The 55384-nt window shown below is 68.0% G+C and carries 51 protein-coding genes, 6 tRNA genes, 2 rRNA genes and 4 pseudogenes (2 of these 63 running past the window's edge); 33 read left to right on the plus strand and 30 right to left on the minus strand.

Going from position 1 to position 55384, the window contains the following annotated elements; genetic code table 11:
• The 3 genes from ACWPN5_RS24585 to ACWPN5_RS24595 all read left to right on the plus strand — a co-directional run.
• Positions 1 to 1768 (plus strand): 23S ribosomal RNA (locus tag ACWPN5_RS24585); it begins 977 nt to the left of the window's first position.
• A 134-nt stretch (positions 1769 to 1902) separates the two neighbouring features.
• Positions 1903 to 2018: ribosomal RNA gene (rrf, locus tag ACWPN5_RS24590) — 5S ribosomal RNA — on the plus strand.
• 96 nt (positions 2019 to 2114) lie between these two features.
• Positions 2115 to 2191, plus strand: a tRNA-Met gene (locus ACWPN5_RS24595).
• Here ACWPN5_RS24595 and ACWPN5_RS24600 read toward each other — a convergent pair.
• The 3 genes from ACWPN5_RS24600 to ACWPN5_RS24610 all read right to left on the minus strand — a co-directional run bounded on the left by ACWPN5_RS24600 (position 2170) and on the right by ACWPN5_RS24610 (position 4034).
• On the minus strand, positions 2170 to 3078 hold the full coding sequence (locus ACWPN5_RS24600) for a recombinase zinc ribbon domain-containing protein (RefSeq protein WP_492297897.1): 909 nt from the start codon (positions 3076 to 3078) through the stop codon (positions 2170 to 2172). The two genes, ACWPN5_RS24595 and ACWPN5_RS24600, sit on opposite strands and share 22 nt — an antisense overlap.
• A complete protein-coding gene (locus ACWPN5_RS24605) occupies positions 3075 to 3305 on the minus strand; it encodes a hypothetical protein (protein WP_492297898.1) in 231 nt (76 codons plus the stop codon). Before ACWPN5_RS24605 ends, ACWPN5_RS24600 begins: the two co-directional genes overlap by 4 nt.
• A 111-nt stretch (positions 3306 to 3416) precedes the next feature.
• A complete protein-coding gene (locus ACWPN5_RS24610; protein ID WP_492297900.1) occupies positions 3417 to 4034 on the minus strand; it encodes a hypothetical protein in 618 nt (205 codons plus the stop codon).
• A 305-nt stretch (positions 4035 to 4339) separates the two neighbouring features.
• On the opposite strand from ACWPN5_RS24610, the gene ACWPN5_RS24615 reads away from it, so the two are divergent.
• Positions 4340 to 5944, plus strand: coding sequence for an ISL3 family transposase (locus ACWPN5_RS24615; RefSeq protein WP_492297902.1), 1605 nt, complete (start codon positions 4340 to 4342; stop codon positions 5942 to 5944).
• 42 nt (positions 5945 to 5986) lie between these two features.
• Here the strand turns inward: ACWPN5_RS24615 and ACWPN5_RS24620 are convergent.
• Positions 5987 to 6378: pseudogene (locus ACWPN5_RS24620) on the minus strand (transposase); the annotation flags it as partial.
• A gap of 285 nt (positions 6379 to 6663) precedes the next feature.
• The gene (locus ACWPN5_RS24625) at positions 6664 to 6963 is read right to left on the minus strand and encodes a flagellar transcriptional regulator FlhD (RefSeq protein WP_492297903.1); all 300 of its coding nucleotides are present in this window, start codon (positions 6961 to 6963) and stop codon (positions 6664 to 6666) included.
• 346 nt (positions 6964 to 7309) lie between these two features.
• Here ACWPN5_RS24625 and ACWPN5_RS24630 point away from each other — a divergent pair, with 346 nt between their 5' ends.
• The 14 genes from ACWPN5_RS24630 (at position 7310) to ACWPN5_RS24695 (ending at position 20076) form a co-directional block, all read left to right on the plus strand.
• Complete coding sequence (locus ACWPN5_RS24630; RefSeq protein WP_492297905.1) at positions 7310 to 7741, plus strand: hypothetical protein; 432 nt, start codon at positions 7310 to 7312, stop codon at positions 7739 to 7741.
• Positions 7742 to 8127: 386 nt separating this feature from the next.
• Positions 8128 to 8346, plus strand: a complete 219-nt coding sequence (locus ACWPN5_RS24635; protein ID WP_492297906.1) for a Flp family type IVb pilin — start codon at positions 8128 to 8130, stop codon at positions 8344 to 8346.
• A 110-nt stretch (positions 8347 to 8456) separates the two neighbouring features.
• Positions 8457 to 9005: an A24 family peptidase gene (locus ACWPN5_RS24640; protein ID WP_492297908.1), complete on the plus strand. Its 549-nt coding sequence runs from the start codon at positions 8457 to 8459 to the stop codon at positions 9003 to 9005.
• A 3-nt stretch (positions 9006 to 9008) separates the two neighbouring features.
• A complete protein-coding gene (gene cpaB / locus ACWPN5_RS24645) occupies positions 9009 to 9863 on the plus strand; it encodes a Flp pilus assembly protein CpaB (protein ID WP_492297909.1) in 855 nt (284 codons plus the stop codon).
• A gap of 29 nt (positions 9864 to 9892) precedes the next feature.
• On the plus strand, positions 9893 to 11341 hold the full coding sequence (locus ACWPN5_RS24650; RefSeq protein WP_492297911.1) for a type II and III secretion system protein family protein: 1449 nt from the start codon (positions 9893 to 9895) through the stop codon (positions 11339 to 11341).
• 11 nt (positions 11342 to 11352) lie between these two features.
• Positions 11353 to 12018 carry a CpaD family pilus assembly lipoprotein gene (locus ACWPN5_RS24655; RefSeq protein WP_492297913.1) on the plus strand — a complete coding sequence of 222 codons (666 nt, stop codon included), beginning with the start codon at positions 11353 to 11355 and terminating at the stop codon, positions 12016 to 12018.
• 10 nt (positions 12019 to 12028) lie between these two features.
• Positions 12029 to 13228: a CpaE/TadZ family protein gene (locus tag ACWPN5_RS24660; protein WP_492297915.1), complete on the plus strand. Its 1200-nt coding sequence runs from the start codon at positions 12029 to 12031 to the stop codon at positions 13226 to 13228.
• 4 nt (positions 13229 to 13232) lie between these two features.
• Complete coding sequence (locus tag ACWPN5_RS24665; protein ID WP_200478295.1) at positions 13233 to 14609, plus strand: TadA family conjugal transfer-associated ATPase; 1377 nt, start codon at positions 13233 to 13235, stop codon at positions 14607 to 14609.
• 5 nt (positions 14610 to 14614) lie between these two features.
• The gene (locus ACWPN5_RS24670; RefSeq protein ID WP_200478296.1) at positions 14615 to 15604 is read left to right on the plus strand and encodes a type II secretion system F family protein; all 990 of its coding nucleotides are present in this window, start codon (positions 14615 to 14617) and stop codon (positions 15602 to 15604) included.
• Positions 15601 to 16563, plus strand: a complete 963-nt coding sequence (locus ACWPN5_RS24675; protein ID WP_492297917.1) for a type II secretion system F family protein — start codon at positions 15601 to 15603, stop codon at positions 16561 to 16563. Before ACWPN5_RS24670 ends, ACWPN5_RS24675 begins: the two co-directional genes overlap by 4 nt.
• Positions 16564 to 16568: 5 nt before the next feature.
• A complete protein-coding gene (locus ACWPN5_RS24680; RefSeq protein ID WP_145690161.1) occupies positions 16569 to 17402 on the plus strand; it encodes a tetratricopeptide repeat protein in 834 nt (277 codons plus the stop codon).
• An 11-nt stretch (positions 17403 to 17413) separates the two neighbouring features.
• Complete coding sequence (locus tag ACWPN5_RS24685; RefSeq protein WP_492297918.1) at positions 17414 to 17974, plus strand: TadE/TadG family type IV pilus assembly protein; 561 nt, start codon at positions 17414 to 17416, stop codon at positions 17972 to 17974.
• Positions 17975 to 17987: 13 nt separating this feature from the next.
• Entirely contained in the window at positions 17988 to 18578 is a 591-nt protein-coding gene (locus tag ACWPN5_RS24690; protein WP_200478300.1) for a TadE/TadG family type IV pilus assembly protein, read from the plus strand.
• 1 nt (position 18579) lies between these two features.
• Positions 18580 to 20076: a pilus assembly protein TadG-related protein gene (locus tag ACWPN5_RS24695; protein ID WP_492297920.1), complete on the plus strand. Its 1497-nt coding sequence runs from the start codon at positions 18580 to 18582 to the stop codon at positions 20074 to 20076.
• Between the two features lie 66 nt (positions 20077 to 20142).
• On the opposite strand, the gene ACWPN5_RS24700 is transcribed toward ACWPN5_RS24695, so the two are convergent.
• The 3 genes from ACWPN5_RS24700 to ACWPN5_RS24710 form a co-directional block, all read right to left on the minus strand.
• Complete coding sequence (locus tag ACWPN5_RS24700) at positions 20143 to 20718, minus strand: FlhC family transcriptional regulator (protein ID WP_137142505.1); 576 nt, start codon at positions 20716 to 20718, stop codon at positions 20143 to 20145.
• Between the two features lie 334 nt (positions 20719 to 21052).
• Entirely contained in the window at positions 21053 to 21334 is a 282-nt protein-coding gene (locus tag ACWPN5_RS24705; RefSeq protein WP_145690165.1) for a hypothetical protein, read from the minus strand.
• A 162-nt stretch (positions 21335 to 21496) separates the two neighbouring features.
• On the minus strand, positions 21497 to 22903 hold the full coding sequence (locus tag ACWPN5_RS24710) for an MFS transporter (protein ID WP_211101712.1): 1407 nt from the start codon (positions 22901 to 22903) through the stop codon (positions 21497 to 21499).
• Between the two features lie 249 nt (positions 22904 to 23152).
• On the opposite strand from ACWPN5_RS24710, the gene ACWPN5_RS24715 reads away from it, so the two are divergent.
• On the plus strand, positions 23153 to 23824 hold the full coding sequence (locus ACWPN5_RS24715; RefSeq protein ID WP_492297921.1) for a hypothetical protein: 672 nt from the start codon (positions 23153 to 23155) through the stop codon (positions 23822 to 23824).
• 190 nt (positions 23825 to 24014) lie between these two features.
• Here ACWPN5_RS24715 and ACWPN5_RS24720 read toward each other — a convergent pair.
• The 7 genes and pseudogenes from ACWPN5_RS24720 to ACWPN5_RS24750 all read right to left on the minus strand — a co-directional run.
• Positions 24015 to 24389: pseudogene (locus tag ACWPN5_RS24720) on the minus strand (transposase); the annotation flags it as partial.
• A gap of 127 nt (positions 24390 to 24516) precedes the next feature.
• The gene (locus ACWPN5_RS24725) at positions 24517 to 24858 is read right to left on the minus strand and encodes a DUF6538 domain-containing protein (RefSeq protein ID WP_492297923.1); all 342 of its coding nucleotides are present in this window, start codon (positions 24856 to 24858) and stop codon (positions 24517 to 24519) included.
• Between the two features lie 83 nt (positions 24859 to 24941).
• Positions 24942 to 25015 (minus strand) — tRNA-Gln (locus ACWPN5_RS24730).
• Position 25016: 1 nt separating this feature from the next.
• Positions 25017 to 25091: transfer RNA gene (locus ACWPN5_RS24735), tRNA-Val, on the minus strand.
• 45 nt (positions 25092 to 25136) lie between these two features.
• Positions 25137 to 25213: transfer RNA gene (locus ACWPN5_RS24740), tRNA-Asp, on the minus strand.
• Positions 25214 to 25312: 99 nt separating this feature from the next.
• A tRNA-Ala gene (locus ACWPN5_RS24745) sits at positions 25313 to 25388 on the minus strand.
• A 1-nt stretch (position 25389) separates the two neighbouring features.
• Positions 25390 to 25464 (minus strand) — tRNA-Thr (locus ACWPN5_RS24750).
• A 178-nt stretch (positions 25465 to 25642) separates the two neighbouring features.
• Here ACWPN5_RS24750 and ACWPN5_RS24755 point away from each other — a divergent pair.
• Positions 25643 to 26962, plus strand: coding sequence for a class I SAM-dependent methyltransferase (locus ACWPN5_RS24755; protein ID WP_492297924.1), 1320 nt, complete (start codon positions 25643 to 25645; stop codon positions 26960 to 26962).
• A gap of 86 nt (positions 26963 to 27048) precedes the next feature.
• On the opposite strand, the gene ACWPN5_RS24760 is transcribed toward ACWPN5_RS24755, so the two are convergent.
• Positions 27049 to 27522: an RT0821/Lpp0805 family surface protein gene (locus tag ACWPN5_RS24760; RefSeq protein WP_014197686.1), complete on the minus strand. Its 474-nt coding sequence runs from the start codon at positions 27520 to 27522 to the stop codon at positions 27049 to 27051.
• A gap of 236 nt (positions 27523 to 27758) precedes the next feature.
• On the opposite strand from ACWPN5_RS24760, the gene ACWPN5_RS24765 reads away from it, so the two are divergent.
• Both ACWPN5_RS24765 and ACWPN5_RS24770 read left to right on the plus strand, forming a co-directional pair.
• Entirely contained in the window at positions 27759 to 30560 is a 2802-nt protein-coding gene (locus ACWPN5_RS24765; protein ID WP_492297926.1) for a carbohydrate-binding domain-containing protein, read from the plus strand.
• 53 nt (positions 30561 to 30613) lie between these two features.
• Positions 30614 to 30790 carry a YqaE/Pmp3 family membrane protein gene (locus tag ACWPN5_RS24770; RefSeq protein WP_040134614.1) on the plus strand — a complete coding sequence of 59 codons (177 nt, stop codon included), beginning with the start codon at positions 30614 to 30616 and terminating at the stop codon, positions 30788 to 30790.
• 142 nt (positions 30791 to 30932) lie between these two features.
• Here the strand turns inward: ACWPN5_RS24770 and ACWPN5_RS24775 are convergent, their stop codons facing one another.
• Positions 30933 to 32636, minus strand: coding sequence for a methyl-accepting chemotaxis protein (locus ACWPN5_RS24775; RefSeq protein WP_492297927.1), 1704 nt, complete (start codon positions 32634 to 32636; stop codon positions 30933 to 30935).
• A 171-nt stretch (positions 32637 to 32807) separates the two neighbouring features.
• Here ACWPN5_RS24775 and ACWPN5_RS24780 point away from each other — a divergent pair, with 171 nt between their 5' ends.
• Complete coding sequence (locus tag ACWPN5_RS24780; protein ID WP_186466216.1) at positions 32808 to 32963, plus strand: hypothetical protein; 156 nt, start codon at positions 32808 to 32810, stop codon at positions 32961 to 32963.
• 9 nt (positions 32964 to 32972) lie between these two features.
• On the opposite strand, the gene ACWPN5_RS24785 is transcribed toward ACWPN5_RS24780, so the two are convergent.
• From ACWPN5_RS24785 to ACWPN5_RS24795, 3 genes are all read right to left on the minus strand, one after another.
• Entirely contained in the window at positions 32973 to 33794 is an 822-nt protein-coding gene (locus ACWPN5_RS24785) for a metallophosphoesterase family protein (protein WP_492297928.1), read from the minus strand.
• A 13-nt stretch (positions 33795 to 33807) separates the two neighbouring features.
• The gene (locus ACWPN5_RS24790; protein ID WP_492297930.1) at positions 33808 to 35010 is read right to left on the minus strand and encodes a carboxylate--amine ligase; all 1203 of its coding nucleotides are present in this window, start codon (positions 35008 to 35010) and stop codon (positions 33808 to 33810) included.
• Between the two features lie 63 nt (positions 35011 to 35073).
• A complete protein-coding gene (locus ACWPN5_RS24795) occupies positions 35074 to 36255 on the minus strand; it encodes a GNAT family N-acetyltransferase (RefSeq protein ID WP_492297931.1) in 1182 nt (393 codons plus the stop codon).
• Positions 36256 to 36705: 450 nt separating this feature from the next.
• Here ACWPN5_RS24795 and ACWPN5_RS24800 point away from each other — a divergent pair, with 450 nt between their 5' ends.
• From ACWPN5_RS24800 to ACWPN5_RS24810, 3 genes are all read left to right on the plus strand, one after another.
• The gene (locus tag ACWPN5_RS24800; RefSeq protein WP_035677391.1) at positions 36706 to 37134 is read left to right on the plus strand and encodes a Fur family transcriptional regulator; all 429 of its coding nucleotides are present in this window, start codon (positions 36706 to 36708) and stop codon (positions 37132 to 37134) included.
• A complete protein-coding gene (locus ACWPN5_RS24805; RefSeq protein WP_081863184.1) occupies positions 37134 to 37385 on the plus strand; it encodes a hypothetical protein in 252 nt (83 codons plus the stop codon). The genes ACWPN5_RS24800 and ACWPN5_RS24805 overlap by 1 nt, the downstream gene beginning before the upstream one ends.
• A 105-nt stretch (positions 37386 to 37490) precedes the next feature.
• Positions 37491 to 37706: a SlyX family protein gene (locus ACWPN5_RS24810; protein ID WP_145678622.1), complete on the plus strand. Its 216-nt coding sequence runs from the start codon at positions 37491 to 37493 to the stop codon at positions 37704 to 37706.
• 31 nt (positions 37707 to 37737) lie between these two features.
• On the opposite strand, the gene ACWPN5_RS24815 is transcribed toward ACWPN5_RS24810, so the two are convergent.
• The 7 genes and pseudogenes from ACWPN5_RS24815 to paoA all read right to left on the minus strand — a co-directional run bounded on the left by ACWPN5_RS24815 (position 37738) and on the right by paoA (position 44776).
• The gene (locus tag ACWPN5_RS24815; RefSeq protein ID WP_145678623.1) at positions 37738 to 37998 is read right to left on the minus strand and encodes a hypothetical protein; all 261 of its coding nucleotides are present in this window, start codon (positions 37996 to 37998) and stop codon (positions 37738 to 37740) included.
• A 156-nt stretch (positions 37999 to 38154) separates the two neighbouring features.
• Positions 38155 to 39840: a diguanylate cyclase domain-containing protein gene (locus tag ACWPN5_RS24820; protein ID WP_492297934.1), complete on the minus strand. Its 1686-nt coding sequence runs from the start codon at positions 39838 to 39840 to the stop codon at positions 38155 to 38157.
• Positions 39841 to 39985: 145 nt separating this feature from the next.
• Positions 39986 to 40720 (minus strand): HNH endonuclease family protein, encoded by a 735-nt coding sequence (locus ACWPN5_RS24825; RefSeq protein ID WP_247888522.1) that lies wholly within the window; start codon positions 40718 to 40720, stop codon positions 39986 to 39988.
• 229 nt (positions 40721 to 40949) lie between these two features.
• Positions 40950 to 42122, minus strand: a complete 1173-nt coding sequence (locus tag ACWPN5_RS24830; RefSeq protein WP_492297936.1) for a molybdopterin cofactor-binding domain-containing protein — start codon at positions 42120 to 42122, stop codon at positions 40950 to 40952.
• A 163-nt stretch (positions 42123 to 42285) separates the two neighbouring features.
• Positions 42286 to 43143: pseudogene (locus ACWPN5_RS24835) on the minus strand (molybdopterin cofactor-binding domain-containing protein); the annotation flags it as partial.
• A gap of 3 nt (positions 43144 to 43146) precedes the next feature.
• The gene (locus tag ACWPN5_RS24840) at positions 43147 to 44127 is read right to left on the minus strand and encodes an FAD binding domain-containing protein (RefSeq protein ID WP_492297938.1); all 981 of its coding nucleotides are present in this window, start codon (positions 44125 to 44127) and stop codon (positions 43147 to 43149) included.
• Positions 44093 to 44776, minus strand: a complete 684-nt coding sequence (gene paoA, locus ACWPN5_RS24845) for an aldehyde dehydrogenase iron-sulfur subunit PaoA (RefSeq protein ID WP_492297939.1) — start codon at positions 44774 to 44776, stop codon at positions 44093 to 44095. Before paoA ends, ACWPN5_RS24840 begins: the two co-directional genes overlap by 35 nt.
• 325 nt (positions 44777 to 45101) lie before the next feature.
• Here paoA and ACWPN5_RS24850 point away from each other — a divergent pair, with 325 nt between their 5' ends.
• Entirely contained in the window at positions 45102 to 46040 is a 939-nt protein-coding gene (locus ACWPN5_RS24850; protein ID WP_137141501.1) for a LysR family transcriptional regulator, read from the plus strand.
• 133 nt (positions 46041 to 46173) lie between these two features.
• Here ACWPN5_RS24850 and ACWPN5_RS24855 read toward each other — a convergent pair whose 3' ends face one another.
• Positions 46174 to 46743 (minus strand): DUF3159 domain-containing protein, encoded by a 570-nt coding sequence (locus tag ACWPN5_RS24855; RefSeq protein WP_492297941.1) that lies wholly within the window; start codon positions 46741 to 46743, stop codon positions 46174 to 46176.
• Positions 46744 to 47147: 404 nt separating this feature from the next.
• Between ACWPN5_RS24855 and ACWPN5_RS24860 the strand changes: the two genes are divergently transcribed.
• The 5 genes from ACWPN5_RS24860 (at position 47148) to ACWPN5_RS24880 (ending at position 52656) form a co-directional block, all read left to right on the plus strand.
• The gene (locus tag ACWPN5_RS24860; RefSeq protein WP_492297943.1) at positions 47148 to 48275 is read left to right on the plus strand and encodes a CaiB/BaiF CoA transferase family protein; all 1128 of its coding nucleotides are present in this window, start codon (positions 47148 to 47150) and stop codon (positions 48273 to 48275) included.
• Positions 48276 to 48290: 15 nt separating this feature from the next.
• Positions 48291 to 49130, plus strand: coding sequence for an HTD2 family dehydratase (locus ACWPN5_RS24865; protein WP_492297944.1), 840 nt, complete (start codon positions 48291 to 48293; stop codon positions 49128 to 49130).
• A gap of 37 nt (positions 49131 to 49167) precedes the next feature.
• The gene (locus ACWPN5_RS24870; RefSeq protein WP_492297946.1) at positions 49168 to 50031 is read left to right on the plus strand and encodes an HpcH/HpaI aldolase/citrate lyase family protein; all 864 of its coding nucleotides are present in this window, start codon (positions 49168 to 49170) and stop codon (positions 50029 to 50031) included.
• A gap of 50 nt (positions 50032 to 50081) precedes the next feature.
• Positions 50082 to 51245 carry an acyl-CoA dehydrogenase family protein gene (locus ACWPN5_RS24875; RefSeq protein WP_035676557.1) on the plus strand — a complete coding sequence of 388 codons (1164 nt, stop codon included), beginning with the start codon at positions 50082 to 50084 and terminating at the stop codon, positions 51243 to 51245.
• Positions 51246 to 51342: 97 nt separating this feature from the next.
• Positions 51343 to 52656, plus strand: coding sequence for a tetratricopeptide repeat protein (locus ACWPN5_RS24880; RefSeq protein ID WP_492297947.1), 1314 nt, complete (start codon positions 51343 to 51345; stop codon positions 52654 to 52656).
• A gap of 28 nt (positions 52657 to 52684) precedes the next feature.
• On the opposite strand, the gene ACWPN5_RS24885 is transcribed toward ACWPN5_RS24880, so the two are convergent.
• Both ACWPN5_RS24885 and ACWPN5_RS24890 read right to left on the minus strand, forming a co-directional pair.
• Positions 52685 to 54103: an O-linked N-acetylglucosamine transferase, SPINDLY family protein gene (locus ACWPN5_RS24885; RefSeq protein WP_492297949.1), complete on the minus strand. Its 1419-nt coding sequence runs from the start codon at positions 54101 to 54103 to the stop codon at positions 52685 to 52687.
• A 109-nt stretch (positions 54104 to 54212) separates the two neighbouring features.
• Positions 54213 to 54599 (minus strand): annotated as a pseudogene (locus ACWPN5_RS24890) (tetratricopeptide repeat protein); the annotation flags it as partial.
• 313 nt (positions 54600 to 54912) lie between these two features.
• On the opposite strand from ACWPN5_RS24890, the gene ACWPN5_RS24895 reads away from it, so the two are divergent.
• Positions 54913 to 55384 carry the 5' portion of a tetratricopeptide repeat protein gene (locus tag ACWPN5_RS24895; RefSeq protein ID WP_492297951.1) on the plus strand. 1352 nt of this gene lie beyond the right edge of the window, so only the first 472 of its 1824 coding nucleotides appear in the window; it begins with the start codon at positions 54913 to 54915; its stop codon lies beyond the right edge, outside the window.

A 55384-nucleotide genomic window follows, 5' to 3' on the forward strand; every position in this document is an offset into this window, starting at 1 on the left:
CAGCTAAGGTCCCCAAATCACGGCTAAGTGGGAAAGGATGTGGGAAGGCCATGACAACCAGGAGGTTGGCTTAGAAGCAGCCATCCTTTAAAGAAAGCGTAATAGCTCACTGGTCTAGTTAAGCCGGCCTGCGCCGAAAATGTATCGGGGCTCAAGCCGTGTACCGAAGCTGCGGATGTGTCTTTGACACGTGGTAGCGGAGCGTTCCGTAAGCCTGCGAAGGGTGTCCGTGAGGCCGCCTGGAGGTATCGGAAGTGAGAATGCTGACATGAGTAGCGACAAACAGTGTGAGAAACACTGTCGCCGAAAGTCCAAGGGTTCCTGCGCAAGGTTAATCCACGCAGGGTGAGCCGGCCCCTAAGGCGAGGCCGAAAGGCGTAGTCGATGGGAACCACGTTAATATTCGTGGGCCAGCGGGTGTGTGACGAATGGGAAAGCGTGTCGGGCCTTATCGGATTGGCCCGGCTGGGGACCCGTTCCAGGAAACAGCCCCCGCATCAGACCGTACCCCAAACCGACACAGGTGGACTGGTAGAGTATACCCAGGCGCTTGAGAGAATGGTGTTGAAGGAACTCGGCAAATTGCCCTCGTAACTTCGGAAGAAGAGGGCCCCGTTGTGGCGCAAGCCATGGCGGGGGGCACAGACCAGGGGGTGGCGACTGTTTACTAAAAACACAGGGCTCTGCGAAGCCGTACAAGGCGACGTATAGGGTCTGACGCCTGCCCGGTGCCGGAAGGTTAAGAGGAGGGGTTCACGCTCCGAATTGAAGCCCCGGTAAACGGCGGCCGTAACTATAACGGTCCTAAGGTAGCGAAATTCCTTGTCGGGTAAGTTCCGACCTGCACGAATGGCGTAACGACTTCCCCGCTGTCTCCAACACCAACTCAGCGAAATTGAACTCTCCGTGAAGATGCGGAGTACCCGCGGTCAGACGGAAAGACCCCGTGCACCTTTACTACAGCTTTGCAGTGGTGCTAGGGATCTCATGTGTAGGATAGGTGGGAGGCTAGGAAGCCCGGGCGCCAGCTCGGGTGGAGCCATCCTTGAAATACCACCCTTGAGGTCTCTGGCATCTAACCGCGCTCCGTTGATCCGGAGCCGGGACCCTGCATGGCGGGTAGTTTGACTGGGGCGGTCGCCTCCCAAAGTGTAACGGAGGCGCGCGATGGTGGGCTCAGAGCGGTCGGAAATCGCTCGACGAGTGCAATGGCATAAGCCCGCCTGACTGCAAGACAGACAAGTCGAGCAGAGACGAAAGTCGGCCATAGTGATCCGGTGGTTCCATGTGGACGGGCCATCGCTCAACGGATAAAAGGTACGCCGGGGATAACAGGCTGATGACTCCCAAGAGTCCATATCGACGGAGTCGTTTGGCACCTCGATGTCGGCTCATCACATCCTGGGGCTGGAGCAGGTCCCAAGGGTTCGGCTGTTCGCCGATTAAAGTGGTACGTGAGCTGGGTTTAGAACGTCGTGAGACAGTTCGGTCCCTATCTGCCGTGGGTGTCGGAGTTTTGCGAGGATCTGTCCCTAGTACGAGAGGACCGGGATGGACATACCTCTGGTGCACCGGTTGTCACGCCAGTGGCATGGCCGGGTAGCTAAGTATGGACGGGATAACCGCTGAAAGCATCTAAGCGGGAAACCCACCTCAAAACCAGAACTCCCTTGAGAGCCGTGACAGACCATCACGTCGATAGGAGGCATGTGGACGGGCGGCAACGCCTGAAGCTGAGCCTTACTAATCGCTCGATCGGCTTGATCCTTCCCAGCAGGCGGCCCGCGCGCAGCGGCAAGCCCTGGACGCACGAGCCAACACCGCAAGAACAAGAGCAAACGTCCTCGCTCAAACGAAACCCTCTGCCGTCCCTGTCCGGATGGTTCGCGTGTGCCTTGGTGACCTGGTGGTCATGGCGAGGCTCCCAACACCCGATCCCATTCCGAACTCGGCCGTGAAACGCCTCAGCGCCGATGGTACTGCGTCTTAAGACGTGGGAGAGTAGGTCGCCGCCAGGTCACCACGGCACACGCCATACCATCCAAGGGCTTGGACGGACACGGTTTCACACACGCTTGACAATCGTCGCACACGGTCCCTGGCCCAGGAACACCCGCGGGGTGGAGCAGCCCGGTAGCTCGTCAGGCTCATAACCTGAAGGTCGCAGGTTCAAATCCTGCCCCCGCAACCACCGACAGTTGACAGCCCGCCTCCAACGAGGCGGGCTGTTGGCGTTTCGGGTCCGCCTCGGCGCACGCCTTCAGGATTGCCAGCAGGTCGCCATGAAGCTGCGCCTCCAGCCCGGCGCCCGAGGGGCAGGGGGTCAGCACGACACGGTCGACCATGGACCGGATCATCTCCATCGCGGCCATCCCCTCGTCGCCGTCGCCGAGCACGGACTCGAGCTCCGCGATCTTCCGCCGGTACAGCTCCGGCAGGTTGGCCGGCAGCAGCATCTCCGGCGCCTCCGTCCCCAGGGCGTCGATCTCGGCGGCGAGCGTGGCGCGCTTCGGCCTCCAGGGCGGACAGCCGCTCTTTCAGGGACGGGCTGTACATCCCGTTCTCCACTGCCTCCAGGATCGACGCGATCTTCCGGTCGATGCTCGCGAGGGCGCGCTCCTGGTCGCCGCGCCGGTTCCGGGCTTCGGCCTGATCACGCCGTTGCGCCACGACCATTTCCTCAATAAAGGCGGCGACCACGTCGGCGCCGAGCAGGCGCTCCTTCAGCCCGGCAAGAACACGGCCCTCGATCGCTTGCCGGGTGATGGTGCGGTCGTTCGGGCAGGTGCCGGAATTCCGGTGCCCGGCGCAGTCGTAACGGTCCCTGCCCATGATGGTGTAGCAGACGCGGCAGACGCCGCACACCAGCACGCCGGACAGAAGGAAGCGCCGCCGATGCACACGGTTGAGAGCGTTGCCCTGGTCATCCCGATCGATCTCGGTGGCAACCGCCTCCTGTCGCGCCTTGACGCGGTTCCACAGAACGTCGTCGATGATGCGCAGCTCGGGGACTTCGACAATCTCCCGCCTTTCCTGAGGGTTGATCAGGGCGACGCGCTGCCGGTGGAGGACGGTCATCGCAGGGCCTTCAGGGAGAACGCGGTCAGAGCGGCGAGAAGAACAAGGGCGAGGCCGGCAGCGAACGTCATGAAGCCGGCCTGGGACGGCCGCCGGCGCATCTCATGGCGCGCCAGAATGCGGGCCAATCCGAGCAGCTTCTCGATCGGAACGGTCCGCTGCTCCTGCTGGGGCGGCCGGACAGTGGGCGCCGTCGTCGCGGCGTTGGAGTCGGTGGTGTGGGGCACGGGTGGAAAGTCCACGGTGTGAGCGGCCATAACGATATGGTCCGATGGTGGCAGAAGCGGAAACACAGCGGCAGATCGGCGTCGCCGACGCCAACCCGGTCATCGGTGCGGTCAGGAGTCGGGCGGCGCGTCCGTGGCCGGCAGCCCCAACGAGCCCTGCTTGGCGGGCTTCACCTTGCCACTTGCTTCACGATGGGCTGATGCCGCGAGCGTTGCCGCCAACGGTTCCAGAACCTCCAGTCGCCCCCGCAGGCGGGCATTCTCGCGGCGCGCTTCGTCCAACGCCTGCTCCATCTGATGCTTGGCGGTCAGTTCAGAACGCAGCTGGTCGAGCTGCAGCGAGGAGCGCAGGTGGGCAGCCTTTTCTTCCGATAGAAGGCGGTTTACGGTCTCCACAGCGGCTTGCGCGTCCGCCGCCTGACGCTGCCAATCCTTGATCTCTGCGGACATGCGGGTCAGCGCCGCGCCCTGCTGGGCGACCTTCACCGCCAGCTGATTGCGGTCTTCCGTGATCCTGTCATGCTCCTGCGCCAGATCCTCATAGCCCTGCTCCTGTTCAGCGATCTCGGCCGTCAGGGTGTGCAGTTCGCTCCGGCAAGCCGCGCTTTCGCTTTGCAGGGCTGCCAGCGCAGTGGTGTGCTGCTCCGCGGCGAGGAGCCTCTCCTCCTGCCGCAGGGCGTCGATCGACGCGATGAAGGCCGTCAAGGCGCCGTCGATGGCACGCTGCATCTGCTCGGCCGCGGCGCAGGACTGGACATCAACCGGCCCTCCCGCGAACGCATTCGGACCTCTCTTCGATCCAACCCAGGATGAGGTCCCGGTGCTCGTCGATCCGATGCGAGCGGACATTGCCACCGCGCTTGTCCGGCGTCAGGTCACCGCGTGTTCGCGCACGGACCACCCAGCGGATTTCCGAGGAAACCCCAACCTCTGTAAAGGCCGAATGAAGTGACCCATCCGCATTCCCGATGCAGATCGGAGCGAGGATGAGCACATAGAGGGAACGGTTTCCCCCCTCCAGAGCACCTGTTCCCTTGTCCAAATCGCTGCTTTCGTTGCTCCCGGCTGGCCTTGTCGTCGACCGGGTTTCTGTTGAGACGGATCGCGTGGCCGTTACGGCCCATGTGCGTGCCGCAAAGGCGGCTTGTCCGCTGTGCCGCCGCCCTTCCTTCTGTGTCCACAGCCTGTACAGCCGCCGTCTGGGCGACTTGCCCTGGCAGGGCCGGGTGGGCGAACTCCATCTGCGGGTCCGCCGCTTCCGGTGCGCGACAGCGGACTGTCCCCGCCGCATCTTCGCCGAACGCCTGCCTACCGTGGCGGCGCCCCGGGTCCGGCGCACCCGCCGGCTCGCCGAGGCACAACGCACCATCGCCTTGCGCACGGGCGGCGAGCCCGGCGCTCGGTTGTCCACCCGGCTCGCCATGCCGGTCAGTGGCGACACGCTGCTGCGCCTGATCCGCGCGGAGCCCGTTCCGGAAGTGCCGGCGCCGCGGATCATCGGCATTGACGACTGGGCATGGCGCCGCGGCAAGCGCTACGGCACCATCATCGTGGATCTGGAGCGCAGCCGCCCCATCGACTTGCTGCCCGATCGCCAGGCCGACACGGTGGCTGCGTGGTTGAAGGCGCACCCTGGTGTGACGGTCGTCGCCCGAGATCGCGCCGGCGCCTACGCCGACGGCATCCGCCAAGGTGCCCCCAAAGCCATCCAGGTGGCGGACCGGTGGCATCTCCTGCGCAATCTTGGCGATGCGCTGGGCCAGGTGCTCACCGGTCACCAGCGAGACCTTCGGACCGCCGCCGAACAGGCCACTGCGCCGGCCGCGACCGGCGACAAGCCGACGGTGCTGCCGGTTCGCGAACCCCGACCGGCAACCCGCAGGGAACAACGCCGGACGGCGACCCGAACTGCACGGCTCGCCCAATACGAAGAGGCGGCGGCGCTGAGCGCCCGCGGCTGGTCCCAGACGCGCATTGCCCAAACGCTCGACCTCGACCGCAAGACGGTTCGGGTTTGGCTGCACGCCGGCCAGCCGCCGTCGTGGGATCAGCCGGCCAAAGGCAGCGTGCTGATCCCGCTCACCGATCATCTGTCCCGGCGCTGGGACGAGGGCTGCCACAACGCCGCCCGGCTGTGGCGGGAGATCCGGGCCCTCGGCTTCACCGGGCAGCGGAGCGTCGTCCGGGACTGGGCACAGCCGCGACGACAGAGGATCCCCGTAGCGCCATCCGGAGCGGCGGCATCGTGGCGGACACCGTCACGCCGCCGGGCGGCATGGTTGGTGGTAGCGGATGACGGGGAGATCGATGCGACCGAGCGGGCTTTCGTCGCGGCCCTGATTTCTGGAGCGCCCAAGCTGACACGGACCATCGAGGCGGGGCGGGCCTTCCGGGCCATAGTGCGCGGCAAACAGGGCGGCAACTTGGACGGCTGGCTCGCGGCGGCCGATGACACGGCCCTGGCCGGTTTTGCCAAGAGCATCAAGCGTGATCTGGCGGCGGTGCGTGCGGGGTTGACCTTGCCGTGGAGCACCGGGCCGGTGGAGGGGCAGATCAGCAAACTGAAGATGACCAAGCGCACCATGAACGGCCGTGGCGGATTCGACCTGCTGCGCCTTCGCGTTCTCGAAGCCGCTTGAACAGCGGCGCTCCAGCCATGCCGCTGCACCGGGAATGCGGATGGGCCTACGCCGGGAGCGGTAGCGGACCGATGAGCGGTCCACGCCGAGAATGGCGCACGCCCGCCGCTGGCTGATCCCATGCACCGCCTGCGCATGGGCCACAGCCGCTCGTCGAGCCGCGGGCGTCACCATTTTTTTGCGGCCAGATCCTTGAGCACCGCGTTGTCGAGCATCGCTTCGGCGAGCAGACGCTTCAGGCGGACGTTCTCGTCCTCCTGCGTTTTCAGCCGCTTGGCTTCCGACACCTCCAACCCGCCGTACTTCGCTTTCCACCGGAAGAACGTCGCCTCGCTGACGCCGTGCTAGCGACAGACCTCCGCCGTCGGCCTGCCGGCCTCCTGCTCGCGCAGGATCCCGATGATCTGTTCCTCGCTGAACCGGCTCTTCTGCATGTCCGTCTCCTTGCTCGACGGACTCTAACTCAGCGTGGAGGAGTTTCCGGGGAGCAGGTCACCTCCAACACACGCCGACGAAGATCGACCGACAGTGCTTTCGCCATCCAGACCGGCCTTCTCCAACCATTCCAAACCTTGAATCACACCTACCCGTCCAGGGGAATCCCCGATTCAGATGCCCGGCAATCCGCTCTAGCTGTAACGGATCGCCAGGGGGAGCGCCGCTGTCGACCTGGGCGCACCTTTCTCCAGAAAGACAATCTCCCGCTCCAGGGGCCGCGGTCAGCGATCCGGTGTCGAAATCGAACGCAGAATCGCACCCGCACGCAGACGGTCCGCCCGGTCCACCGGGTTGCGCGAGGTGAGTTCCTGGAGCAGCGGCCGCGCCGAAATCATGGCCACCACGCCCGATGCGACGGTCTGCAACTCCCGAATCGAGGCATCGCATACGGCTTCGGCCGTCCTGGCGTCAATCCCGAACCGCATCGCCGCTTCGGCGACGTCGTTCTGCGCAACCCGTTGCAGGACCATGAGGTAATGAAGATTGAGTTCGTAGATGTCTTGCTGGAAATCGATTGCCATCGCCGCACTCGCAATGTCCGCCTGTCTTGGGGAGTGGCAACATGTCTTAACGTGCCATCCCAAATCTTACAAGCCAGTCGCCCGAAAGTGCCGTCCAAATTGTCGCAGATAACCCGCTTCGCAAGATCCATCCCACAATGGGCGAATGTGTGAGTTCATTACAATGTAATTTGCCGTTGTAATTATTTTTACCATCTAGTAACCATAGCTGGCGGGCCGTGGATTTTTAAGATATAGCCGCTTTACGCTGCTGTTTACGATCAGGCTGTCTTTACAGGGATACCAGTCTCCCATAAGCTGCCGGCTAATCTTTGTCAGGTTTCATCTCGGGTGGTCGGTGGTTTTCATGGCCCGTTCGTTTACTCCCTCCCGAGTTCTTCCGGAACCGGTGGACGGTGCAGCCGTCATGTGCAGCGACTGCGGCGCGTGGGGTATCCGTCGGATCGACAGCGACGAGTTGATGGAACGGCTGCTGGCGGACTGGCCGGTGGCCGGCTCGGTCCTCGCCGGTGTGATGCCTCTGATGCCATCCCCCGAGCTGGGTGATCTCTGCCGTCAGCGGGCGCTCGCGGCCTATGCCGCGGTGCTTGAGGACGAGGACTGGTATCGTCTTCTGGCTTTCATCGACGCCGTCGTCGATTGCACGACGGACCAGCTGAAGCCCACCGGTCAAGTCGCGGCGGTCCCCGACCTGATGGCAAGAGTCCTGCCGGTCCGGGTGCAGTTGATGCTGAACGAGACCCGCGCCCGTAAGCGGAGCCTCGCTGCGGCGAACTGACGAGAGCCACCCAGCGGACAATGTCCCACCGGTGCGTCGCGGTGCCAGGGCGCGTAAGGCTCAAGGCCGTTTTCCGGAAATCGCGTGTTCAGGACATGATAGCGGGCTGGGCAGCCGCGGCATGTAAATATGTCGCACCCTGGCACCCACCGTTAACACAATTATTCGCATAGTCCGCAATTTCGGGGTAATGGGCGGTGATCCCGACATGATCGCCTTGTCATTTCGTTTCGAGCCTTCGGTAATAAGATTAAAATCCTTTCACGGAAAATTGCGCAATTGATCTGCATCAATTGTGATGCGTTTTTCACGCAGTTGCCTGACCGATGATATTTCGGTAACCAAATGGACATCGACCGCTGTATGCGGAGATCAAGTCATCGAAGATGACCGAAACCTATACGGGGAATAAAGGCATGCGCACTCTCTTTGCATCTTTGATCGCGAACGAAGACGGCGTGACCGCGATCGAGTATGGCGTGCTGGCTGCACTGGTGGCTTTCGCCGCGACGGCGGGTTTCACTTCGCTCGGCAGCGCCATCAACAAGAAATTCAAAGATATCGGGGATGCACTCGCCGGCACGTCGATCAGCATTTCGAAGTAAGGTGACATCATCGTCCCGTTCAGGCGGCTGCCGGGCGCTTCCGGTGTCCGGCAGCCGTTGTGCGGAAGATTTCGACAAGGCTCAAAACGATCGGTTCGGAGCCAGCAGCGATGAAGACGCTACTTTCCGGTGGCGCGGCCATGTTGTTCATGGCGGCGGCCATCTCCGATTTCCGGACCCGGATCATTCCGAACTGGATACCGGCCTTTCTGGGCCTGCTGTTCGCCGCGGCGGCCATCGCCGATCCATCGGCGTACCCGCCCCTGTCGTCGGTGGCCGGCGCCGTCCTCGTCTTCGTTCCCCTGCTGATCCTCTTCGCAGGGGGGAAGATGGGCGGTGGCGACGTCAAGCTTCTGACGGCGGCGGCGCTGTGGTCCGGTTGGGAGCAGCTTCCCGCGCTGCTGCTCGTCACGGTGCTGACGGGCGGCGTTCTGGCGATTGTGGCGTTGGCGCGCGTCATGGCACGGCGAGCCGCCGACACCCTGACCCTCTTCTTCCCCTGTTCGGGAACGGCCAAGGCCAGGCTGTGGCTGGAAACGCTGCTGCGAACCCGTAACGTCGATGCTCTTCCGCTCGGCGAGGCCGGCCTGCCTTACGGCATCGCCATCGCGGCGGGTGGTCTGTCCATCCTCTACCCCTTCGGCTCCACCGGGATGTGACGCATGGCTCCGCGCACCATTCTCCTTTCCCTCGCCGCCCTTGCGCTGTTCGGCAGCGGGGCGATCCTGCTGGCCCTTCCCGGCACCCAGCCGCCGCCTGCGGCGGCGGCACCCGCTCCGCCGGCGCTGGCGAAGCTGCGGGTCGCCGCGCACGACCTGGCGCCCGGCACCTTCATCCAGGATTCCGACGTGCGCTGGCAGGATTGGCCGCAAAGCGCCGTGCTGGAAGAGCATATTCTGTCCGGCAGCGACAAGGACCCGAGCATCGGCGCCATGGTCCGCCACCGCATCGCCGCCGGGGAGCCGTTGATGCGCTCCCGCCTGATCGCTCCCGGCGAGCGCGGCTTCCTGGCCGCCGTCCTGTCACCGGGCATGCGCGCGATCTCCGTCGCGGTGACCGAGGTGTCGGGTGCCGCCGGCCTGATCTCTCCCGGAGACTTGGTGGACCTGATCCTGACGCAGGCCCTGCCCAACGAACAGGACAATCCGGCCCGCCGGCTGGTCGGCGAAACGGTCCTGGAGAGGGTGCGCGTCATCGCCGTCGACCAGCGGGTCGAGGAGGCCGCCAAGGACCGCACCAACGCCGGGAACGGTCGCAAGGTGGCCACCACCGTGACTCTGGAGGTCGGCGCCCGGCAGGCCGAAAAGGTCGCCGTCGCCGCGGAACTCGGCCATCTCACGCTCAGCCTGCACAGCATCGCCCCGGCGGGCGAGGCGGTCGCGCCGACGGCGGCCGAGCCGGTCTGGGCGTCGGACGTGTCGGCCGCGCTCACCGGCCCGAGCGGCGACCGCAAGACCAACGAACGCCCCCGCCTCGCCGTCATCCGTGGCACCGAACTCGTCCGGCAATCCTACTGACGCCAACCCGCTGCCCCAGGAAACCCACCATGCCCCTGCCAGCTCCGTGCGAGCCGGTTCGCACGGCCAAACTCCCTCTCCTCCTGTGCCTGTCCGCTCTTGTGGTTGGCTTCCTCCTCGCTCCGCGGATCGCGGCGGCCCAGGGGCACACCGCGGAACGCGCGACGCGCGGCGCCATGGAACTGGCGGTCGGAAGCGGCACCCTGGTCCGTCTGGGCGAACCCGCCACGAGCCTTTTCATCGCCAGCCCGGACATCGCCGACATCCAGTCGCCGACGGAGCGCAGCGTTTTCGTCGTCGCCAAGAAGGCCGGACGGACGACGCTCTACGCGCTGGGGGCCGGGGACAAGCTGCTGGTGCAGCGCGACATCGTGGTGGTTCACAACACTGCGCAGTTCACCGACCAGCTGCGGGCGGAATTCCCCGCCTACCGCATCTCCCTCACGTCGTCACCGGGCCGGCTGGTCGTCGGCGGCGCCGTCTCCACGCCCCAGGACGCCGAGGCGATCATGGCGCTGGCCAAGGGCTATGTCGGACAAGGCGAGACGGTGGTCAACCAGCTCAAGGTCACGGTTCCCACCCAGGTCCATCTGCGCGTCCGCGTTGCGGAAATGGCCCGCAACACGGACAACCAGTTCGGCATCCACTGGGATTCCCTGCTCAATCCGGGCGCCTTCGCCTTCCGCCTGATCACCGGGCGGGACTTCATGAAGTTCGACACCAACTACGGCCGGGACGTCTTCCAGCGGTCGGCGGAGAACGCGGGTTCCCTGGTCTCCAACTATTCCAGCAACCGCGTGAACCTGACGGCCGTCATCGACGCACTGGACGCCGAGGGCATGGTGACCATTCTGGCTGAGCCGAACCTCACCGCGGCGTCCGGCCAGACGGCGAGCTTCCTCGCCGGCGGCGAATTCCCCATTCCGGTCGCCGAGGAGAACAACCGCGTTTCCGTCGTCTTCAAGCAGTTCGGCATCGGGCTCAACTTCACGCCGACGGTGCTGTCGCCCGAACGCATCAGCCTGACCGTCCGCCCGGAAGTCAGCGAGCTGTCGGAAGCCGGTGCCGTCACCATCGGCTCCATCCAGATTCCCGGACTTTCGGTGCGCCGGGTGGAGACCACGGTGGAACTGGGCAGCGGAGAAAGCTTCGCCATTGCCGGCCTGTTGCAGAACAACATCCGCGACGCGGTCACCAAATTTCCGCTGCTCGGCGATTTGCCGGTGCTCGGCCCGCTGTTCTCCTCCACCCGCTTCCGCAAGAACGAGAGCGAGCTGGTGGTGATCGTCACCCCCTATCTGGTCAATCCGGCGGGGCCCGGCGCGCTGCAAACCCCGCTCGACGGTCTGCGGCCGACCAGCGAACTGGAACGCCTGTTTGCCCGCCGCCTCGCCAAGGAAAGCCCCGCCCCCGGATCGGGTGGTCCGGTCGGTCCCGGCGGTGCCCGGCTGAACGGTGCCGCTGGCTTCATCTATTGAGGAGACGGGCCATGAATGACCATTTCCCGCAACGCCCGCTTCGTCAAGCAGTCCTTCTCGCGCTGACGCTGCTGGCCGGCGCCTGCACACCGGTGGAAGCGTTGTGGACACCGGCCGACACGCCCCGCGACGTGACGGTTGAGCGTGCCGAGAGCGCCGCCTGGTTGCCGGCCACCCGCAGCCGGCTGGCTCCCGCCGACACGGCGCAACTGCGCCGGCTGATCGAGGAGCTGGGGGAGCCGCCGCGGACCCGCGTCACCATCGCGCTGCCCGCCGGCGCCGAGCAGCATCAGGCGGTTCCGGTGGTCCGCGCGCTTGCCGGCTTCGGTGTCGATCCCGCGAACATCACCGTCGCCCGGCAGCCGGGCGTCGACGCCGGTGCGCTCCGCGGCATCGCCGTGACGGCGGAGCTCTACGCCGCCGTTCCGCCGCGTTGCCCGGACTGGCGCCGCACCGTGATGGACGACAACAGCTTCCGGCCGTCCAGCAACTTCGGCTGCGCCAACGCCAACAATCTCGCCGTCATGCTGGCCGATCCGGGCGACCTCGCGGCGCCACGCCGGTTGGGGCCGGCCGACGGGGCGGCGCAGGAAGCTGCGGTCGACCGCTACAAAACCAACAAGGTCACGCCGCTGAAAGCCTCCAGCACGGTGCTCACCGGCGCGTCGCAGCAGTAGGAGGGGGCCGATGTCGATCTTCGCCCGCGCATCCGCCGAGACCGGCGCCTCCCGGAACCCGGAGCTGGTCGCCTTCGTCACCGAGCCGGACACCGAACGGACCATTCGTGATCTGGTGGACGAGGAGGTGATGACCTTCACGGTCGTCCGCCGCGGCACCGTCCAGGACGCCATCGGCCATCTGCGCACGTCACCGTCGCCCAAGCTTCTGATCGTCGACATCAGCGCCTCCGCCATGCCGATGTCCGACATCGAGGCCCTGGCCGATGTCTGCGAGCCGAGCGTGACCGTCATCGTTCTGGGCGAGAGCAACGACATCGGCCTGTTCCGCGACCTCATGAACGCGGGCGTGGCCGATTATGTCGCCAAGCCGATCACCACCGAGCTGTTGCGGCGAACCATCGCCATGCGGTCCGGCCCGGCCGCGGTGAAGCCGCGCAGCCGCACCGGCAAGGTGATCGCGGTCACCGGCGCGCGGGGCGGGGTGGGGGCCTCAACCCTTCTGGTCAACCTCGCTTGGCTGCTGTCCCACCGGTCCGGCCGCAAGGTGGCGCTGGTCGACCTCGATTTGCAGGCGAGCAGCCTGTCCCTGATGCTGGGCGCGGAGCCCGGCGGCGGGCTGTCCGAAGCGTTGCAGAACATCGACCGCGTCGACGACCTGTTCCTCGACCGCATCATGCAGCAGTGCAGCGACCGGCTGTTCCTGCTCACCGGGCATGAGGAGCTGGAGGACGAACCGTCGCTCGCCCCCTCCGCGATCCAGCAGATCGCCACCTTGCTGACGCAGCGCTTCCACTACGTCATGCTGGACGTGCCGCGGCGCTACGGCCCGCTCTATCAGCATTTCCTCAGCCTCGCCCATGTCCGCATCATCATCGCCGACCCCACGCTGCCTTCGGTGCGGGAGACGGTGCGCGTCCTGCGGATGACCGGACGCGACGATATCGGCAAACGTGCGCTGGTCATCCTGAACCACCGATGCCCACCGGCCAAGGGCATCGTCTCGCGCGATGAATTCGAGAAGGCGATCGGCCGGCGCATCGACTACGAGATCCCCTTCGACCGTAAGGCGCTTGCCGCCGAGAATGGTGGCATTCCGCTGGCCACCGAGCATGGCGCGATCACCGACATGCTGCTCGACGTCTCCAACGACCTGTCGGGCAAGCGGTCAATGATCCCGAATTCCTTCAAGCGCATGTTCTGGAGTTGAGCCCATGTTCGGACGCAAGATCGCCGAAGCCGTGCCGGATATCCTGTCCCATCAGCTGGTGGGGCTGCTTCCGCCGGGTGCCCCTCCCTGTGCACCGGCGCGCATTCCCGCGAACCGCGCCGCGGCGGAGGACTCCCGCAGCGCCGACGTCCTTCCGCGCATCCGTGAGCGCGTGCTGGAGAAATTGCAGAATCCGGTCGCCGGCATGGCCGGGCGCGACTCCCTGCGCCGCGAGTTGACCGGACTGGTCGGCGATATCTGCTCCGCGGAGCGCATCCCGATCAGTGCCATCGACCAGGATCGGGTGATCGACATGCTTCTCGACGACATGCTCGGCATCGGCCCCATCGAGCCGCTGCTTGCCGACGACGGCGTGACCGATATCCTGGTCAACGGCTGCAACCAGATTTATGTCGAGCGCCGAGGCAAGCTGGAACTGACCGGCCTGCGGTTCCGCGACGACGCCCACGTCATCAACGTCGCTCAGCGCATCGCCAGTTCGGTGGGGCGGCGCGTGGACGAATCGAGCCCGATGGTCGATGCCCGGCTGCAGGACGGCAGCCGCGTCAACGTCATCCTGCCACCGCTGGCGCTTGACGGTCCCAGCATCTCCATCCGGAAATTCAACCGCCGGCGCGTCGCCATCGCCGACATGGTTTTGCAAGGGAACCTGTCCGCCCCGCTCGGCCGCATGCTGGAGGTCGCGACCGCTTGCCGGCTGAACGTGCTGGTCTCCGGCGGCACGGGCAGCGGCAAGACGACGCTGCTCAACGCGCTGTCCCGCGTCATCGATCCCGCCGAACGGATCGTCACCATCGAGGACGCGGCGGAACTGCAGCTCCAGCAGCCGCATGTCGTCCGCCTGGAGACCCGCCCGGCCAGCATCGAGGGCACTGGCGAGATCACGCAGCGCGACCTCGTCAAGAACGCGCTGCGCATGCGCCCCGACCGCATCATCATCGGCGAGGTGCGCGGCGGCGAGGCGTTCGACCTGCTCCAGGCGATGAACACCGGCCATGACGGGTCGATGTCGACGATCCACGCGAACCGTCCGCGTGACGCGCTCAGCCGTCTGGAAAGCATGGTGATGATGGCGAACGGCAACCTGCCGCTCCAGACGATCCGGGCCCAGATCGCCAGCGCGGTGAACCTGATTGTGCAGGTGGAGCGCATGCGCGACGGCGTGCGCCGCATCCAGCAGGTGGTGGAGGTGGTCGGCATGGAAGGCGACGTCATCACCACCCAGGAACTCTTCACTTTTGTGCAAGGCGGCGGCGAGGCGGTGACCGGCCGTTTCGAGACCAGCGGCGTGCGCCCGCAATTCAGCGTGCGCGCCGCCTATTACGGTCTGGAAGACACTCTGCTCGCCGCGATGAGGTGACCGCCATGGCCGGCTCCTCCCCCTTCTTCGCCATCGGACTGCTGTTGCTGGGCTCGGGCATGCTCGTCACGCTTCTGTTGCTGCGTGGCCTGTCCGGCGGCGGCGCGGCGGCGCGGCGGCAGCGGCGCCTGGCGGCGGCCATCGGCGATGTGCCGCAGATGTGGCGGGAGCGCCAGGCGCTGAGCGCGGCCCGAGAGGAATTGCGGACCGAGAAGATCGTGCCATGGTGGCGACGGGCCATTCCCTGGTCGGAGCGTCTTGAGTTCCGCATGGCACCGGCCGGCGGACAGCGGCCATTGCTTGGTGCGGCTGCGGTCGCGCTGGGCGTGGCGGTTGCCGGGTTCCTGCTGCTGACGCAGGTTTTCAATATCTCCGTTTTGGTCGCGTTGGCGCTGGCAGTGGCCGCGGCTCCGGTCGCCGGGCGGATGACCCTGCACAGCCTCGTCGCCCGACGCCGCCGGGAGTTCCTGGAAGGGCTGCCCGACGCCATCGACCTGATCGTGCGCAGCGTGCGCGCCGGCATTCCGGTGACCGCAGCGATGACGCTGGTCGGGCAGGAGGTGCAGGAACCGGTGCGTGGCGAGTTCAAGCGACTGTCCGACTCCGTCGCCATCGGCATCGACCTGAAGGAAGCGCTGGACCGCACGGCGGAGCGCGTTCGCCTGCCCGACTTCGACTTCTTCGTCATCTGCCTGATGATCCAGAGGGAGACCGGCGGGCAGCTGGCCGAGACTCTGCAGAACCTCAGCGACATCCTGCGCCGCCGCAAGGATCTGCGGCGCAAGCAGCGGGCGCTGACCGCGGAGGGGCGGGTGTCCGCCAAGATCGTCGCCGCCATCCCGTTCGTCGCCGGCTTCGGGCTCTTTGTCCTGAATCCGAATTACGCGCGGAAGCTGATCGACGACCCGACCGGCAACCGGATGCTCCTCGCCGCCAGCGTTGCGCTCGGCCTTGGCCTGCTCGTCATCGCCCGCATGACCCGGAGTCCGGAATGAGCGCTCTGTCCGCATTGCAGTGTCTGGTCCTGTCCGGCGGGCTCGTCCTGACGGCGGTCCTGCTGGCGCTCGCCGCCGTCGTCGACCGCGAACGGGATCGCTTCCGCGCCCGTCTTCTCGGCGTCGTCCGGCAGGCATCGGAACAGAGGGCAATGAGCCGGAACAGTACGGCTGCGGCGGCGAAGCCGCGGCGCTTGTCCGGCATCGCCCTGCTGCGGCGGGTCATGCTGCTGTCCGCCCGCCTGCCGCTGGTCAGGAAGAAGGACCAGGAGGACATCCGCCGGCTGCTCGTCCGCGCCGGCATCCGCGGGAAGGAAAGCGTGGCGCTCTTCGTCGCGGCGAAACTGCTCGGTTTCGGGGCGGGGGCGCTGCTCGCCGGGAGCGCGCAACTGGTCCTGCAAACAGAGATCGCACCGATGATGGCGCTGGCCGCGACGGTCTTCTCCGGCTTCGTCGGCGGGCTGGTGCCGGAGGCCGCGCTCCAGCGGCGGGGCCGGACAAGGCGCACCGCCATCGAAGCGGCGCTGCCCGATGCGCTGGACCTCCTCATCATCTGCGCCAACGCCGGTTATGGCCTGGACGTTTCGATCCAGCGGGTGGGGCGCGAAATCGCCCGCTTCTTCCCCGATCTGGCCGACGAGCTCGCGGTGACGGCGAACGAGATGCAACTGCTCTCCGACCGCCGCGAAGCGCTCGACAATCTGGTGGAGCGCACGAACGTGCCGGCGATCCGCAGCCTCGTGGTCACGCTGCTCCAGGCGCAACGCTATGGAACACCGTTGACCCAGGCGTTGCGCACGCTGGCCAGGGAAGAACGCAGCGCCCGGATCCTGGCGCTGGAGGAGCGGGCTGCGCGCATTCCGGCGCTGATCAGCCTGCCGCTGATGGTCCTCATCATGCCGGCCGTCCTCATCGTCGTGGCCGGGCCGGCATTCATCGACATCATGAAGGGGCTCTGACGAGCATGCGCACCGTCTCCCTGCACTTCGCCATTCTGCTCGCCCTTCCGTTGATGCTGGGCGCCTGCTCCCACCCCTCCGGCCTCGGCCAGTTGGCCGGCATGGCGTCGGCGAAGCCGTCCCCGGAACTGGCGACCGGCCTGCGCATCGCCGAGGCCACGCGCAACGGCGGCGACAATCAGGCGGCGATCACTCTCTACCGCCAGATCGTCGCCGCCCACCCGACCTCGCCGCTGCCGCTGCTCGGTCTCGGTGATGCGCTCTACGAAGGGCGCGCCTTCGACGAGGCGATCGCCGCCTATCAGGCGGCGCTGCGGCTCGACGCCGGCAATCCCGACGCGCAAGTCGGCATCGGCCGCGTCGACCTTGCGCGCAACCTGCCGGGGGAGGCCCTGGCCGCCTTCGACGGGGCGCTCGCCGCCGCGCCGCAGCATGCCGCCGCGCTCAACGGCAAGGGCGTCGCGCTCGACCTGATGGGAAAACCGGAGGAGGCCCGCGTCCTGTACCGGCAGGTGCAGGCGCTCCAGCCCGGCAACCGCGGCGCCCGCAACAATCTGGCGCTGTCGATGCTGCTGGCCGGCGACAAGGAGCAGGCCATCCCCCTGTTCCGCGAGCTGAGCGCCGAGCGCTCGGCCGGGCAGGAGCGCGTCCGGCAGAACTTGGCCCTGGCGCTCGGCATGTCCGGCCGGATGGATGCCGCGGCGGAGGTCGCGAGGATGGACCTGAGCCCCGAAGCGGTGAAGGAGAACCTCGCCTACTACGCCATGCTGCGGTCGCTCGACAAGCAGGCCGACGGCCACGCCGCCATCGCCCGCGCGGTAAACGCGAGCGGGACCTGAGGAGTGGCGCCATGCTGCGCAGAAAATCCCTGGCCGAAGACGCGGCGGGAGTCACCGTGGTGGAATTCGCCATCGGCGCCCCGATCGTCCTTTTGATCGTGGTGATCGTCATCGAGGTGAGCTTCATGCTTGCGGTGCGGGTGGCGTTGGACATCGGCACGCGCGAGGCGGCACGCGCCGGGCTGACCGGCGCGCCGCCGCCGGCCGGCTCGACGCGCGACCAGCAGCTTCGGAAGATCATGGTCAACACGACCTTCGGTTTCGTCGACCCGGCAAAGCTCACCGTCAGCCTGCTCGCCTACCAGGACGCCGGCAGCGTCGGCAAGCCGGAACCCTACAGCGACATCAACGGCAACGGACGGTGGGATCCCGGGGAGCCCTTCACCGACGTCAACGGGAATGGAGTCTGGGATGCGGACCGTGGGGCCGCCGGCGCCGGGACGAGCGGCCAGACGGTCGCCTACCTGGTGCAGTACACGGGGAAGCCGTTGACCGGCCTCGCCGCCAGCCTGCTCGACGACCCGACCTACCACTACGAATCCCGCGTCGTCGTCCGCAACGAACCGTTCTAGCAAGGAGGGGCGCATGGGCCAACTGCCGGGCCGTCTCGCCCGAAACCGCAGCGGGCTCGTCACCATCGAAGTGGCGGGAATCGCTTTGGCATTCGTTCTTCTGCTCGTCGCCGCGGTGGATTTCGGCCAGCATGTTTCGGCGGTGGGCAAGATCGCGCGCGCCGCCAGCGAGACGGCGAAGATCGCCACCCAGTTCAAGCGGCTGCGCCAGGGCATGACGGTCCAGCGCGGCGACGAGGTCGGCATGCTGTTCGAGGCGGCGCGGCAGGTCGCCCAGCCGCTCGACATCGACAAGGTGGGGGCGGTGATCGTTACCTCGGTTGCCAATTCGGGAAGCGGCGGCAGCAAGGTGGCGTGGCAGCAGCGCTCGGGCAGTTCCTCCTGGACCAGCCGCATCGGTTCGGCTGTCGGCGGAGCGGCCACCCTGCCCACCGCCTTCTCGATTCGCAGCGGGGACAGCGCCGTCTTCGTCGAGGTCTTCCACACCTATCAGCCGACCGTGCTGAGCGGCAGCCTGTTCGGCGGCGATCCCTCCGGCGTGCCGGTCTACAGCCAAGCCGTATCCCGCCCCCGTTTCGGCGACCTGACCATACTGGACCCGTGACATGAAGAAGACCGCTGTTCGCAGGCGGCGTGCCGGTGCGGCCGCCCAGCACCTGCTCTCCGCGTTGCGCGGCTGTCTGGACGACCGGCGTGGCGCCACCGCCGTGATGGTCGCCGCGATGGTCGTTCCGCTGATCGGGGCCATCGGCCTGTCGGTCGACATGGGGCGCGGCTATCTCGTGCGACAACGCTTGTCGTCGGCCATCGACGCCGGGGCACTGGCCGGGGGCAGGGTGCTCGATACGACCAACGTCCAGGCGGACGCGATCCAGTATTTTCGCGCCAACATTCCGACGACCTACCTCGACACCCCGATTCCGGACCCCGAGGTCACCATCAGCGCCGACCGGCAAACCGTATCGGTGAAGTCCAGCGTGCGGGTTCCGACCACCCTGATCCGGATGTTGGGCATCGACACCCTGCCCATCACGGTTGAAAACCGTGTGCGGCGCCAGATGTCCGGCGGGTTGGAACTGGCTCTCGTGCTCGATGTCACCGGATCGATGGCGACCGACAACCGCATCGGCAAGCTGCGTGATGCGGCGACCTCGCTGGTGAATATCCTGTTCGGCAACCAGACCGATACCCAGAAGCTGTGGATCTCCGTCGTCCCCTATTCGGCCGAGGTCAATCTTGGCACCGGCCACGGGGATTGGATGACGCTGAGCGGCCCGTCCACCGGCGCCTATTCGCCGTCCACCTGGCGCGGCTGCGTCGAAGCGCGGCCGAGCCCCTACGACGAGGATGACTCCCCGCCCATGGTGGCCGGGTTCAAGCGGTTCCTTTATCCCTCGACCAAAAGCATGAACAACGGCAAGGGCGGCGGCGACAATGATTGGCCGACGATCACCGACACCGGAACCTACACGAACAGCAACGACCGGACCGGACCGAACCTCGGCTGCGGTTTTCCGGTCCTGCCGCTGACCAACGTGAAGCAGGACCTGCTGAACAAGATCGCGACGCTTCAGCCGGTGAACCGTGGCGGCACCATGGCGAACCTCGGCCTTCAGGCGGGGTGGTTCACCGTGTCGCCGCGCTGGCAGGGGCTGTGGGGAAGCCCGACGCCGAAGGGGATGCCGCTCGACTACGGTTCTCCGGAAATGAGCAAGGCGATTGTTCTGGTCACCGACGGCGAGAATAGCTGGTTCGACCATTCCAAGCCGCCGACCGGCGATTACACAGCCTATGGCCGCATCGATGAAGGGCGCCTCGGCACCAAGTCCTTTTCCGAATCGACGTCCGAGATCAACAAGCGCATGGCCCGCCTGTGCGAGAAGCTGAAGAACCCCGGCGTTCTCGATGCCGACGGCAAACCAAAGCCCGGCATCACCATCTACACCATCACCATCGGACAGACGAACGCCAACACCCAGGCGCTCTACCGGAATTGCGCATCACAGCCCAGCTACTATTGGGACACGCCGAGCCCCGACCAGCTCAAGAGTGTGTTCCAGAGCATCGGGTCGCAGCTCACCAACTTGCGGCTGGAGCAGTGATCTGCTGGCGTCATTCCGGTGCCTGGTGACGCATCGGAATGACGCCAGGCTTTTGTGGAGGGTTGGTCAGCAGAAGCGGTCGGTCAGGTGGCCGGCGTCGGCCGGCACCGGTGGCGTGAAGCTGTGAGCCGCAGCGTTGGCGGTGGAGAGCGGCGGCAACCCGCAAACCGGGCAATGCGCCTGGATGCGCTGCTGTTCATGCACGGCGAAGCGGATGCCGCAGGGGCAGGTCCGTAGGTCGACAACACAGGAGCGCAGGTCGCGGGCGAGAATCCAGGCCATGGTCAGGTCGATGGCTGACTGGTTCAGACCCGTGCATTCCTGCCGCACGTCCATATAGAAGTCATGTGCGCGCAGCAGCGCCTCGATGTCGATCCTGCGCAACGCGTCGGCGCCGGCGCAGTTCAGATAGGCGGTCAGGATGATCGACGCCTCCAGCGCACGCTGGTGGGTCGCGAAGAGCCGGTCGGATTCCGGAAACATGCCCGACACCGAAGCGTGGCCATGAATCTCATGATAAAGCGTGCGGAGCTGTGTCGCGCTGAGGTTGGTGTGCACCGCGACGATTGACGTTCGGAGATTGCGCTTGATCAAACGTATTGCCAGCGCCAATTTCCGGTGCTGCTCACACTTGTTCACCATGTACACCGCCCTTCGGACGGCAATGGTTCAAGGCGGAGAAGATTAGGATTAAAAGTATTTTTGTTGTTTTTGCGTGCGCCACAAATCGGGGCCATTCTGTTCCTCTCCCGCTCAAACATTCCGTTGTTCCTCGTATTCCTCCCGATGTGCATAGAAAAAGAATATATAACGGCTGCCGAGGCGAAGTTTTATTTTCCCGATTTATGCCGCATAATGCGTCGCCTCGCAACCTGCATGCGGTGGCGACAATTCGACGCATTCGATCAATAGTTGCGATCCGGTGCCGCGGGTTGCCATGGCGGGTGCCACCGGATGCTGTTGCCGGCAGGACGGGTCAGAGGAAGGCTATGGCGTCGGGCGAAACCGATTGGCGTTGCCCGGCATGGCGCGCCAGCTTATGGATTTCCGCCTGCTTGTCCCGAACCAGCCAGTCCGGCGCAAGGAATTCCGTGTGCCGTCCCGCCTGCAAGGAGCCGATGACGCGGACTGGCGGGATCGGCCAACGCAGGCTGTAGCTCATCGGCGCGGCGTCGCCGAACCGATAGGACTGGTGGACGCGGAGCCACTCGTCGGTGACCTCGACGATCGTTCCGCTCAACATCGCGAAGCCGGGCAACCCTGCAGGCGCCGCGCAGCGAGAAGAGGGCGGGGCATCCGCCCCGGCCCGTCGGACTCCGACGCGGGCCGGAGGTCGCGGAAGAACAGGGCTATCGGCCGCCGCGTCGGTTTTGAGGGCGTGGCGGATCGGCGGGCGTCGTGCATCCATGGCCAGTGTCGCTCAGCAATGAAGTCCCGCGTCGGCCCGGCAGTAGAACATCCAGGTGATGACAATGCAGGACAGATAGAAGATCAGGAAAAGCTGGATCGCCATGACCGGCGACCCGGTCAGGCTGATCGACAGTCCGAAAACGCCGGGAATATAGAAGGCACCGAATGCCGCCAGCGCGGAGATGAACCCCAGCGCGGTCGCCGCCTCCAGCGTCGCTTCCTTCAGCGCACGCGCGCGGCCGAGATCGCCTTGCAGATCATATGCATGCATACGGTCGATCAGGAAGACGATCGGCACCATCTGATAGGTCGAGGCGCAGGCGACGCCGGCCGTGGCGAACACCAGCATGGAACTCAGCAGGAACATCCAGAATATCCCGCTGTTCAGGCAGATCGTCATCGTGCTCACCGCGAGGAACAGGATCACGAAAGCCCACAGGGTGATGCGTGCGCCGCCCAGCCGGTCGGCCATGCCACCCGACAGCGACCGCGCCGCCGAACTGACGAGCGGTCCGAGGAAAGCGTAGGCAAGCGGGTCGATGCCGGGGAATTGTGCCTTCACCAGCATTGGGAACGTGGCCGCGAAGCCGATGAAGGTGCCGAAGCTGCCGATGTAGAGCCACCCGTTGATCCAGGTGTGCATGCGACGGAAGATGACCGCCTGTTCGGCGAAGGACGCCTGGGAATGGCCGATATCGTTCATGCCGAACCAAGCCGCCGCGGTCGCCAGCAGAATGAAAGGGATCCAGATGAAGGCCGCGTTCTGCAGCCACACGCCCTGATGGGTTTCCAACGGCGCGCCGAGCGCAGCCGTGGCATGTGGGCCGCCGCCGAGCGGGCCGAGCAATGCGCCGCCGATCACCAGGGGAACGGCGAACTGCACGACCGCCACGCCAAGGTCGGCCATGCCGGCATTGACGCCCAACGCCCAGCCCTTCTGCTCCTTGGGGAAGAAGAAGGAGATGTTGGCCATGCTGGAGGCGAAGTTTCCACCGCCGAATCCGCACAGCAGCGCCAGCACCAGCATCACGCCGTAGGGCGTTTCCGGGTGCTGCACGGCGATGCCGATGCCCAGAGCCGGGATGAGCAGGGACGCCGTGCTGATCGTCGTCCACAACCTTCCGCCGAAGATCGGCACGGTGAAGGCGTAGACCAGGCGCAGGACCGCTCCGGAAAGGCCCGGCGCGGCCGTCAGCCACAGAAGCTGTGTGGTTGTGTATGAGAAGCCGACGATTGGAAGGTGCACGACGACGGCGCTCCACACCATCCAGACACAGGAGGCGAGAAGCAATGCGAAGGCCGAGATCGCGAGGTTGCGCATCGCGATCGGCTTGCCGCCGTCCACCCAGAAGGCCATGTCGTCGGGCCGCCAGTCGTCCAGTCGATCGCTCATGCGTGACAAAGTCTGGTCGGTCATCAATCGTCCTCACACATCGGGGATAGCCGGCCGCGTCGCCAGGCACTCGCCGGCAGCGGCGATCGAGCGGAAAATAGTGGGCCGAGTGTACTCTCCGCCGCCGCGGCTCCGCGATGTCAGGAAGACGCGTCTTTTTTTCGTCATTCGTCGAATGGTGAAAAAAAGACGCGTCCAAGCCCCCTGTACGGTTGCCTGGGTGCCTCGCTACGGTGACGTGCATCCGGCCCTTCCCATTCAGGGTGCACGCCTATGCTGTCTCCAGAACGGACCATTGAGGATCGGGATGCCGGGGATTGGAACGCGCCGCTCCGTAATCGGGCGCATCCGCCGGAACCCGTCGCCGGCCCGCTCATTTCTCTCGCTGCCACTGCCACTGCCACTGCCGCTGCCGCTCCGGCGGATACGTTGCGCCGGTTCCGTCTGTCGCAGGCGGAGCTGATGCCGACGGTGCGGCGGCTTGAACTTGACTGGCCGTGCAGTGTCGCGATGATGCAGCGCTTCGCCGAGTATGTGACCGGCGTTCCTGTCTGTCATCCACGCGATCCGGGATCGCGCTCCGGTTCGCCCATTCCGGTGCTGTTCCTGTGCCTTCAGATGGGGCTCAGCGCCTATGACGCTGCGGCCGACGAAAGCGACGACCGCCGTTTGTTCGCCTTCGTCGACGGGCTTTGCCAGGAGGCGGCGCGCCTGCTTTCCGGCATCGTGCTGTTTACGCCCGACAACGACTGCTGGATGGCGGGCAATGGGGCGGCGCTGCACGGATGGCTGGCGACATGTGATGTCCGTGGCGTGACCGTCCATCGTTCTCAGCGCCGCGGCGCCAGCCATCAGCGCGTTCTCTCGGCGATCGGCCGGTATGTCGTCCCGGCGCGCGAACGCGCGATCCTGGAGCGTGTCCTCCGGGCCGATGCGACGCCATAGGATGAACTGACGGCCCGCGCCGTCGAAAGCCGGATGACGGTATGCCGCTGCCGATTGTTCCCGACCACGCGATGGTCTTCTTCAACCCGCTTCGTTTGTCGTGCGTGCAAGAACGTTTGATGTCCCCGCATTGACAGGCACGGCAATCCGCTCGCGTCCGGCCCGCTCCCGATCTCACCCAAGGATCCAAGGACGTGCGCCGATAACCGTAATGGCCATACTGGCCGGCCAGCCGCAAGATGGCGCTGGTGAGCGCATCCTCATCGGCCGGAACCATCGGAAGTTCCCCGTGCCGCCTCCTGCAGGATCAGCTTGTCCAACGTCAGATCGGCCTCCGCCTTGCGCAGGCGCCGGTTCTCGCACTCCAGTTCCTTGACCGCTTGGCCTGATCCAGCTTCAGCCCGCCAAACTCCGCGCGCCAGCGATCGTAGGTCTGCTCCGAGATAGCCTCTATGCAGCAGGTCTCGCGGACCGTGTGCCCCTACGCCACCGCCACCTCGATGGCGCGCAACAGGCCGATGATCTGTTCCGACGGGCCGTTCCGTCCTCCTCCTGATTTGCCCAGCCCTCGGATAGGGGCTGGCGCTGGTTCAGGGGGCAGCTCAGGACCTCACGCAGATCGACGCCGCGCCGCCGGCCCCGCTTGGCCGGGCGCGGTAGCCATGGTTCGATCAGGATCCACTCCGTGTCCGTCAGGTCCGTCGGATACCGTTGTGACCGCCGGTCCGGCCCCGCCTGCTTCGCTCGATGAGCCTTCGTCCACATTGCCTGTCTCCCGCTTCCACACGGAAAACAGGCAAACCCTCATTCCCAAACTGGCTCTCAGCGGCGGCCGGGTCTTGTTGGGTAAGCTTCTCGGCCATGGTCGCGAACGCGTCCTCCGTCAGCGCGTAGAGACCGGCGGCCATCGCCCGGGCGGCGCGGCGGTCGGTCGTGCGCAGGGAAACCCAAGCCTCGGATTGGCGCAAGAGCAGACGGATCGCAACGGGAACGCGTCGGCGGAAATGGTAGGTGGCGCCCTGTCGTATCAACATTCCGGCCCTGTGGAGTAGGCCGGTGGAGTAAACGGATCACCGGCCGGTGGCCGTTGCCGCAAGATGTTGATTTTCAAGGAAGTTGGTTGGGGGACTAGGATTCGAACCTAGGTAGCCAGAGTCAAAGTCTGGAGTCCTACCGCTAGACGATCCCCCAATGGTGGTCCCGACTGGGATTGAACCAGTGACCCCTACGATGTCAACGTAGTGCTCTCCCGCTGAGCTACAGGACCAAACCGCGAGATACCAAACCGAACTGGACCTAAACCACAAGAAAGTGGCGCGAGTGACGGGACTTGAACCCGCGGCCTCCGGCGTGACAGGCCGGCGCTCTAACCAACTGAGCTACACCCGCGTCGTAGGCGACCTTCTAAAGAACAAAGATCGCCGAAGCAAGCACTAAATTCAACCTTACCCAACTTACTCAAGTCAACCAACCAACCGCCGAAGAAGTTGGTGGAGCCGAGGGGGATCGAACCCCTGACCTCCTCATTGCGAACGAGGCGCTCTCCCATCTGAGCTACGGCCCCATGGTGCTGCCAGAGAGGATTGAACTCTCGACCTCTCCCTTACCAAGGGAGTGCTCTACCACTGAGCTACGGCAGCGTCCGGCGGGAGCGGGTGAATAGCAATCCAGACGGCCCCCTGTCAAAGGGAAAAATATCGAAGGGGGCATTTCTTTCTTTTCACCCCCGCGACGGCCGCAGGCGGCGCTTGCATCCCGCCGCCGACACAGGGCATCTCATCCCCCATTCCGACCATGCCCGACCGACAGGTTCTTCCCGTGGATGAGGTTCTGAGCGAGGCGCGCCGCCTGATCGAGGCGCGGCATTACCGACAGGCGGTGCGCCTGCTGCGGGACACCGCGGGGCAATCCGCTGGGTCCGTCGAGCGCGACCGGCTGACCGGCATGGCCGCGCTCGGCCGGCGCGACGCCGGGACCGCCACCACCCTCCTGCGCCGCGCCCTGGCGCGCGAGCCTGCGCACGCCGAGACCCTCCATCATCTCGCCCAGGCCGTGCTGGCCGGCGGGGACCGCTTGCAGGCCGTCCGCTGGCTGGAGCGGGTGGCTGTGGCCGATCCTGCCTTCCCCGGCCTGCGCGAGGCGCTGGCCGGCGCCTACCGCCGCGACGCCCTCTATGAGGAGGCGCTCCGGGTGACAGGGGAAGCGCTGGCCGCCGGGAACCGCTCAGCGGACATCCTCTATGAGCGGGCGGTCAGCCTCGCCCATCTCGGCGACGCCGCGGGCGCCCTGGCGGTCTTCGACGAGCGGCTGGCCGACGATCCGGAGCACGCCGCTGCGTGGTTCGGCAGCCACGCCGCAGCGCTCGGCCTGAACGGTGTGGAGGACGCGCTGCGCCGCCTGCGCCGGGCCGCGGACTGTCCGGGGGCGGCGGGCAAATACTGGGGCTTCCTGTGCGCCTACCTGCTGCTGCTGGGCCGCGACGCGGAAGCCGGTGCGCTGTATGGCGAGAAGCTGGACGGTCAGCCGAAGCGTCTGCCGCTGGTCGAAGCGGTGACGGCGATCCGCCCGCACCTCGCTTCGGATGTTCGGCTGTTCGGCGTCGGGGCGGAACTGCTGCATTTTGCGCTCGAGCGGGCGGCGGTGCCCGGTCTGGTGCTGGAGTTCGGCGTGCGCCGCGGCACCTCGCTGAACCAGATCGCCGCGGTTGCCGGGCAGGCCGTGCACGGTTTCGATTCGTTCGAGGGGCTGCCGGAGGGCTGGGTGAACGCGCCGCGCGGCGTGCTCAGCACGGGCAAGAGCCTGCCGCCGGTGCGCGACAACGCGGTGCTGCACGCGGGCTGGTTCGAGGACACGCTGCCGCCCTTCCTGGCGGCCCACGGCGGCGCGGTGCGCTTCGTCAATGTGGACAGCGACATCTACTCGTCGGCGCGGACGGTGCTGACCGCTCTGGCGCCGCGCTTTCGGGCGGGGACGGTGCTGGTCTTCGACGAGTTCATCGGGAACCGGACGTGGCGCGAGGACGAGTATCGCGCCTTCATGGAATACGCCGCCGGGTCCGGTGCGGCCTGGGAGATCATCGCCGTCAGCCCGCACACCAAGCAGGTGGCGATCCGGCTGACCGCGCTTCCCGTGTCATGACTCCGGCATCCTGACGGGGGCTCCCGCCCCGACCGTCGTTTCCGCGGCTTGCGGAAGGGACGGCCGGGGTGGGGGCGTGCCGGGTGTTAGGACACGATGCGCCAGCTGCCGTCCGGCTGCTGGCAGGCGGTGCCGTTGGCCCGCTCGGCCTTGCCGCCGACATAGACGGTCTGCTGGTACTCGCGGCAATAGTTGCCGGAGTTGTCGCGGCCGTCGCGGATCGGGGTGATGGTGCCGCGGTTGCCCGATTCCGGGTTGTTCCACTGGATGGTCGAGCCCATCGGCGCCGCATAGGCCTGGGTGGCGGCGCGCTGGGCGTAGCCCTCGTCCGCGCGGTCGAGCGACTGGCCGAGCTCGCTGCCGAGATAGGCGCCGAGCAGCGTGCCTACACCGGTGGTGATAAGCTTGCCGGTGCCGCCGCCGAACTGCGAGCCGATCACGCCGCCGGCCGCCGCGCCGCCGAGCGCGCCGACCGTCTGCTTGGTCCCGATGCCGCTGCCGCCGCTCTGGCAGGCGGCGAGCGACAGGGCGACAAAGGCGGTTACAGCGATCTTCTTCATGGGGTCTCTGCCTCTTGGTTCCGTATAAGCCATCAACACGTAAGGCTTCGCTTTAATCCGGGGGAGCCTGCGCTTTGGTGCGTATAACTCCCGTTCAACCGCCTCTCCCGTCATAGGCGGTGGCGGATAGAAGCACGGACCCGGCAGCCCTCGCCTGTTATCAAAATGGCGCACAAATGTCTGGCCGGCCCCGCCATGCTCGCCGCCGTTGAGCATAAGAGCGAGGGAACCATCCAATGGCTTCGACCACCACGGGCAAGACCGACGCCAAGATTGTCGTGAGTGCCTATGGGCAGTCCGCCGGAGGCATCTGGCCGCATTTCCGCCTGTTGATCGACGGCGTCGAGGTGGGCCAGGCAACCGTCAACGCCAGCAGCCCGACCGCCTACAGCTTCACGGTGCCGGTCACCGCGGCCCAGGCGCACAAGGTGCAGATCCAATACGACAACGACGCCATGGTGAACGGCCAGGACCGCTCGCTGATCGTCAGCGGGGTCACCATCAACGGCAAGACCCACAAGCCGACCGACGCCAACGTCACCTACGACAAGGGCGCGCTCGACGGAAAGGACGTGGTCAAGGGCCAGTCCGGGATGTGGTGGAACGGCACGCTGGTCGTCGACACCCCGGCCGCCGACTTCCCCGCCCCGGCGGCGCCGGTTGCCGCAACCTCCACCTTCGTGGTGAACGCACAGGGCATCGCGGCGGGCGGCACCAACGCGCATTTCAACCTGATGGTCGACGGCAAGAAGGTGGGGGAGGGCACGGTCGGCACCGCGGCCAAGGACTACAGCTTCACCGCCAACGTGGCCCCGGATCAGGCGCACAAGGTGCAGATCCAGTATGACAACGACGCCGTGGTGAACGGCCAGGACCGCTCGCTGATCGTCAACAAGGTCACCATCAACGGCAAGTCCGTCGCCGCCACCGACAGCATCGTCACCTACGACAAGGGTGCGCTCGACGGGAAGGACGTGGTCAAGGGCCAGTCCGGGATGTGGTGGAACGGCACGCTGGTGGTCGACGCCGACAAGAGCTTCTTCGCGACGGGCGGGTCCACGCCGGCCCCCACGCCCACCCCGACCCCGACCCCGACGCCCACGCCGTCCCCCGCCCCGACCGGGCCGGCCTTCTTCGTGGCGACCAACGGCAACGACAAATGGTCGGGCAAGCTGGCCGCCCCCAACGCGGCCGGCACTGACGGGCCGAAGGCGACGCTGACCGCCGCCCGCGACGCCATGCGCGCCGACCCGACCATCGACGTGACCTATGTCCGCGGCGGCGACTACTACATGAAGGACATGCTCTGGCTGGACGGCCAGGACAGCGGCGTCCGCTTCGCCGCCTACGGCAGCGAGAAGCCGGTCTTCCACGGCGGCTCGCTGGTCGACAACTGGGTGTCGCGCGGCAACGGCCTGTACAGCGCGCAGCTTCCCGGCGGGTCCAAGGCGGTGCTCGACCTGTCGATGGACGGCGACCGGCAGACGGTGGCCCGCACGCCCAACGCCGATCCCAGCCACCCCATCGACGGCGGCTGGCTGATCGCCACCAAGGCCGGGGCCAACGCCTACACCCAGTTCGGCTTCAAGGCGGGGGCGATCCCGACCTATTCCAGCACGGACGGGCTGATGGTCAGCGTCTTCAGCCAGCACGGCTACGACAACATGACCGTGCCGGTGAAGAGCATCGACTACGGCAGCAACACCATCACGCTGGCCCAGAGCACCTACGACGCGCTGGGCGCCGGCAGCCGCTTCTACCTGTTCAACGGCAAGGACCAGCTCGACGCCCCGCGGGAGTGGTTCTTCGACAAGGCGTCCGGCCAAGTTCTGTTCAGGCCAGAGGGCGGGGCAATCGCCGGGCACAAGGTGGTCGCGGCGCAGCTTCCCGTGCTGGTCGGGCTGGGCGGTGCGAAGAACGTGACGATCGAAGGGCTGACCCTGACCGACGGCGCGCCGGACGGCCACGCGGTCTACGCCAACAACGCCGCCGGGCTGACCTTCAAGAACAACACCGTCACCAACACCGGCTACGGCATCACGGTGGAGGGCAGCGCCAACAGCACCGTCACCGGCAACCACTTCGCCGAGACCGGGCGCGAGGCGGTCTACGTCAAGGCGGGGTCCAACTTCACCAAGGTGTCGGACAACCTGATCCAGCACGCCAGCGCCGTCGACCACGGCGGCGACGCGCTGTGGGTGAACGGCAGCAACGACGTCTCCATCACCCACAACCAGATCGAGGACACGCCGGGCAAGGCCATCGCGGTCGGCTCCGTCCAGGCCTCGGGCGACGCCACCTACCGGGCGACGATCACCCACAACAAGATCATCGGCGCCAACCAGGAGACCAGCGACGGCGGCGGCATCTACCTGATCAACCGCCAGCAGGACCTGGCCGGCCACACGGTGGCCTACAACGAGGTGTCGGGCACCACGGCCTTCGGCAACGTGACCTGGGACGGCACGGTCTCCCCGACCTTCCTCGACCCGACGAAGCTGGTGAGCTGGGGCATCTATCTGGACGACTGGACCAGCGGCACCACGGTGAAGGGCAACGTCGTCCACGACAACGTCGGCGGCATCTTCCTGCACGGCGGCTGGAACAACACGGTCACCGACAACATCCTGGCCGACAACCTGGGCACCCAGATCGGCCTGCAGCAGAGCGTCGGCTGGGGCGGCTGGAAGGGCACGCCGATGGCGAACAACACCATCACCCAGAACATCGTGGACGCCGGGGACGGCCGGGCGGTCGCGCTGGACGGGCCGAAGACGGCGGGGACCTTCACCGGCAACTTCTACGCCGACCTCAACCCCAACGAGGCGCTGTTCCAGGCTTGGCCGCAGGTGATGGCGAACGGCGCCACCGGCACGCTGGCGCAGTGGCAGGCCGCCGGCTACGACAAGGGGTCCTTCACCTTCGACCCGCAGTTCACCGACGCCGCGCACGACAACTTCGTGCCGGTCTCCGGTTCGGCGGTGTACCAGCACGGGTTCGATCCTCTGCCCTTCGACCAGATCGGGCTGCTGGGCTGAGGATCGCGTCAGGACGAAGGGAACCTGGGGCGGGGCGGGAGCGTTATCGCGGCATGGACATCATACGCATCATCCTGGCGCTTCTGCTGCCGCCCGTCGGCGTCTTCCTCCAGGTGGGGTTTGGCGCCCAGTTTTGGATCAACGTGCTGCTGACCCTGCTCGGCTACATTCCGGGCATGATCCACGCGCTGTACGTCATCGTGAAGTACAAGGACCGCTCCCCGGCGTGAGGTCCGATATAGCCCTCTCCCCTCTGGGGAGAGGGTGGCCCGAAGGGCCGGTGAGGGGGTTGCGCTTATGCCGGACGTTCCGACACGCGCAACCCCCTCACCCTAACCCTCTCCCCAGAGGGGAGAGGGGATATACGCCTCCTTAGGCCGCGCGGACCTTCGCCAGGAAGCCGCTGACCTCCATCCGCAGACGCGCGGCGGAGCGGCTCAGTTCCTGCGCGCTGCCAAGCACGCGGCCCGCCGCGGTCCCGCCCTGCGAGGCGGCGCCGCTGACCTGGACGATGGCGCCCGACACCTCCGCCGTGCCCGCCGAGGCCTGCTGGACGTTGCGGGCGATCTCCTGCGTTGCGATGCCCTGCTGCTCGACCGCCTGAGCGATGTCGTCGGCGATCTGGCTGCTTTCCCCGATGACCTGGGCAATCTCGCGGATCGACTGCACGGTGCGCAGGGTGACGTCCTGAACCCCGGCGATCTGGGCGGTGATGTCCTCGGTCGCCTTGGCGGTCTGGTTGGCGAGGTTCTTCACTTCGCTCGCCACCACGGCGAAGCCCTTGCCGGCCTCGCCGGCGCGCGCCGCCTCGATGGTCGCGTTCAGCGCCAGCAGGTTGGTCTGCTGGGCGATCGAGTTGATGAGCTGCACCACCTCCCCGATCTTCTGCGACGTGCTGACCAGACCTTCCGCGGTCGCCTGGGTGTCCTCGGCGTTGCGGACGGCGCGGTTGGCGATGTCGGCGGACTGGCGGACCTGCTGGCCGATGCTGCTGACCGACCCGGCGAGTTCACCGCAGGCCGTGGCCACCGATTCCACGTTGGCCGTCGCCTGGGTCGCCGCGGCGGCGACGGTGCCGGCCTGATCGTTGGCGCGCTCCATGGTGGCGTTCAACGTCTGGGCGGCGCCCTCCAGCTCGGCGGCGGCGTGGGAGACCAGCTCGACGATGGAGCCGACGCTGCGCTCGAACTGGTCGGCAAGCCCGTTCATCGCCCCCCGCTTCTCGGCCTCGGCGCGGCGCTCCGTCTCTTCCTTCTCCGACTCCATGCGGCGGGCGCGGACCATGTTGTCCTTGAAGACCTGGACGGCGCGGATGATCTCGCCGACCTCGTCGCGGCTGGTCGCCTGCGGCACCGCGATGGACAGGTCGCCTTCGGCCAGCTTCAGCGTCGTGTCGGTCAGGCGGCGCAGCGGCCGCACCGTCAGGATCGACCACCAGGCGAGCCCGGCGCCGAGCAGGACGGTCACCGCGCACAGCGAGATCATCAGCACCTGGAAGCTCTCCGACACCGTCCGGGCGTGCTTGGCCACCGCCTGGCTTTCGGCCTCCTGAAGGTCGATGAAGGCGTTGATGCGGGCCAGCCACTCGGTGAAGCCGGGGCGGGCCTGCTCGACCAGGATCTTGACGGCGCGGTTGGCGTCGCCGGCCTGACGCGCCTCGATGACTCCGCGGGCCAGCGGCAGGGTCTTGGCCTCCGTCTCCTTGATGGAGGCGAGGATCTCCCGCTCCCGGGCGGTGATGTGGGTGCCGGCGGCGAACATGCGGTCCATCTGCTCGGCCGAGCGCGCGTAGTCGGCGGCCAGCCGGTCGATGGTGGCGAGTTCGGCCTTCAGCGCCGCGGCGTCGGACAGGAGCGTGACGTCGCGCAGGCTGATCGCCCGGTCATGCACGCTGCCGCGGAAGTTGATGGCGTAGCGCTGCTTGACGTTGTTGACGTCGTTGATGGTGGAAAGGCTGTCGTTGATGCTGTTGACCTTGTAGATGGCGATGGCCGCCAGGGCGACCATCAGCACCAGGATGCTGGAGAAGCTCAGCATCAGCCGGATGCCGACCTTGGCGTTTCGGAACCAATTCATTGTCCACACTCCCGCCGGTCCGTGTCGTCGAAGAACTCGTTGGATGCCGCCTGTTGCCGAAAGCCTGCCCTGCGGCGGAACCGACGATAGCACCAAAGAGTTGATACGGATTTTCCGCGAGATTGGATCAAAAGGAAAATTTTTCAGGAGGCGGGAAGGGATGGCTGGGTTGTGGGATTTGTCACAGAAAATCGCCGCCCGTCCGGCTACAGTCGCGCGCGTTCGCAGACCCCTCACGAGATGAAGATGGCCGGCCCGATGCTCAAGCTGCTGCTCGCCCTGTTGCCGCTCGGCGCGTCGCTGCTGATGCTGGCGACGGTTCAGTAAAGGCGCGAATCACGAGTTGATGACCCGCCGCACCATCTCGTAAATCCCCATCCGCCGCAGCCCGCCCTGGAGGGCGGCGCGCAACGGCGCCGGGATGGCGAGCAGGCGCCGTGGCTCGATCCCCGCCCGGCGCGTCTTCTCGAAAGCCGCGCGGTCGTCGTAGGCGACCCGCCGCACGCTCACTGTCCGTCGGCCGGTGTCGAACAGCATCCAGGTCGCCCGCCGCTCCTCCGTGCGCGGTTCCCCCACCGTCCCGGGGTTGAGCAGGTAGCAGGAACCGCCGCGCAGAGCGACCTCGCTGTCGGGGTCGTGCTCGAACAGCTCGCCGTTGCGGTATTCGTGGATGCCGAGCCGGTGCGTGTGCCCATAGGCGCAGACGCGGGCGCCGGAGGGGTGGGCGAGCAGGGCCTGCGCCGTGCGCCGCATCCGGTCCTCGCTGTTCAGCCGGACCAGCTCGCAACCCCGGTCCACATGGAGCGCCCCGTGAACGGCGACGAGATGCTCACCGACATTGGTCTTCAACGGGAGGGCGGACAGCCACGCGACGTCCTCAGGCGGCAGGCGCTTGCGCGTCCAGGCGATGGCCCGGATGGCGCGGACGCTGAAGCCGTCGGTGGGGATCTGGCGGGTCACCGCGCGGTCGTGGTTGCCGGCGACGCAGACCGCCCCGGCCTCGCGCAGCAGCCTGATGCAGGGCGACGGGTCGGTGTTGTAGCCCACCACGTCGCCCAGGCAGACGACGCGCTCCACCCCCGCGCCGCTCATGTCGGCCAGCGTGGCCTCCAGCGCCTCGCGGTTGGCGTGGATGTCCGACAGGATCCCGATCCTCATCGCCGCGGCACCCTCACTGCGCCTTCATCGCACCGCCGGGCGCGTCGTGGTGTGCGCGCGCCGGCAGGAAGCGGGCGAGTTGGTTGTGCAGGAAGGGCATCGGGTCGTCGAGCGCGATGGCCTTGGCCTCGCAGCCCAGCACCCAGGGCAGCCACGCGGCCATGGACAGGCCGCTGTCCTTGGCGGCCAGCCGGTCCTTGGTGATGTGGCACCAGCGCGCCCCGGCCCGCGCCTTGCCGACCGCCGGGCGCGGCAGGCCGAGCTGGTCGGCGTGGACCAGCGCCGGCAGGTTGACCCCGGCCACCGCCCCCAGATGGTGCCACAGGTTGAAGCGCGGGTTGACCTCCAACAGATGCAGCGAGCCGTCCGGGGCGCGCTTGAAGTCGAACTTGGCGACGCCGCGCAGCCCCAGCCGTTCGGTCAGCGAGCGGCCGAGCGCCGCCACGTCCGGCGCGTCGGTGATGGTCAGGGCGGTGCTGTGCCCGTAGGCGAGCGGGTAGGTGCGGATCTTGGCCCCCGTGAACTCCCCGGCCACGCCGCCGCCCTCGTCCACGTAGACGTGGTAGCTCTCGATCCGGGTCTCCGGACCGGGGATCATCTCCTGAACCAGCAGGTCGAGCCCGACCGCCGCCAGCCGCGGCCACAGGGCGCGCAGCTCCTCGGCGGAATCGACCTGGATGGCCTTGGCGAAGCCGTCCGCCTCGTCCCACACCCGGCGGCGGGTCAGCGGCTTGACGATCAGGGGGAAGCGCAGGTCCACCACGTCGGGTGCGGCCTCACGGGTCGGATAAAGGCGGCGGGTCGCCGGGACGGGCAGGTTCAGCCGCTCGGCCAGCGCCTGGAAGCGGCCCTTGTCCACCAGATCCTCGACCAGTTCGGCGTCGGCGATGGCGAAGCGGAACCCCTCGGCCAGCCGGTTGCGGTTGCGTGAGACGAGCAGGAGCTGGGTGTCGTCCTGATAATAGAGGACCGGCTTTTCCGGCTGACCCTTGGCGAAGGCCATCATCACTTCGACCAGCCCGTCCGGGTTGCGCGCCGGGTCGTCCCACAGGATGGCGTCCTTGGTGAAACGGGAGTGCAGGGCGGGGGCGCCGGGATGGGTGACCACGGCGCAGCGCAGCCCGGCCAGCCCCAACGGGCGCACCATGTCCATGTCGCCCATCACGCAGGCCAAGGCGGGGTTGGCGACGGAGCTGGCGGTGGGGGTGTTTCTCATTTTCGGCATCCTCCAACCGCCCCGTCGGCGGCCCTGCGGTTTGCGGCGTTGGTCTTAACGGAGTCAGCGGTTCATCAGGGGAAGCGGACTGCGGATCAGCCGCCTCATCCGGTCGGCCAAACCCGCCTTGACGCGGCGCAGGCGGGTGTCGATCTGGCGGCTCAGCCGGTCGGGGCCGAGCGCGATCCAGTTCATCGGCTGCTCGGTGTTGGAGAGCAGCGGCTTGTGCCCCGCCGGGGTGGACATGAAGTCGTAGCAGTCCTCGCCGCGGGCCAGCGTGTCCTCGATGGCCAGGACGTGGGCGACCAGACCGGGCTTCAGCCGGTTGTCGGCCTCGTAGGCGAAGCCGCCCTGGTAGTTCATCACCCGCCCGCGATGGACGAAATTGTAGAGGTAGCCGATGACCGTGTCCCCGGCGCTGACCCGGCACAGCCGCACCGTCCCGGCCGGCACGCCGCTGGCGATCATCCGCTCGTGGAAGGGCCGGAAGGCCGGGTTGGAGAAGGCCCCGGACTGGCCGCGGGCGTTCCAGCTCGCCTGATGCAGGATCTCCATGGCGTGGAAATCCTCCAGCGCCTCCGCCGCCGTCGCGGCGACGCGGTAGGTCAGCGGGCCGCGCTCGGTGTAGAGCCGCATGGCCCGGCGCACCGCGGCGCGGGTGTTCTTGCCGAGGCTGGCGAGGTAGCCGGCGCCCTGCCGGCGCACGCCCTCCAGGTCGACCCATTGGCAGCTGTCGGCCACCCGGACCTGCAACGCGTGGCCCTGCCGCGCCGCGGCGAGCCGCACCGCCGCTTCCGCCGCCGGCTCCAGCCCGCCCAGCACCAGCTCGTCCCAATTGGTCAGGCGGCGCCCCAGCCAGTCGAATCCGGCGGCCAGCACGGCGTCCGCGCAGCGCCGGTCGGCGAGGATGCCGTTGTATTCCACGAAAATCCGGTCGAAGGTCCGTTCCCCCGTCTCGTGCAGCAGCCAGCAGCGGGTGCGCAGAAGACCGAAGCGCCACTGGGTGCGCGGGCAGAGGAGCGCCAGCCCGACGACCTGTCCGCCGCGCCGCGCGACCAGCGCGTGGGGCCGCGTGCCATGGGGCAGGGAGGCCAGCCAATTGCCGATCCACTGCCAGCTCAGGAAGAAGGACCCGTCGGCCCGCTCTTCCAGATCAATCCAAATCTTTTCAAATTTTCTGGGATCGCCCAGAGGCTGAAGGGTGATGTCGATGGTGTCGCCGTCGTCCTCAACAAGAGTCCTCATGTCCATGGGCTCGGTCTTCCCGGGGGATGTTGACGGAAGGGGCGGCTTTGAATGTCTACGTGCAGAGAATGGGATTGGATCGATGTCTCGAAATCTTTGATCTCATCCGATCTTTTCTGTGCTCCGGCCTTTGCATCATGTACGGATGAGCAAGACAAAAAACGCGGTGGCGGAAGGTGGGGTGCGCCGTCCCGGTGGGGGAACCCGTCCGGGTCATCCGGGGTATCGGGCGGTGAGGCGGCGGGGCAATGGATGTGTCCATCTGCCCCCCGGATGACGTTCCGCCCGATGCCTTGGGCCGGGGGTGCGGCCATTGGTCCAGGCCCAAAGGCAAGTCTTATGGCTGCTCTCGCGGAAGACCGTTGTCCTTGCGGGACTCCCTCTCCATCTCTTGAGTCCATGGGTTAGGCATCGGAAAGGACCGGCCCCGTGACCACGCCCGAAGAAGCCCTGCCGTCGCGGCTGGAACGCGCCTGCGCCGAGCGGGGGTTGAAGATGACCGGCCAGCGCCGGATCATCGCCCGCGTCCTGTCGGAAGCCGCCGATCACCCCGATGTGGAGGAGGTCTACCGCCGTGCGGCGGCGATCGACGCCGGGATCAGCCTCGCGACCGTCTACCGCTCGATGCGGCTGTTCGAGGAGATCGGGATCATCCAGCGCCACGATTTCGGCGACGGGCGGGCCCGCTACGAGGAGGCGCGCGGCGACCACCACCATCACCTCATCGACATCGAGACCGGCGAGGTGGTGGAGTTTCAGGACCCGGAGTTGGAGGCGGCCGTCACGCGCATCGCCCGCCATCTCGGTTTCGACATGATCGGGCAGCGGCTGGAGATCTTCGGGCGCCGCATCCAGCGCAAAGGCCCGGAGACGGCCTGATGGCGGCGGAGCGGAGAACCGGGCCGGAGCACGATCCGGCGGAGCGATTTGCCGCCTGCGAGGCGGCGGTGTGCGGCTGTCGCCCGGTGGTGGAGCGTGCCTACCGCGAGCTGGTCGATTGCGGGCGTCCCGACCGCCACGCGCTGGAGGCCGCCACGGTGGTGCTGCGCTGGCATCATCCGGAACTGGATGTGCCGCAGGCGCTCCAGATCGTCGAGCGCTGGGTGATCGCTCCCAGTCGTTTGCACTGATGCCGGCTGCACTGAGGCCGGCTGGATCGGGGATGCATTGAACTTGCCATGGCCTGCGGAGCGGTTCTAAAGCTCTGTCCCTTCCGCGACACCGCAGGGCCATCCATGGACGCCGACGCCGAAAGCCGCCTGACCGAGCTGGAATCCCGCCTCGCCCATCACGAGCGCATGGCCGAGGAGATGTCGGCCGTCCTGTTCGAGCAGGGGCGGACCCTCGACCTCATGACCGCGCAGATGCGCCGCCTGCGCGACCGGATCGCCGAGCTGGAGTCCGGCGTTCCCCGTTCGGCGCAGGACGAGCCGCCCCCGCCCCATTACTGATCTCTCCTGTACCGATCTTTCCTGCCAAGGCTCAGCGCATCTTCCAGCCGCCGCGCGGACCGCACCAATTGAGCTGTGGGCCGGCGGGGGGCTGGCGCGAGCAGTCGGCCTGGGCGCAGCCGCAGGCGGGGAACAGGCAGCGGTCGCCGTTCACGTCGGTGGCCTGCACGGCCAGCTCGTAGCGCGTGCCCCGCATCAACTGCGCGCCCGCCGCGCTGTTGCGCTCGTAATGCTCGACGACGGCGAGCAGACGAAGCATGCGGGCACGCTGTCCCTTGGTGTCGAGGCTCATCTTCCAATCTCCCGCCATGGCCGTCCGAGTCGTGCTCCGATGGACATGAAACGGCAGAAAAGGGCCAAGGCTCCAGCGTGCAACCGCCTTACCCACCGCTGGCCGGGCGCGCGCCGGACGCGGTTCCCCGCTCGGGCGGGGGCTTGGCCGCGGGGCCTAGGACGACGCGTTCCCCGTCGCCTCCGCGGCTATGCCCTGGCTTTCGGCGGGGGCGGGCGGCAGGTCGGCCGTCCAGCGGACGCCGCGGTTGCGGCCGTCCCGCTTGGCCTGATAGAGCGCCTGATCGGCGCGGCGCAGGGTTTCCGCCACGTCGGGCGAATCCTCCGGCCACAGAGCGATGCCGAGGGAGCAGCCGACCCGCACCGCCTCGCCCTGGACGCTGACGGGTTCGTTCACCGCCTCGATGATGCGGCGGGCCAGCCCGTCCAGGTCCGGCGGCTCGGCGCCGGCGCGCTGTGGCAGCACGGCGGCGAACTCGTCGCCGCCCAGCCGGGCCACCACGTCGTCGCCGCGGAAGCAGGCGGCCAGCCGCTCCCCCACCTGGCGCAGCACGAGGTCGCCGGCGTCGTGGCCGAGCCGGTCGTTCACCGGCTTGAAACCGTCCAGATCGAGGTAGAGGAAGGCGGCGGTGCCGTTGCCGGCGGTCGTGGCCTCCACATACTGCTCGAAATAGCGGCGGTTCGGCAGGCCGGTCAGCCGGTCCTGATAGGCGATGTCCTCCAGTCGCACCAGCGCGGCGTCGCGGTGGGTCAGCCCGTCCACCAGATCGCGCAAGGTCGCCGACAGCGAGGTGATTTCGGCGCTGCCGCCCAGCACGGGCATTTCGGCCCCACGCTCGCCGCTGCGGATGCGCTCGGCCGCCCGGGCGATGCGGCGCAGCGGTCGGGTGACCCGCCCGGCGGCCATCCAGCCGAGCGCGCTGAACAGCAGCACCATGGCGCAGCCGGCCAGCACCGTCTCGATCATCTGGGCGGTGGCCGGGGCGTAGGCGACGGCCAGCGGCTGGCGCGCCACGACGCTCCAGCCTAGACCCGGATAGCTCAGGTGGCCCTTGCCGTAGGCGTAGCCGGTCAGATAGCGCTGCCCGTCCGGCCAGCGTTCGACGATCCAGCCGCTCTCGTTCTTCTGCGCGCTGCGCACCGCCGCGATGTCGAGGGGAGTGCCGAGCAGCTCACGGGGGCCGAGCAGCACCGTGCGGTCGGCCGCGACCACGATCAGCTCCAGCTCCGCGCGGCCCCGCATGGTGTCCATCAGGGAGCGGCGGATCTCGCGCGTCCATTCCCAGCTCAGATGCGTGGCCAGCACGCCGACGACCTCGCCCCGCTCGTTGTGCACAGGGGTGGAGATGTCCACAAACTTCATGGCCTCGCCCGTCGGGTTCGGCAACAGGAAGGCCAGCATCACCGCGTCGTGCACGTCGCCGACGAACTGCGTTTTCTGCCCGTTCTGGAAGACCGGGCGCTTGGAAATGTCAACGCCGTCCAGCAGGCCGCCGGTGGCGGCCAGAACCTTGCCCTTGGTGTCGGTCACGCCCATCCAGGAAACGGTCGGGAAGAACTCCTGGAATTGCTCCAGCAGCCAGCGCAGCCGGACCGGGTCGCCCATGGCCGGCGTGATCCCGAGCTTGGCCAGCATGCTGATCTCGCTGGCGCGCGACCACATGGAGCGGTCCAGCCGGTCGGCCATGTTGTGCGCGGCCTCGGCGAGCGAGTGCCCGATCTCGCTCTCGATCCGTTCGCGGGAGCGCAGGCCGGTCAGTGCCGCCAGCACGACGGAGACGCCAAGGACAAGAACGGCGCCGGTCAGAGCCACCGTCGTCCGCAGACCGCGTTCCCTTGCCATGACGCCCGGCCACTCCCCGAAACACCCCGCCGCCGTTCCGTCAGGAAGACCGCCTACGAAGGTTCTATCAACTTCGGCTAGGTTTCAAAAGTGACATTGGCTGCGGACGAGGCATACCGGCGCATGAAATTGTCGGGGAGGCGGGTCAGCGGGCGGGCCGGGCCCCCACGGCGGTGCGCCGGCAATCGGACAGGATGTTGCCGACGGTGACGCGCTCCCGCTCGTCCATGGTCAGCTCCCAGCGCGCCTTCACGGCGATCCAGCCCGCCACATAGGCGCAGATGTACGCTTCGCGCGGCGGCAGCCAGTCCTCCGGCCCTTTCGAGCCCTTGGCGCGGTTGGCCGCCGCCGAGACGGTGACGAGGGTCAGCGGGTCGCTGAGGTCGTTGGCGTAGGCGGCCCGCTTCTCGCGCGGCCAGTCGTAGCCGCCGCTGGCGTAGGTCTCCTCCAGCGGCACCCGGTGATCGATGTCCACCTGCTTCGGCTCGGTGAAGGTCTCGCCGGTGTAGGGATCGTTCCACACGCCGGACAGCACCGAGCAGCCGTTGGCCGACAGTTTCGCCGGTTTGGCGGAGTCGCGGATCAGCACCTGCTCGCGCGTGTTCAGGCACTTGGAATCGATGGTCAGCCAATGCGGCCACTCGTCCCGCACATAGCCGCGGCGACGCTCCTCCGCCACCTGGATGCGGTCGAGCTGGGCGGCGACGGCGGCGTAGTCGATGCTGGCATCGGGGACAGGGCGCGGGATCGGACGCTGGCGCTGGGTCTTCTCCTCGCCGAAGATGGAGTCGAGCGTGCCCGGCGGGACGAGGTGGAAGCGCTCCGCCGCGTAGACCGCGGCCAGCACCAGCAGGACGGCGACCAGCCCGCCCAGCGTCATCGGACGGCCCCTCCGGCTTCCCCGCGGTGCTCCTCCGCCTCTCCGTCGTGCCATGCCTTGCGTCCCTCAGCCTGATGTGCGCCATACGTGGATATGATGGCGGGCGTGTTCTATGGCGCTTGGGGAAACAGGTGCAACGGCGTTGGAGAGGGCGGGGGTCCGTCGAGCGTCACGGACCCTGTGAAAAAGACGCGGCGGAGTTCGGGGCGTGCCCAAACTCCGCCACCCCTCACCCCATGACGGGCAGCCGGTCGAGGAATTTGTCGAGCGTGATCGGGTAGTCTCGCACCCGCAGGCCCGTCGCGTTGTGGACCGCGTTGGCGACCGCGGCGCCCACCCCGCACAGGCCCAGCTCGCCCACCCCCTTGGCCTTCATCGGCGAGGAGATCGGGTCGGTCTCGTCGAGGAAGATCACCTCCTGGTGCGGGATGTCGGCGTGGACCGGCACCTCGTAGCCGGCGAGGTCGTGGTTGACGAAGAAGCCCGTCCGCTTGTCGAGCGCCAGTTCCTCCATCAGTGCGGCGCCGACGCCCATGGTCATGGCGCCGATCACCTGGCTGCGCGCCGACTTCGGGTTCAGGATGCGGCCCGCCGCGCAGACCGCCAGCATCCGCCGCACGCGGATCTCGCCGGTCGCGGCGTCCACCGCGGCCTCCACGTAATGGGCGCCGAAGGTCGACTGCTGGTATTTCTTGTCGAGGTCGCCGTATTCGATGCCGTCCTCGGCCGACAAGCCGTCGGCGCCCGCCGCCTCGGCCAGCGGGACCCTGCGGTTGCCGGCGACGACCTGCCCATCCTCGAACCGCGCGTCGGCGGAGTTGACGCCGAGTTTATGGGCCACCGCCTCGCGCAGCTTCACGCAGGCGGCGTAGACCCCGGCGGTGGCGTTGTTGGCGCCCCATTGCCCGCCCGACCCGGCGGACACCGGGAAGCTCGAATCGCCGAGCCGCACCGCCACCTTGTCCAGCCCAACCCCCATCATCTCGGCCGCGGTCTGGGCGATGATGGTGTAGCTGCCGGTGCCGATGTCGGTCATGTCGGTCTCGACCGTGACGATCCCGCGCTGGTCGAGCCGCACCCGCGCCGCCGACTTGGTCAGCAGGTTGTTGCGGAAGGCCGACGCCACGCCCAGCCCGACCAGCCAGCGCCCGTCGCGCACCTGCCCCGGCTTCGGGTTGCGCTTCGCCCAGCCGAACCGCTCCGCCCCCAGGCGCAGGCATTGCACGAGCTGGCGCTGCGAGAAGGGCCGGTTGGGATCGGCGGGGTCAGTCTGGGTGTCGTTGCGGATGCGGAACTCCACCGGGTCCATGCCCAGCGTCTCCGCCATCTCGTCCATCGCGACCTCCAGCGCCATCATCCCCGACGCCTCGCCCGGCGCGCGCATGGCGTTGCCCTCGGGCAAGTCGAGCGTGGCGATGCGGTTGCCGATCAGCCGGTTCGCCCCGGCGTAGAGCAGCCGAGTTCTGGTCGGACGCCGTCTCCTCCGAGCCGCCGGGCAGGTTGCCCGACCAGCTCTCATGGGCGATGGCGGTGATCGTGCCGTCCGGCGTGGCGCCGATGCGGACGCGCTGGATGGTGGCGGGCCGGTGGGTGGTGTTGTTCATCATCAGCGGCCGCGACAGCCCGACCTTGACCGGCCGCCCGGCCTCCCGCGCGCCCAAAGCCGCCAGCAGCGCGTCGGCGCGCAGGAACAGCTTTCCGCCGAAGCCGCCGCCGATGAAGGGGGAGATGACGCGCACCTTGTCCTTCGGCATCTTCAGCGTCGCCGACAGGTCGGTCACCATCCAGTCGATCATCTGGTTGGAGGTCCAGACGGTCAACCGGTCGCCCTCCCAGGCGGCGATGGTCGCGTGCGGCTCCATCATCGCGTGGCTTTCGTCCGGCGTGGTGTAGGTCTCGTCGAGTTTCACCGGAGCCGCCGCGAAGGCGCCCGCGAAATCACCCACAACGGAATCGCCGTCCTTGGTCTTCTCCGCCTTGTCCTTGACCGCCGCCAGATCATAGGCGCCGTCCGCCGGCGTGTAGTCGATGCGGACCAGACCCGCCGCGGTGCGCGCCTGCTCAAAGGTCTCCGCCACCACCAGGGCGACGGCCTGCTGGTAATGCTCGATTTCCGGCCCGCCGAGCAGGGTCGCGGCGTTGCGCTTGCCCTTGTCGAGGGAGCCGGCGTTCTCCGCCGTGACGATGGCGACGACGCCGGGGGCCTTCCGCGCCGCCTCCAGGTCCATGGACGCGATGCGCCCCTTGGCGATGCCCGAGCCGATGACCCAGCCATAGGCGACGTTTGGCGCCACGTCGTGCCATTCATAGGCGTAGGTGGCTTTTCCCGTCGTCTTCAGCGGCCCGTCGATGCGGTCGGTCGGCTTGCCAACCACCTTGAGCTGGTCGATCGGGTTGGTGGTCGCGGGAGTGTCGAACTTCATGTCTCACCCTTTCGCTTCGGCCAGCACCGAGGCGAGCGTCCGCTCGACCAGGGTCAGCTTGAACGCGTTGTCGTGCGTCGGCTTCGCATCGGCCAGCAGCCCAGCGGTCACCGCCTTGGCGCCGCGCGGCATCTCGGCCTCGGCGGCCTCGACGCGCCACGGCTTGTGGGCCACGCCGCCGACCGCTACCCGGCCGCCGCCGTCGCGCTGCACCACCGCCGCGACGGAGACCAGGGCGAAGGCGTAGGACGCGCGGTCGCGCACCTTGCGGTAGACGTGGGTGCCGCCGACCGGCTTGGGCAGCGTCACCGCGGTGATGAGTTCGCCGGGCACCAGCGCCGTTTCGATGTGCGGCGTGTCGCCGGGCAGCCGGTGGAACTCCGCGATGGGGATTTTCCGTGTCGTCCCGTCGGCCCGCACCGTCTCCACCGTGGCGTCCAGCGCGCGCATGGCGACGGCCATGTCGCTGGGGTGGGTGGCGATGCAGGCGTCGCTCGACCCGACCACGGCGAGTTGCCGGCTGTAGCCGCCAATGGCGGCGCAGCCGCTGCCGGGCTGGCGTTTGTTGCAGGGCTGGTTGGTGTCGTAGAAGTAGGGGCAGCGCGTGCGCTGGAGCAGGTTGCCCGCCGTCGTCGCCTTGTTGCGCAGCTGGCCCGACGCCCCGGCGAGCAGCGCCCGCGACAGCACGCCGTAGTCGCGCCGCACCCGCGGGTCGGCAGCGAGATCCGTGTTGCGCACCAGCGCGCCGATGCGCAGCCCGCCGTCCGGTGTCGCTTCCAGCGTGTCGAGCTTCAGCCCGTTGACGTCGATCAGATGGGCCGGCGTCTCGATCTCCAGCTTCATCAGGTCGAGCAGGTTGGTGCCGCCCGCGATGAACTTGGCGCCCGGCCGGCGCTCGACGGCGGCCGCGGCGGCGGCGGGGAGTCCGCCCGCTCGTAGGTGAAGGGTCTCATGCCTCCCTCCGTGCGACGTCCGAGATCGCATCGACGATGTTGGAATAAGCGCCGCAGCGACAGATGTTGCCGCTCATCCGCTCGCGGTACTCGTCCGCGGTGGCCTGGGGCGCGGCGTTGAGGTCGGCGGTGACGTGGCTGGGCACGCCGGCCTTGATCTCGTCCAGCATCGCCACCGCCGAACAGATCTGGCCCGGCGTGCAATAGCCGCACTGGTAGCCGTCATGCTCCACGAAGGCGGCCTGCATGGGGTGCAGCTTGCCGGGCAGGCCCAGCCCCTCGATGGTGGTGACGTCGCCACCCTCGTGCATCACGGCGAGCGACAGGCAGGAATTGATCCGCTGCCCGTCCACGATGACCGTGCAGGCGCCGCACTGGCCGTGATCGCAGCCCTTCTTGGTGCCGGTGAGGTGCAGATGCTCGCGCAGCGCGTCGAGCAGCGTCGTCCGCGTGTCGAGTTCGAGGTCGCGGCGCTGCCCGTTCACGGTGAAGGTCACCTTGGACAGGACGGGCGACAGGGACGGCGCGTCGGCTCCGGTGGCGGGGGGTGGCATGGCGGTCTCTCCAACGGTGGCTGCCTGCGCCGGCGCCCGGAACGGCGCCGCCGTCAGCGCGGCGGTGGCGGCGGTCCCAAGCAGGAGGCCGCGCCGCGTCATGTCGAGGTCGCCGGAATGGTGCATCGGTAAAATCCTCTTCCCTTCCTGGCTGTGATCCCGGCGCCCCCCTTGGGTTGGGGCGGGGCTGGGCGCGGGCGTGCGGACGGCTCATCCGTCTGTGCGGATGGGGAAAAGCTAGGCCGTGCCGCTGCGGGGATTACCCGCCGCCACCCGATAAGGCTTATGAAGCGGATCAATGGAACGGAGCGGCCCCGCGGATGGTTGAACCGGGTTTGCCCGGCGCTTCCTCATCCACCCGCCTTGATCCGCTTGCGGCGCACCGACATGATTGCGCGACGCCGGGGCTCATCGCTCCTGCGGGCAAAGGGTCGGCAAAGGAAGGTGAGCGTTGGATCTGCGTCAGTTGCGGTATTTCATCGGCATCGTCGATGAAGGCTCCTTCACGGCCGCGGCTCAGAAGCTGAACGTCGCCCAACCGGCCCTCAGCCACAACATCCGCAACCTGGAGGCGGGCCTCGGGGTCAAGCTGCTGACCCGCGGCGTCCATGGGGTCAAGCCGACCGCCGCCGGCACCCGGCTGTACGAGCATGCGGAGATCATCCTGCGCCACGTTGCCCAGGCGACCGAGCAGGTGCGCAACTGCTCGGGCACGCCGAGCGGGCTGGTGACCGTGGGCTTCACCTCCTCGGTGGCGCTGGTGGCGGCGGTGCCCCTGGTGCAGGCGGTCCGCGCCGAGTTGCCGCAGGTGTCGCTGCGGGTGGTCGAGTCCTTCAGCGGGACGATCCTGGAATGGCTGAACGACGACCGGCTGGACTTCGGCTGCATCTACGACGTGACGCGGTCGCGCACCCTGCTGGCCGAATCGCTGGTGCGCGAGGACCTCTACCTGATCGGGCCGCCGGGCGGTGGGGACGGCGCCATCGCCTTCGACGAGCTGGCCGGCAAGGATCTGATCCTGCCGAGCCGCCCGCACAATCTGCGCGACCGCATCGAACGGGTGGCGCGGGAGACCTGCACGATCGTCACCGTGGCGGTGGAGATCAACGGGCTCCCGCAGATCAAGACGCTGGTCGCCAAGGGAGTGGGGTACTCGGTCCTGCCGATTTCGGCGGTGATGGAGGAATGGCGGGCGGGTCAGGTCTCCGCCCGGCTGATCGTGTCGCCGTCGCTGCGCCGCTCGGTCCATCTCTGCCGACCCCGCGGCGCCCCGGTGACCGAGGCCGCGGCGGCGGTGCGGGAGACCTTCCTGCGGGTGGTGCGCGATCTGGTCGGCGGCGGCGACTGGCCCGGCACCCTGCTTTTGGACGAGGAAGCGGCGGCGTCCTAAAGCGAACTCCGTTCGCTTTAGACTCACATTGCCTCACTTGCCGGCGGGCTTCGGCCGCATGTGCGGCCGGGACCGCCGTCGCGATCCAAAGCTGATTGCAATCCGCTTTAGCGCACGGCCGAAGACATAGGATTCACACCGTGCCGGCAGCGGACCGCCGACGCTCCGGGTACCAGGATGTGAATTTGATCGCGCCGACGAGCGCCAGCACGGTCGCGACGATGCCGAAACGGGGCGGCAGATCGGGCCGGTAGAGCAGGACGAGGTCCGCGATCACCAGCACGAGGAACGCCAGAGCCCACACGCCCGTGATCACGTAATTGGTGTGGATGAAGCGCGGGCTGTCCCAGAATTCATGGGCAACCTGCTCCCGCGCGTACTGCAGCGTAAAGGGACGCCGCAGCGCGATGGAGATCAGCACGATCAGCAGAAGCCCGGCATCGACGAGCAGCCGGACCCCCATGACGGCCCCCCCCATGATGGACTGGGTCGGTCCGCCGGCCACGGCGTAGAGCGCCAACCCACCGAACAGCAGCACCGTGCCGACTTCAAGGATCTTCGGTGTCTTGCCGGGGCTCATCCAGTCGCGCAGCAACAGGGTGGCTGAAACGAGGGCACCGGCGATGAGTCCCTCCACCGGCCCGACCAGACGGTCGAGGACGGCGAAGGCGATGAAGGGCGCGAAGGCCAGGAGAATTCCCATCACGTCTCCTTTCCAGCCGAGGGGTCGGCCCATCGGAAGGCTGCGGACGCTGAACGAGACACGCCGTCGAGGCTGAACCGTCGCAACGACGACGGCAAGGGGGCTGCCCGCATAGGTGGATGGGAATTGCGAGTATGACCGCTGCAATCAGACGGCTGGAGCACCGCCTTATTAAAAGGTTCTGGGGGCCGGTCGATTTTGGCGGGGATGTCCTCAACCTTGGCGGCAAAGGCCGGATCGTTGGATCGCTCGACGGTGCGCCGGCGATGGGGCTGACGGCGATCGGCCTCATAGCGCTTCGTTATGCGATGCATGCTCCATCTGTATTGGATCGGGGCCGGTCCGGCTGTTTACCATCCCGGTCACGGACAATCGGCCCTGGCTTGCAGCGGAGGCTTCGCGGAATGACTTACCCTCTGGCTGGACTTCTGGTCGTGTCGCTGGAGCAGGCGGTGGCGGCGCCGCTCTGCACGTCGCGTCTCGCCGACGCCGGGGCGCGGGTCATCAAGATCGAACGGCCGGAGGGCGACTTCGCCCGCGGCTACGACGCCGTGGTCCACGGGCAAAGCTCCTATTTCGTCTGGCTAAACCGCGGCAAGGAGTCGGTCGTCCTCGACATCAAGAAGCCCGAGGATGCCGAACTGCTGGAGCGGCTGATCGCACGCGCCGACGTCTTCGTGCAGAATCTGGCGCCGGGCGCGGCGGAGCGGGCCGGTTTCGGCTCGGACGCGCTGCGCCGCCGCCATCCCCGGCTGATCACCTGCGACATCTCCGGCTACGGCGACAACGGCCCCTACCGCGACATGAAGGCCTACGACCTGCTGGTGCAGAGCGAGACCGGGCTGGCCTCCATCACCGGGTCGCCGGACCAGCCGGGGCGCGTCGGTGTGTCGGTGGCCGACATCGCCTGTGGCATGAACGCATACACCGGTGTCCTCCAGGCGCTGCTGGAGCGCGAGCGCAGCGGCGAGGGGTCGGCGGTGGCCGTGTCCCTGTTCGATTCGCTGGCGGAGTGGATGATGGTGCCGCTGATGCACCACGACCATGGCGGCAAGGCGCCGGGACGGGTCGGGCTGATGCACCCGAGCATCGCCCCCTATTCCGCCTTCGCCCTGGCCGACGGTCGGCAGGTGGTGCTGTCGATCCAGAACGAGCGCGAATGGGTGGCCTTCTGCGCCGACGTTCTGCTGCGGCCGGAGCTGGCCACCGACGAGCGCTTCGCGACCAACAACCGCCGCGTCGCCAACCGGCCGGAACTAGACGGTCTTGTCGCCGCCATCTTCCAGACCATGGACCACGCCGAGGCGGTGCGCCGCCTGAACCGCGCGCGCACCGCCTTCGGCTCGCTGAACGAGGTGGCCGACCTGTCCATCCACGCGCAGCTGCGCCGCGTGACCGCCGAGACGCCGGGCGGACCGGTCGAGGTGGTGGCGCCGCCGGTGCAGGTGCGCGGCCGACCCTACGCTTCCGGCGCCGTTCCGGCGCTGGGCCAACACACCGACGCCGTCCGGCGTGAAATCTTCAAACAATAAGGGGGGAGCATGAGCATGGACCATTTGCGTGATTGGATCGGCCGGTCGGAAAGCGCCGAGGACGCCGCGGCGCCGGCGGCGCTGACGGGATTGGCGGCGATGCTCGACCACGACAACCCGCCCTGGCCGGCGGGCGAGGTGCCGCCGCTGGGGCATTGGCTGTATTTCCTGCCCAAGGCTCTGCAGCGCGACATCGCCGAGGACGGCCACCCGCACAAGGGCGGCTTCCTGCCGCCGGTGGAACTGCCCCGCCGCATGTGGGCCGGCGACACCCTGACCTTCCACCGCCCCATCCACAGCGGCGAGGCGATCACCCGCCGCTCGACCATCGAGGAGGTCACCCCCAAGGAAGGCCGGTCGGGCCGGATGGTCTTCGTGAAGGTCCGACACGAGATCAGCACCGCCGCCGGCGTCGCCATCACCGAATTCCACGACATCGTCTACCGCGAGGCCGCGAAGCCCGGCGACGCCCCCGTCCCCGGCGAGCGTCCGGCGGGCGAGGCGGTGTGGCAGCGGCGCATCCAGCCCGATCCGGTGCTGCTGTTCCGTTACTCGGCCCTGACCTTCAACGGCCACCGCATCCATTACGACCGCGACTATTGCCGCGACGTCGAGGGCTATCCGGGGCTGGTGTTCCACGGCCCGCTCAGCGCGACCATGCTGATGGACCTGTTCCTGCGCGAAAATCCGGGGGCGCGGGTGACCGGCTTCCGCTTCCGGGCGAAGCGGCCGCTGTTCGATATCCATCCGCTGACCCTGTGCGGTGCTCCGACCGCCACCGGCGCCACGCTGTGGGTGACCGACCACGAGGGCTTCGTCGCCATGTCCGCCGAGCTGGAGGCCGAACGGTCATGACGGCGGCAACCTGCGACACGGTTGGAGGAAGTGTCTGATGTCCCTGCCGTACCGATCCTATCTCTTCGTCCCCGCCGACAACGCGAAGCTGCTGGAAAAGGCCCACCAGCGCGGGGCGGACGCCCTCATCCTCGATCTTGAGGACGCGGTCCTGCCCGCCGGCAAGCCGGAGGCCCGCCGCGGTCTCCCCGCGCCGATCGACCGGCTGCACGGGCTGGGCGTGCCGGCGCTGGTGCGGATCAACAGCGGCTGGCGCGACGCCGTCGCCGATCTGGAGGCCGCGGTCCGTCCCGGCGTGGCCGCCCTGGTGGTGCCCAAGGCCGAGGATGCCGGGGCGCTGCGCGTCCTCTCCGCCATGATCGCGGAGTGGGAGGCGGAGCGCGGCCTGACGCCGGGCGCCATCGGCCTTGTCGCCCTCATCGAAAGTCCGCTGGGGCTGGAGCGGCTGACCGACATCGCCGCCGTCCCGCGCGTGGCGGCGCTGGCGCTCGGCAGCGAAGATTTCGCCCTGACGCTGGGGGTGGAGCCGACCGAGGCGCTGCTCGCCCTGCCGTGCCGCCAGATCGCGCTGGCCGCCGCCGCCCATGGTCTCGCGGCGATCGGCCTGCCGGGTTCGCTGGCCGAGTTCCGCGACCTCGACGCCTACCGCGCCATGGTGGCGCAGGCGCGGGCCGTCGGGATGACCGGCGCGCTGTGCATCCACCCGGCCCAGCTGCCCGTCGTCCGCGACGTCTTCGCCCCCTCCGCCGCCGACGTGGCCTGGGCCGGGCGGGTGGTCGCGGCGTGGGACGAGGCCCAGGCGACGGGGCGCGGCGCCGTGCAGGTGGACGGGCGCATGGTCGACCGCCCGGTCGCCGAGCGGGCGAAGGCCATCCTGGCGCGCAGCGCCCCCACGGCCTGAAACCCAAAGCCTGAAACACGGCAACAATCAATAAAGCAGGGTGACGAGACATGAAGACCAGCATCGGTCAGGGCTTCGACGAGATCCGCGACGCCGTGCGCGCGCTCTGCGCCGAATTCCCCAGCGAGTACCATCGCCGCATCGACGAGGAGCGCGGCTATCCCGAGGAATTCGTGGACGCGCTGACCAAGGCTGGCTGGATGGCCGCCCTGATTCCGGAGGAATACGGCGGCTCGGGCCTCGGCCTGACCGAAGCCTCCGTCATCATGGAGGAGATCAACCGCTCGGGCGGCAACTCCGGTGCCTGCCACGGCCAGATGTACAACATGAACACGCTGGTCCGGCACGGCTCGGAGGAGCAGCGCCGCCGCTACCTGCCGAAGATCGCGGCGGGCGAGTTGCGCCTCCAGTCGATGGGCGTCACCGAGCCGACCACCGGCACCGACACCACCCGCATCAAGACCCGCGCGGAGAAGAAGGGCGACCGCTACGTCATCAACGGGCAGAAGGTGTGGATCTCCCGCGTCCAGCATTCCGACCTGATGATCCTGCTCGCCCGCACCACGCCGCTCGATCAGGTGCGCAAGAAGTCGGAGGGCATGTCGATCTTCATCGTCGACATCAAGGAGGCGATGCAGAAGGGCATGACGGTCCAGCCCATCCGCAACATGGTCAACCATGAGACCAACGAGCTGTTCTTCGACAATCTGGAAATCCCCGCGGAGAACCTGATCGGCGAGGAAGGGCAGGGCTTCAAGTACATCCTGACCGGCCTCAACGCCGAACGGGTGCTGATCGCGGCGGAATGCATCGGCGACGGCTACTGGTTCATCGACAAGGTCTGCGACTACACCCGCGACCGTCAGGTGTTCGGCCGCCCGATCGCCCAGAACCAGGGCGTGCAGTTCCCCATCGCCGAGAGCTTCATCGAGGTGGAGGCCGCCAACCTGATGCGCTTCGAGGCCTGCCGCCTCTACGACGCCGGAGAGCCCTGCGGTGCGCAGGCCAACATGGCGAAGTACCTCGCCGCCAAGGCCTCGTGGGAGGCGGCGAACGCCTGCCTGCAGTTCCATGGTGGCTTCGGCTTCGCCAGCGAGTACGACGTGGAGCGCAAGTTCCGCGAGACCCGGCTGTATCAGGTGGCGCCCGTCTCCACCAACCTGATCCTGGCCTACGTCGCCGAGCACGTCCTGGACCTGCCGAAGTCCTACTGACCGGCCGCGGCGCGCGGTTGACAGCCGCGCGCTCAACCGGGCCTATGCTACGCAGTGTGGCCTCACCCCTTGGCCACGGCGCGCCAGGGAGCCGAGGATGGACCACGCACAGGCCACGACCACGCTGGAGGCCACCCTCGCGGCCAATCCGCGTGACGGTGTCGCCTGGAGCACGCTCGGCCATTTCCTCCGCCGCGCGGGAAAGCTGGAGGGCGCCATCGCCTGCCACCGGCGGGGGCTGGAGGTCGCTCCGGCCACCGCCAGCATCTGGAGCAACCTCGGCAACGCCCTGGCGGAGGCCGGTCGCTTCGACGAGGCGCTGGCCGCGCACGCGGAGGCGCTCCGCCTCGAACCGGACGTTCCGGCCTTCCTCTTCAACAACGCCGTGGCGTTGCGCAAGGCGGGACGCTTCAAGGACACGCTCGCGATGATCGGGCGGGCGGAGGCGGGCGGGACCCGCACGGCCGAGCTGCGGTGGGAGCGGGCGCTGACCCGCCTCCAGATCGGCGATTACGTCCACGGTTTCACGGATTACGAGGCCCGTCACGGGCTGGCCTCCTATCATGGCCGGCCGGCGTCGGACCGCGCCTGGAACGGCGGCCCGCTGGACGGGCGCACGCTGTTCCTGTCCACCGAGCAGGGGTTCGGCGACGCCATCCTGGCGGCGCGCTACGTGCCGCTGGTCACGGCGCAGCGCGGCCGGGTGCTGTACGAATGCCATCCGGAGCTGCGCCGGGTCCTTTCGGGATTGGGAGCCGTCGCCGTCCTGCCGCCGGGGGAGCCGCCGCCGGCCTTCGACGTCGAGGCGTCGCAGATGAGCCTGCCCGGGCTGTTCGGCACCACGCTGGCCTCGATCCCGCCGCCGGTGACCCTGGCCGTTCCGGACTCGTCCCGCGAAAAGGCCGCCCGGCGGCTCGGGGCGCGCGCGCCCGGCACGCTGCGCGTCGGGATCGTGTGGTCGGGGCGGGTGACCTTCGCCGACAACAGCCGGCGGGCCACCAGCCTCGCCCGCTTCCTGCGCTTCGCCGAGGTTCCCGGCGTCCGGCTCTACAGCCTTCAGAAAGGCCCGCCCGAAGCCGAACTCGCCGACAGCGGCGTCGCCGGTCATCTGGTGACTCCGCTCGGCCCCGACCTGGACGATTTCGCCGACACGGCGGCGATGCTGGAGCAGCTCGACCTCGTCATCATGACCGACAGTTCGGTGGCCCACCTCGCCGGGTCCCTCGGCACGCCGGTCTGGAACCTCGTGCAGCACGTCCCCTACTGGGTCTACGGCTTTGCCGGCGAGCGCACCCCCTGGTACCCGACGATGCGCCTGTTCCGCCAGGGCCCCGACCAGGACTGGGACCCGGTGTTCGTCCGGGCGGCGGACGCTCTGCGCGACGAGGTCCGCCGCCGCACCGGCCGGTGACGGGGCCAGTCGGTGAAAAGGCCCGCGCTCAGCGTTCCGGAGGCGCCCCCTCCGCGTCACGCGCCAGCCAGGACCGCCACATCGCGCGGTAGGCCGCCTCGACCGACGCCGCGAAGCCGCGGTGGTCGTTGAGCGCCGAGCCCTCCATCCGCTCCCTCATGCCGCCGCGCAGCGCAACCAGCCGCGCCGTGTCGCCGGCCAGGGCGACGGCCGTTTCGACATAGCCGGCCTCGTCCGTGGCGATCAGCCCGGCCAGCCCGCAGTGGGTGAGCAGGCTGGCGCCGACCCGCGCGACGTGGTGGCCGCCGGCCAGCGTGATCACCGGCACCCCCATCCACAGCGCCTCGCAGGTCGTGGTGGTCCCGTTGTACGGGAACGGGTCGAGGCCGATGTCGATCCGGCCATAGGCCCGCAGATGGTCGTCGATGGCGCCCGTCGGGGGAAGCAGGTCGACGCGGCCGGGGTCCACCCCGTGGCCGGCAAAGCGCTGGAGATAGCGTTCGCGCGTCGGCGGGTCGTCGAAGGCGCGGCTCTTGAGGATCAGGCGGGCCGACGGCACGCGCGTCAGGATGGCCGACCAGACCCGCACCACCTCCGGCGTCACCTTGGCGGCGTTGTTGAACGACCCGAAGGTCACGAAGCCGTTGGCCAGCGCCGGAGGTTCCTCGCCCGCGGCGGCGGCGCGCAAGGGCTGGAAGGCGAGAAAGCCCCTGGGCAGGCGGACCAGCCGCTCGGCGTGCCAGGAGTCGGTCGGGCCCGGCGGATCGGCGACCGCGTCGGTCAGGCGGTGGTCGATCGCCGGCATGCCGGTGGTGTCGGGATAGCCCAGCCACGCGACCTGGACCGGGGCCGGCTTGCGGGCGAACAGCAGCGGTCGGGCGCGCGCCGTGTGGCCGGCCAGATCGACCAGGATGTCGATGCGGTCGCGCCCGACCAGCGCGGCGGCCGCCGCGTCGTCCAGGGCCTCCAGCGACCGCCAGCCGTCGGCCAGACTCATCAGGCGGTCGGTCACCGCGTCGTGATGGTCCGAGGTGGCGTAGCAGACGATCTCGACCGCGCCGCGGTCGTGCGTGCGCAGCAGCGGTTCGATGAAATGGGCGCAGGCATGGGCGCGGAAATCGGGCGAGACGTAGCCCACCCGCAACCGGCGGTCCGGGGCGCGGTCGTTGGCGAACCGCCGGTCCCGCGGCATCAGCGGCCGGGCGTGCCGTTCGTTCCAGTGCGCGTGGGCGCGGGCGACGACCTCGGGCGGCACCCAGGGCGTGTAATGCAGGGCGAGCAGCAGGTTGGAGTGCAGCAGGGCCAGATCGGGAAAACGCTCGGTCCCGTCCTGGAAGGTCGCGATGGCCTCGGCGATCCGCCCCTGCTCCTTCAGCGCCTCGCCGAGGTTGACGACGGGTTGCGGCAGGTCGGGCTGCGCCCGGATCGCCGCCCGGTAGCCGTCCACGGCGCGGCTCGAACTCCCCGCGGTCCCGGAACAGGTCGGCCATGTTGCTGTGCGCCCCGCCCATGCCGGGCTTCAGCCGCACCGCCCGGCGGTAGGCGGTGAGCGCCCGGTCGGGCTGGCCGGTGGACTTCAGGAGGTTGCCGGCGTTGAACCAGGCGTCGGTGTAGTCCGGGCTCAGCGACAGCGCCACGCGCACCGTCGCCAGCGCTTCCGCCGTCCGGTCGAGGTCGGTCAGCGCGCAGGACAGGTTGCTGCGGATCGGCGCGTCGTCCGGCAGCGCCGCGACGGCTAGGCGGTAGCAGGCGGCGGCCTCCTCATTCCGGCCCATGCCGCGCAGAAGGATAGCCAGATTGTTGTTGGCGTGGGCGTGTCCGGGATCGTCGCGCAGGATCGCCCGGTAAGCCGTCTCGGCGGCGTCGAGCCGGCCGGCCTGATGATGGGCCAGGGCGGCGGCGAAGCTCCGCGCCTCCGCCGCCTCCGCGACGTCAACCGTCATGCCGCACCCCGCGAAACGGACGGGCCGCCGGGCATCGGGAGCCGCGGGCAACGACCGGGATCAAGCCCTCGACGATCGCGGCTGTCTCGGCACGCCCCCATCCTCACCCTTTCCCGTCGCTGTCCGGCAGCGGGCGATTTCGCCCTTCGGGAAGGTGCGACAACTGCGCGGCGCGTTCCAGCGGAATCGAGCGGCCGGCCCCGCGGCGCGCGCTGTGGATCGGCGTCCGCGTTCTGCTATTCTGCCGTCCCAGGCCGGGGCTCGGCCGGCGCGCGGCCGGCTCCTCCGGAACGCATCGACACAGCACGGACGCATGGCCTTCCCGACCAAAGCCACCCTTGATCGACCCGATCCGGCCGCGCTCGTCGCGGCGGGGCTCGCCCATCACGGGGCCGGTCGGCTGGCCGAAGCGGAAGGCGCCTACCGGCGGGTGCTCGCCGACCATCCCCGTCATCCCGGCGCCCTGCATCTGCTGGGTGCGCTGGCGCTTCAGGCCGGCCGGGCGGGCGAGGCCGTGGAGTGGATGAGGCAGGCCATCCGCTCCGCCCCCGACAACGCGGCCGGCTTCTCCAACCTCGCCAGCGCGCTGCGCCGCCTCGGCCGGCGCGACGAGGCCGTGGCCTGCTGCCGGCGCGCCCTGGTGCTGGACGCCGGCTCCGCCGACGCGCTCAACAACGTCGCGAACGTGCTGTCGGACCAGGGCCGGCACGGTGACGCCGCGACCGCGCTGCGCCGGCTGCTGCGCCTCAAGCCCCAACTGACCGACCAGCGGCTTCTGCTCGCGC

It is taken from the genome of Azospirillum sp. UENF 211521 (assembly GCF_058780535.1).

Coding starts and splice junctions, on each gene's coding strand:
- ACWPN5_RS24860 (WP_492297943.1), top strand. CDS start 47,148: ATGACTTACCCTCTGGCTGGACTTCTGGTCGTGTCGCTGGAGCAGGCG.
- ACWPN5_RS24870 (WP_492297946.1), top strand. CDS start 49,168: ATGTCCCTGCCGTACCGATCCTATCTCTTCGTCCCCGCCGACAACGCG.
- ACWPN5_RS24820 (WP_492297934.1), bottom strand. CDS start 39,840: ATGGCAAGGGAACGCGGTCTGCGGACGACGGTGGCTCTGACCGGCGCC.
- ACWPN5_RS24625 (WP_492297903.1), bottom strand. CDS start 6,963: ATGGCAATCGATTTCCAGCAAGACATCTACGAACTCAATCTTCATTAC.
- ACWPN5_RS24790 (WP_492297930.1), bottom strand. CDS start 35,010: ATGAGAAACACCCCCACCGCCAGCTCCGTCGCCAACCCCGCCTTGGCC.
- cpaB (WP_492297909.1), top strand. CDS start 9,009: ATGGCTCCGCGCACCATTCTCCTTTCCCTCGCCGCCCTTGCGCTGTTC.
- ACWPN5_RS24635 (WP_492297906.1), top strand. CDS start 8,128: ATGACCGAAACCTATACGGGGAATAAAGGCATGCGCACTCTCTTTGCA.
- ACWPN5_RS24640 (WP_492297908.1), top strand. CDS start 8,457: ATGAAGACGCTACTTTCCGGTGGCGCGGCCATGTTGTTCATGGCGGCG.
- ACWPN5_RS24725 (WP_492297923.1), bottom strand. CDS start 24,858: ATGTTGATACGACAGGGCGCCACCTACCATTTCCGCCGACGCGTTCCC.
- ACWPN5_RS24840 (WP_492297938.1), bottom strand. CDS start 44,127: ATGCGATCTCGGACGTCGCACGGAGGGAGGCATGAGACCCTTCACCTA.
- ACWPN5_RS24670 (WP_200478296.1), top strand. CDS start 14,615: ATGGCCGGCTCCTCCCCCTTCTTCGCCATCGGACTGCTGTTGCTGGGC.
- ACWPN5_RS24600 (WP_492297897.1), bottom strand. CDS start 3,078: ATGACCGTCCTCCACCGGCAGCGCGTCGCCCTGATCAACCCTCAGGAA.
- ACWPN5_RS24680 (WP_145690161.1), top strand. CDS start 16,569: ATGCGCACCGTCTCCCTGCACTTCGCCATTCTGCTCGCCCTTCCGTTG.
- ACWPN5_RS24815 (WP_145678623.1), bottom strand. CDS start 37,998: ATGAGCCTCGACACCAAGGGACAGCGTGCCCGCATGCTTCGTCTGCTC.
- ACWPN5_RS24795 (WP_492297931.1), bottom strand. CDS start 36,255: ATGAGGACTCTTGTTGAGGACGACGGCGACACCATCGACATCACCCTT.
- ACWPN5_RS24765 (WP_492297926.1), top strand. CDS start 27,759: ATGGCTTCGACCACCACGGGCAAGACCGACGCCAAGATTGTCGTGAGT.
- ACWPN5_RS24630 (WP_492297905.1), top strand. CDS start 7,310: ATGGCCCGTTCGTTTACTCCCTCCCGAGTTCTTCCGGAACCGGTGGAC.
- ACWPN5_RS24810 (WP_145678622.1), top strand. CDS start 37,491: ATGGACGCCGACGCCGAAAGCCGCCTGACCGAGCTGGAATCCCGCCTC.
- ACWPN5_RS24805 (WP_081863184.1), top strand. CDS start 37,134: ATGGCGGCGGAGCGGAGAACCGGGCCGGAGCACGATCCGGCGGAGCGA.
- ACWPN5_RS24825 (WP_247888522.1), bottom strand. CDS start 40,720: ATGACGCTGGGCGGGCTGGTCGCCGTCCTGCTGGTGCTGGCCGCGGTC.
- ACWPN5_RS24695 (WP_492297920.1), top strand. CDS start 18,580: ATGAAGAAGACCGCTGTTCGCAGGCGGCGTGCCGGTGCGGCCGCCCAG.
- ACWPN5_RS24880 (WP_492297947.1), top strand. CDS start 51,343: ATGGACCACGCACAGGCCACGACCACGCTGGAGGCCACCCTCGCGGCC.
- ACWPN5_RS24865 (WP_492297944.1), top strand. CDS start 48,291: ATGGACCATTTGCGTGATTGGATCGGCCGGTCGGAAAGCGCCGAGGAC.
- ACWPN5_RS24660 (WP_492297915.1), top strand. CDS start 12,029: ATGTCGATCTTCGCCCGCGCATCCGCCGAGACCGGCGCCTCCCGGAAC.
- ACWPN5_RS24690 (WP_200478300.1), top strand. CDS start 17,988: ATGGGCCAACTGCCGGGCCGTCTCGCCCGAAACCGCAGCGGGCTCGTC.
- ACWPN5_RS24685 (WP_492297918.1), top strand. CDS start 17,414: ATGCTGCGCAGAAAATCCCTGGCCGAAGACGCGGCGGGAGTCACCGTG.
- ACWPN5_RS24650 (WP_492297911.1), top strand. CDS start 9,893: ATGCCCCTGCCAGCTCCGTGCGAGCCGGTTCGCACGGCCAAACTCCCT.
- ACWPN5_RS24655 (WP_492297913.1), top strand. CDS start 11,353: ATGAATGACCATTTCCCGCAACGCCCGCTTCGTCAAGCAGTCCTTCTC.
- ACWPN5_RS24715 (WP_492297921.1), top strand. CDS start 23,153: ATGCTGTCTCCAGAACGGACCATTGAGGATCGGGATGCCGGGGATTGG.
- ACWPN5_RS24675 (WP_492297917.1), top strand. CDS start 15,601: ATGAGCGCTCTGTCCGCATTGCAGTGTCTGGTCCTGTCCGGCGGGCTC.
- ACWPN5_RS24875 (WP_035676557.1), top strand. CDS start 50,082: ATGAAGACCAGCATCGGTCAGGGCTTCGACGAGATCCGCGACGCCGTG.
- ACWPN5_RS24710 (WP_211101712.1), bottom strand. CDS start 22,903: ATGACCGACCAGACTTTGTCACGCATGAGCGATCGACTGGACGACTGG.
- ACWPN5_RS24785 (WP_492297928.1), bottom strand. CDS start 33,794: ATGAGGATCGGGATCCTGTCGGACATCCACGCCAACCGCGAGGCGCTG.
- ACWPN5_RS24665 (WP_200478295.1), top strand. CDS start 13,233: ATGTTCGGACGCAAGATCGCCGAAGCCGTGCCGGATATCCTGTCCCAT.
- ACWPN5_RS24700 (WP_137142505.1), bottom strand. CDS start 20,718: ATGGTGAACAAGTGTGAGCAGCACCGGAAATTGGCGCTGGCAATACGT.
- ACWPN5_RS24775 (WP_492297927.1), bottom strand. CDS start 32,636: ATGAATTGGTTCCGAAACGCCAAGGTCGGCATCCGGCTGATGCTGAGC.
- ACWPN5_RS24760 (WP_014197686.1), bottom strand. CDS start 27,522: ATGAAGAAGATCGCTGTAACCGCCTTTGTCGCCCTGTCGCTCGCCGCC.
- ACWPN5_RS24770 (WP_040134614.1), top strand. CDS start 30,614: ATGGACATCATACGCATCATCCTGGCGCTTCTGCTGCCGCCCGTCGGC.
- ACWPN5_RS24855 (WP_492297941.1), bottom strand. CDS start 46,743: ATGGGAATTCTCCTGGCCTTCGCGCCCTTCATCGCCTTCGCCGTCCTC.
- paoA (WP_492297939.1), bottom strand. CDS start 44,776: ATGCACCATTCCGGCGACCTCGACATGACGCGGCGCGGCCTCCTGCTT.
- ACWPN5_RS24610 (WP_492297900.1), bottom strand. CDS start 4,034: ATGCAGCGTGCCATCGACGGCGCCTTGACGGCCTTCATCGCGTCGATC.